The organism is Oceanobacter kriegii DSM 6294 (assembly GCF_000422845.1).
In the GTDB taxonomy this organism is placed as follows: Bacteria; Pseudomonadota; Gammaproteobacteria; order Pseudomonadales; family Oceanobacteraceae; genus Oceanobacter; species Oceanobacter kriegii.
Window position 1 is genome coordinate 1 of sequence record NZ_AUGV01000008.1, and the last position, 57,671, is coordinate 57,671.

44 protein-coding genes (1 of these 44 running past the window's edge) are annotated in these 57,671 nt (G+C 56.3%); 30 read left to right on the forward strand and 14 right to left on the reverse strand.

What is annotated here, in order from left to right; all coding sequences use genetic code 11:
* Positions 1-366: 366 nt before the first annotated feature.
* The gene (locus G516_RS0106410; RefSeq protein WP_028292956.1) at positions 367-1,128 is read right to left on the reverse strand and encodes an SDR family oxidoreductase; all 762 of its coding nucleotides are present in this window, start codon (positions 1,126-1,128) and stop codon (positions 367-369) included.
* 242 nt (positions 1,129-1,370) lie between these two features.
* On the opposite strand from G516_RS0106410, the gene G516_RS0106420 reads away from it, so the two are divergent.
* Positions 1,371-2,591 (forward strand): nucleoside recognition domain-containing protein, encoded by a 1,221-nt coding sequence (locus G516_RS0106420; protein WP_028292957.1) that lies wholly within the window; start codon positions 1,371-1,373, stop codon positions 2,589-2,591.
* 370 nt (positions 2,592-2,961) lie between these two features.
* Entirely contained in the window at positions 2,962-3,522 is a 561-nt protein-coding gene (locus tag G516_RS21345) for a DUF2889 domain-containing protein (RefSeq protein ID WP_051219009.1), read from the forward strand.
* A gap of 138 nt (positions 3,523-3,660) precedes the next feature.
* On the opposite strand, the gene G516_RS23755 is transcribed toward G516_RS21345, so the two are convergent.
* The 3 genes from G516_RS23755 to G516_RS23760 are packed head-to-tail and all read right to left on the reverse strand — an operon-like array spanning position 3,661 to position 6,774.
* Positions 3,661-4,584 carry a PAS domain-containing protein gene (locus tag G516_RS23755; protein WP_051219010.1) on the reverse strand — a complete coding sequence of 308 codons (924 nt, stop codon included), beginning with the start codon at positions 4,582-4,584 and terminating at the stop codon, positions 3,661-3,663.
* Positions 4,581-5,366 carry a response regulator gene (locus G516_RS0106435; RefSeq protein WP_245582626.1) on the reverse strand — a complete coding sequence of 262 codons (786 nt, stop codon included), beginning with the start codon at positions 5,364-5,366 and terminating at the stop codon, positions 4,581-4,583. The genes G516_RS23755 and G516_RS0106435 overlap by 4 nt, the downstream gene beginning before the upstream one ends.
* A 37-nt stretch (positions 5,367-5,403) precedes the next feature.
* Positions 5,404-6,774, reverse strand: coding sequence for a sensor histidine kinase (locus G516_RS23760; RefSeq protein WP_051219011.1), 1,371 nt, complete (start codon positions 6,772-6,774; stop codon positions 5,404-5,406).
* A gap of 411 nt (positions 6,775-7,185) precedes the next feature.
* Here G516_RS23760 and G516_RS0106450 point away from each other — a divergent pair, with 411 nt between their 5' ends.
* The 8 genes from G516_RS0106450 to purU all read left to right on the forward strand — a co-directional run bounded on the left by G516_RS0106450 (position 7,186) and on the right by purU (position 16,848).
* Positions 7,186-9,663, forward strand: a complete 2,478-nt coding sequence (locus G516_RS0106450; protein ID WP_245582627.1) for a DUF1989 domain-containing protein — start codon at positions 7,186-7,188, stop codon at positions 9,661-9,663.
* 106 nt (positions 9,664-9,769) lie between these two features.
* Positions 9,770-10,123, forward strand: a complete 354-nt coding sequence (locus G516_RS0106455) for a cupin domain-containing protein (RefSeq protein WP_028292960.1) — start codon at positions 9,770-9,772, stop codon at positions 10,121-10,123.
* A gap of 118 nt (positions 10,124-10,241) precedes the next feature.
* Positions 10,242-10,784, forward strand: coding sequence for a dimethylamine monooxygenase subunit DmmA family protein (locus G516_RS23765; RefSeq protein WP_051219012.1), 543 nt, complete (start codon positions 10,242-10,244; stop codon positions 10,782-10,784).
* Entirely contained in the window at positions 10,781-11,749 is a 969-nt protein-coding gene (locus G516_RS0106465) for a PDR/VanB family oxidoreductase (protein WP_245582628.1), read from the forward strand. The genes G516_RS23765 and G516_RS0106465 overlap by 4 nt, the downstream gene beginning before the upstream one ends.
* Positions 11,750-12,137: 388 nt before the next feature.
* Positions 12,138-13,157, forward strand: a complete 1,020-nt coding sequence (locus G516_RS0106470; RefSeq protein ID WP_028292962.1) for a heme-dependent oxidative N-demethylase family protein — start codon at positions 12,138-12,140, stop codon at positions 13,155-13,157.
* Positions 13,158-13,673: 516 nt separating this feature from the next.
* A complete protein-coding gene (locus tag G516_RS0106480) occupies positions 13,674-14,774 on the forward strand; it encodes a malate dehydrogenase (protein ID WP_028292963.1) in 1,101 nt (366 codons plus the stop codon).
* Positions 14,775-14,945: 171 nt separating this feature from the next.
* On the forward strand, positions 14,946-15,836 hold the full coding sequence (locus tag G516_RS0106485; protein WP_028292964.1) for a LysR family transcriptional regulator: 891 nt from the start codon (positions 14,946-14,948) through the stop codon (positions 15,834-15,836).
* A 145-nt stretch (positions 15,837-15,981) separates the two neighbouring features.
* Positions 15,982-16,848, forward strand: a complete 867-nt coding sequence (gene purU, locus G516_RS0106490; RefSeq protein ID WP_028292965.1) for a formyltetrahydrofolate deformylase — start codon at positions 15,982-15,984, stop codon at positions 16,846-16,848.
* Positions 16,849-17,213: 365 nt separating this feature from the next.
* Here the strand turns inward: purU and G516_RS0106500 are convergent, their stop codons facing one another.
* Positions 17,214-17,585 (reverse strand): hypothetical protein, encoded by a 372-nt coding sequence (locus G516_RS0106500; protein ID WP_169449502.1) that lies wholly within the window; start codon positions 17,583-17,585, stop codon positions 17,214-17,216.
* 102 nt (positions 17,586-17,687) lie between these two features.
* Here G516_RS0106500 and G516_RS24290 point away from each other — a divergent pair, with 102 nt between their 5' ends.
* From G516_RS24290 to G516_RS21365, 3 genes are all read left to right on the forward strand, one after another.
* Positions 17,688-17,840, forward strand: coding sequence for a hypothetical protein (locus tag G516_RS24290; RefSeq protein ID WP_084644912.1), 153 nt, complete (start codon positions 17,688-17,690; stop codon positions 17,838-17,840).
* 17 nt (positions 17,841-17,857) lie between these two features.
* On the forward strand, positions 17,858-18,349 hold the full coding sequence (locus G516_RS24295; RefSeq protein ID WP_211225074.1) for a glycine-rich domain-containing protein: 492 nt from the start codon (positions 17,858-17,860) through the stop codon (positions 18,347-18,349).
* Between the two features lie 951 nt (positions 18,350-19,300).
* Positions 19,301-19,942 (forward strand): response regulator, encoded by a 642-nt coding sequence (locus tag G516_RS21365; RefSeq protein WP_156878971.1) that lies wholly within the window; start codon positions 19,301-19,303, stop codon positions 19,940-19,942.
* A 134-nt stretch (positions 19,943-20,076) separates the two neighbouring features.
* On the opposite strand, the gene G516_RS0106520 is transcribed toward G516_RS21365, so the two are convergent.
* Positions 20,077-21,951, reverse strand: a complete 1,875-nt coding sequence (locus G516_RS0106520) for an ATP-binding response regulator (RefSeq protein ID WP_028292968.1) — start codon at positions 21,949-21,951, stop codon at positions 20,077-20,079.
* Between the two features lie 478 nt (positions 21,952-22,429).
* Positions 22,430-25,729 carry a ribosomal protein L7/L12 gene (locus G516_RS24945; protein ID WP_028292969.1) on the reverse strand — a complete coding sequence of 1,100 codons (3,300 nt, stop codon included), beginning with the start codon at positions 25,727-25,729 and terminating at the stop codon, positions 22,430-22,432.
* 202 nt (positions 25,730-25,931) lie between these two features.
* Between G516_RS24945 and G516_RS0106530 the strand changes: the two genes are divergently transcribed.
* Positions 25,932-27,137: a helix-turn-helix transcriptional regulator gene (locus G516_RS0106530; protein ID WP_028292970.1), complete on the forward strand. Its 1,206-nt coding sequence runs from the start codon at positions 25,932-25,934 to the stop codon at positions 27,135-27,137.
* A gap of 296 nt (positions 27,138-27,433) precedes the next feature.
* A complete protein-coding gene (locus G516_RS0106535) occupies positions 27,434-29,506 on the forward strand; it encodes a TonB-dependent receptor domain-containing protein (protein ID WP_156878972.1) in 2,073 nt (690 codons plus the stop codon).
* Between the two features lie 166 nt (positions 29,507-29,672).
* On the opposite strand, the gene G516_RS0106540 is transcribed toward G516_RS0106535, so the two are convergent.
* A complete protein-coding gene (locus G516_RS0106540; protein ID WP_028292972.1) occupies positions 29,673-29,879 on the reverse strand; it encodes a hypothetical protein in 207 nt (68 codons plus the stop codon).
* Positions 29,880-30,317: 438 nt separating this feature from the next.
* Here G516_RS0106540 and G516_RS21370 point away from each other — a divergent pair, with 438 nt between their 5' ends.
* From G516_RS21370 to G516_RS0106560, 4 genes are all read left to right on the forward strand, one after another.
* Positions 30,318-31,658 (forward strand): hypothetical protein, encoded by a 1,341-nt coding sequence (locus tag G516_RS21370; RefSeq protein WP_051219015.1) that lies wholly within the window; start codon positions 30,318-30,320, stop codon positions 31,656-31,658.
* Between the two features lie 5 nt (positions 31,659-31,663).
* Positions 31,664-32,665: a methionyl-tRNA formyltransferase gene (locus G516_RS0106550; RefSeq protein ID WP_028292973.1), complete on the forward strand. Its 1,002-nt coding sequence runs from the start codon at positions 31,664-31,666 to the stop codon at positions 32,663-32,665.
* 4 nt (positions 32,666-32,669) lie between these two features.
* Positions 32,670-33,365, forward strand: coding sequence for a phage tail protein (locus G516_RS23770; protein WP_051219016.1), 696 nt, complete (start codon positions 32,670-32,672; stop codon positions 33,363-33,365).
* Between the two features lie 160 nt (positions 33,366-33,525).
* Positions 33,526-40,830: a tandem-95 repeat protein gene (locus tag G516_RS0106560; protein ID WP_169449503.1), complete on the forward strand. Its 7,305-nt coding sequence runs from the start codon at positions 33,526-33,528 to the stop codon at positions 40,828-40,830.
* Positions 40,831-40,943: 113 nt separating this feature from the next.
* Here G516_RS0106560 and G516_RS0106565 read toward each other — a convergent pair whose 3' ends face one another.
* From G516_RS0106565 to G516_RS24620, 6 genes are all read right to left on the reverse strand, one after another.
* Positions 40,944-41,420, reverse strand: a complete 477-nt coding sequence (locus G516_RS0106565; RefSeq protein ID WP_028292975.1) for a methylglyoxal synthase — start codon at positions 41,418-41,420, stop codon at positions 40,944-40,946.
* A 205-nt stretch (positions 41,421-41,625) separates the two neighbouring features.
* Positions 41,626-43,284: a glucose-6-phosphate isomerase gene (gene pgi / locus G516_RS0106570; protein ID WP_028292976.1), complete on the reverse strand. Its 1,659-nt coding sequence runs from the start codon at positions 43,282-43,284 to the stop codon at positions 41,626-41,628.
* Between the two features lie 305 nt (positions 43,285-43,589).
* Entirely contained in the window at positions 43,590-44,243 is a 654-nt protein-coding gene (locus G516_RS0106575; RefSeq protein WP_036535036.1) for a bifunctional 4-hydroxy-2-oxoglutarate aldolase/2-dehydro-3-deoxy-phosphogluconate aldolase, read from the reverse strand.
* Positions 44,244-44,304: 61 nt separating this feature from the next.
* On the reverse strand, positions 44,305-45,015 hold the full coding sequence (gene pgl, locus G516_RS0106580) for a 6-phosphogluconolactonase (protein WP_036535038.1): 711 nt from the start codon (positions 45,013-45,015) through the stop codon (positions 44,305-44,307).
* Positions 45,015-46,484 carry a glucose-6-phosphate dehydrogenase gene (zwf, locus tag G516_RS0106585; RefSeq protein WP_028292979.1) on the reverse strand — a complete coding sequence of 490 codons (1,470 nt, stop codon included), beginning with the start codon at positions 46,482-46,484 and terminating at the stop codon, positions 45,015-45,017. The genes pgl and zwf overlap by 1 nt, the downstream gene beginning before the upstream one ends.
* Positions 46,485-46,745: 261 nt before the next feature.
* Entirely contained in the window at positions 46,746-47,066 is a 321-nt protein-coding gene (locus G516_RS24620; protein ID WP_156878973.1) for a hypothetical protein, read from the reverse strand.
* Positions 47,067-47,224: 158 nt separating this feature from the next.
* On the opposite strand from G516_RS24620, the gene G516_RS0106590 reads away from it, so the two are divergent.
* From G516_RS0106590 to G516_RS0106640, 11 genes are all read left to right on the forward strand, one after another.
* Positions 47,225-48,400 carry a maltoporin gene (locus tag G516_RS0106590; protein ID WP_051219017.1) on the forward strand — a complete coding sequence of 392 codons (1,176 nt, stop codon included), beginning with the start codon at positions 47,225-47,227 and terminating at the stop codon, positions 48,398-48,400.
* 297 nt (positions 48,401-48,697) lie between these two features.
* Positions 48,698-49,447, forward strand: a complete 750-nt coding sequence (locus G516_RS0106595) for a response regulator (protein WP_028292981.1) — start codon at positions 48,698-48,700, stop codon at positions 49,445-49,447.
* Positions 49,431-50,894, forward strand: coding sequence for an ATP-binding protein (locus G516_RS0106600; protein WP_036535041.1), 1,464 nt, complete (start codon positions 49,431-49,433; stop codon positions 50,892-50,894). Before G516_RS0106595 ends, G516_RS0106600 begins: the two co-directional genes overlap by 17 nt.
* 297 nt (positions 50,895-51,191) lie before the next feature.
* Positions 51,192-52,442, forward strand: coding sequence for an ABC transporter substrate-binding protein (locus tag G516_RS0106605; RefSeq protein WP_028292983.1), 1,251 nt, complete (start codon positions 51,192-51,194; stop codon positions 52,440-52,442).
* Between the two features lie 153 nt (positions 52,443-52,595).
* Positions 52,596-53,537, forward strand: coding sequence for a carbohydrate ABC transporter permease (locus G516_RS0106610; RefSeq protein WP_051219018.1), 942 nt, complete (start codon positions 52,596-52,598; stop codon positions 53,535-53,537).
* Positions 53,530-54,402 (forward strand): carbohydrate ABC transporter permease, encoded by an 873-nt coding sequence (locus G516_RS0106615; protein WP_084644914.1) that lies wholly within the window; start codon positions 53,530-53,532, stop codon positions 54,400-54,402. Before G516_RS0106610 ends, G516_RS0106615 begins: the two co-directional genes overlap by 8 nt.
* 252 nt (positions 54,403-54,654) lie before the next feature.
* Positions 54,655-55,770 carry an ABC transporter ATP-binding protein gene (locus G516_RS0106620; RefSeq protein WP_028292986.1) on the forward strand — a complete coding sequence of 372 codons (1,116 nt, stop codon included), beginning with the start codon at positions 54,655-54,657 and terminating at the stop codon, positions 55,768-55,770.
* 300 nt (positions 55,771-56,070) lie between these two features.
* Complete coding sequence (locus tag G516_RS0106625; RefSeq protein ID WP_028292987.1) at positions 56,071-56,316, forward strand: TIGR03643 family protein; 246 nt, start codon at positions 56,071-56,073, stop codon at positions 56,314-56,316.
* A gap of 69 nt (positions 56,317-56,385) precedes the next feature.
* On the forward strand, positions 56,386-56,769 hold the full coding sequence (locus G516_RS0106630) for a DUF3127 domain-containing protein (protein WP_028292988.1): 384 nt from the start codon (positions 56,386-56,388) through the stop codon (positions 56,767-56,769).
* Positions 56,770-56,896: 127 nt separating this feature from the next.
* Positions 56,897-57,307, forward strand: a complete 411-nt coding sequence (locus tag G516_RS0106635) for a hypothetical protein (RefSeq protein WP_051219019.1) — start codon at positions 56,897-56,899, stop codon at positions 57,305-57,307.
* 81 nt (positions 57,308-57,388) lie between these two features.
* Positions 57,389-57,671, forward strand: partial view of a HupE/UreJ family protein gene (locus tag G516_RS0106640; RefSeq protein WP_028292990.1) — the start only. Its footprint extends 413 nt past the window's final position; the window shows 283 of its 696 coding nt (coding positions 1-283); it begins with the start codon at positions 57,389-57,391; its stop codon lies off the right edge, out of view.

The window sequence follows — 57,671 nt, forward strand, 5'->3', positions numbered from 1 at the left end:
CAAAATCATCGTCGCCTTGGCAAACAAGTTAGCTCGCATTGTCTGGGCGGTACTTACTAAGAAGGTTGTTTACCAAGCTTGATTGATCGACGACTAAAGCAAGTTAATAGTTAAACGTCACGAGGTTGCGCAGACCATTAAGACCAAACAGATAAGATCGGTTCACTGAAACCTTACCCGCGCAGTGGCTCAACGAAGCCGTCCGGGAGATCAGGACAGTGGAAGCACATATCATAATGGCCGTGGCAAAAGCCAATTAACAGGTCGGATATAAGCGTGCAATCTCACTCTGAAACGTCGAAATGGCTTGCAACAACGGGACGGGGCCATATAAGCGCGGGCCGCTGGCCCGCATACTGTAACTACTTAGCTTTTGCGCGAAATCGAAAACGGCCCAAAGCTCTGCGAGGCCGGCATCATCTCCAGCTGGTTCACATTCAGATGCGGCGGCAGGCTGGCAATCCAGTAAATCGTCTCGGCAATGTCCTCCGGCTGAATCGGCTCGGCGCCTTCATACAATCTATCGTGGGCGTCCTGATTACCGTCGGTCCGCACCAAGGTAAATTCACTTTCTGCCAGCCCCGGTGCCAGATTGGTCACCCGTACTCCGGTACCTGCGAGATCGGCGCGCAGGCCATAGCTGAACTGCTCTACAAAGGCCTTGGTGCCGCAATACACATTGCCACCCGGATACGGCCAGTGACCGGCAATCGAGCCGATATTCACAACCGACGCGCCACGCCCCTGAGCAATCAGGGTTGGCAGCAGCGCGTGGGTCATGGTCACCAGACCACTGATATTGGTGTCGATCATGCGCTGCCATTTTTCGGTATCGCAGTCTTGCGCTGGCTCAGTGCCTAACGCCAGTCCGGCATTGTTCACCAGCAGTGTTACGTCACGGAAATTTTCTGGCAGCTCGGCCACCGCCTGCTTTACGGCATCGGCATCACGTACATCCAGTGTGAGGATGTGGACGTCGGTTTTCTCTGCCAGCTGCTGTTGCAGCTCTTGCAAACGCTCGCTACGACGGCCGGTCAATACCAGCTTCCAGCCAGCCTCCGCCATTCGAATGGCCGTTGCACGACCAAAACCGGACGTTGCCCCTGTGATAAACGCCGTGTTCGACATGCCGTTGCTCCTTTTGATAACGCGGGATTGAATAGCTCGATGGATTTGCTCTGAAGAGTGCGCACTGCGCACCGATAACACACTTCAAATACCTTACCCCATCATCACAATGGTCCGACAGTAACACTTCGTCTCGTTTTCGGCGGGGCACTTGCCTGCAGGGTGTGCAGCGCGCACCGCCCAACTGTTCTCGTCGTGGTAGTCTTTCTTCATAACCCACCCATTTACGCAAGGACGCTCCATTGAACCGACTCTGGGCCCTGTTTTTTCTGATTGGCATTGCCGTCGCTACTGCCCGCTGGCTGGGTGGTGATGTCGAGGTGTTCCAGCAGCTGGTGTCGGCCAGTTTTGATATGGCCAAACTGTCGGTAGAAATTGCCATCGGTCTGGTTGGGGTGCTGGCGTTGTGGTCGGGCTTGTTCGCCATTGCCGAGAAAAGCGGCATGGTGAATGTGCTGGGGCGTGGGCTGCAGCCGCTGTTTTCGCGCTTGATGCCAGAAGTGCCCAAGGGCCATGAAGCCCAGGGAGCGGTGACCATGAATCTGGCCGCCAATATGCTGGGGTTGGACAACGCTGCAACGCCACTGGGCATTAAGGCGATGCAGACGCTACAGAGCCTGAACCCCGTAAAAGACACTGCCAGCAATGCCCAGATTCTGTTTCTGGTACTGAATACCTCGTCGGTGACACTGCTGCCCGTGACCATCTTTATGTACCGTGCCCAATTAGGCGCGGCCAACCCTGCGGAAGTCTTTCTGCCGATTTTAATGGCCACATTGGCGTCTACGTTGACCGGCCTGTTGCTGGTGATGAAGATCCAGAAAATCCGCATCGACGCTGTGGTTGTGGCTTATCTGGGCGGTTTGGTGGCGTTGGTTGCCAGCCTGATGTTCTGGCTCGGTGAACTGCCATCGGAACACTTGGGCAGTGTTTCGGGCCAGCTGGCTAATGGCATTCTGCTGTTGGTGATCGCGCTGTTTTTGCTGGCAGGACTGAAAGCCAAACGGCCGGTGTACGAAGACTTTGTTGCCGGAGCCAAAGGCGGTTTTGAAACGGCCGTTACCCTGATCCCGTATCTGGTCGCCATGCTGGCGGCGATTGGTGTGTTCCGCGCCAGTGGCGCGCTGGATTATCTGCTCGATGGCTTGCGCTGGTTGCTGGATGCCGTGGGCCTTACCAGCTGGTTTGTTGATGCCTTGCCAGTGGCCTTTATGAAGCCGTTCAGCGGTAGCGGTGCCCGCGCCATGATGCTGGATGTGATGAACACTCATGGTGTGGACTCGCTGGCTGGCCTGCTGGCGGCGGTGATGCAGGGCAGCACCGAAACCACTTTTTATGTGCTGGCGGTGTACTTTGGCGTGGTCGGCATCAGCCGCATTCGTTATGCGTTGTGGGCCGGTCTGGCGTGTGATATCGCCGGGATGCTGGCGGCGATTCTGATCTGTGGTTGGTTCTTTAACTGACGGGCTGTTGCTGCGCTCGAAAACTCCAGGGGACATCTATTTAATCCTGCACGACTCTGCGCGAGTGTTGCCGTTGTTCAGGGCAAGGCGACGAATGCAGCGGAATGACTGGTCCTTTCCAAGTTCGTCAACACCGCACTGGGCGACGGCAACCCGCGCCCTGCGGGGGCTGCCGGATGATCTCGACTCTGTGTCGCCGACTTTTGACTTGACCCGTCAGGCCTACAAATCGGCTTCGTGATTCGAACCCATCCGGTAGCCCAGAGCGAGCACCGGATTAAATAGATGTCCCCTATAGTTCATTGGTACAACTATGGATGCTGGCAGCGAGTCGCTATCATGTGCGGCTTGATGTCAGCAGGTAGTTTTCATGTCGTTCAATTCCCATCCCCAATCCGCGTCCGTCACCCGCGAGCCACTGCACCGTCGCAACATCGATGTGCAGGGCTATTTGCGCAGTGATGGATTGTGGGAAGTCGAGGCCGTCATGCGCGACACCAAGCACTACGACTTTACCTTGAGGGATCGTGGCTTGTTGCCTATCGGCGAATACCTGCACGATATGACCATGGCGCTGGCAGTGGACGACCGGCTGGTGATTCGCGAAGTACGGGCGGATATGCGCTCGACGCCGTACCGCGATTGCAACGGTGCCGAACCTCGTTATGACTTGCTGGTGGGCATGAAGATTCGTGGTGGCTGGATGAATGAGGTTAAGGAGAAGCTGGGGCGTTCAACCTCCTGCACCCACCTGACCGAGCTGCTGCCGGTGCTGGCAACCGCTGCGTTTCAGACCATTCAGGGGTATCGGTTGGAGCACGACCGTGCCCATGCTGCCAGCCCGAAAAATCGCAAGCATATGCAGAATACCTGCTTTGGTTACCGCGAAGGCGGACGAGCCGATCAGTTGTTGTGGAAGAGTGCAGAATAGGTTGGTGATGTGGGAGGGCTATCGAGAGCAAGCTCTCTCCCACAATCTTGCCGGATTGTAGGTTGGGCCATGCCCAACGATTGCTGGGCGGGGCCCAGCCTACGAACTCAGACCCCAGACCCCAGACCCCAGTAACGCTCATCCCACTTTATTCACATCCACCATCAGCCCCTCGTGGCTGAAGATTACCCCTTCAATCGCCAGTACGTTGCCGTTGCGGCTGTATACGCCGTGGCCTTTTTCGGTGACGTATTGCAGGCGGCCGTCGGTGTGGTACAGCCGGTAGTTCAGTTCAAAGTTGCCTCGTTGTTGCAGGGCAGCCTGAACGTTTTCCCAGACGTAGTCGGCGTCGGCCGGGTGGATCAGTTTGCCGAGGGTTTTCTGGCTGCGTTCCAGCAGTTCGTTGGCGTGGTAGCCAGTGATGTCGTAGCAGCCGTCGCTGACGTATTCCATGGTCCAATCACGGTCATTGCGGGAGCGGTAGATCATCAGTGGCAGTCGGCCCAGCATGCTGGTGAGTCCGCGCTGGTTGGCGCTGGCTTGCTGGTTGGCCTGTACCTGGCTGGTGATGTCGCATAGGGTGGCGCAGTAGCGGCCCGGTGCTGGGCTTGCGTCTGCTGTGCCTGCGCTATTGGGGATGTTGGCGGTATTGGTGTTCATGGGTTGTAGTCGCAGTTCGCACCAGATGGTTGCTTGCTGGTGGTTCAGCAGCCGTACCCAAATCGGGTCGGTGGCCGGGTGCGGCTGATCTGTTTCAGCGTCGTCGTACTGTCGGGCGTCGATGGCTTGCAGCAGTTCCGGCCGCCAGCTCATGGCGTCGAACAAGGCGTGCCATTGGCCGCGTTCCTGTGGGTGCAGGAAATCTTCAAAAAATTCACCACAGGCGTCGGCGGGAGCAATGCCGGTCAGCCGTTGCCATGCGGCGTTGGTGTAAATAATACGGCCCTGGCGGTCGAACTGAATGATGCAGTCGGCCAGGCTGTCGAGCAGGGCGGTCAGTTCGGCCAGCGGGTCGCTGGCAGCCTGTGCCGGACGTTTGAAAAACGTTGGAAAGCCTTTCATTCGGGCACGTCCTCGGGGGCAATCTGGTAGTTGTTGGTGTGCACCCAGGCAGCCAGTTCCAATCGTGAGTGCAGGTTGAGTTTGCGTAGTAGGCTTTTCACGTACACCTTCACCGTGCCATCGCTGATGCCCAGTTCGCGGGCGATCAGTTTGTTATTGAGGCCACGGGCGATCAGTTGCAGGGTTTGTTGTTCGCGGGTGGTGAAATCGACGTTGAGGTCTTCACTGCCGGTGTCTCGCAGCCCATCTCTGGCGCTTTCTGTAACGCTTGCGTTGTCTTGAATGCGGTTGTTAAGGCGCTCATCGGTTGCTGGCGGATTCTGCCGCAGCGAGTTGGCCAACAGGGTGACGCCACGGTCGCTGACGGCCACTTCGCCATTCATCACCCGTTGCAGTTTGGTGACCAGTTCATCCGGTGCGGTGTCTTTCATCAGAAAGCCATCGGCCCCTTGCGCCAGCGCTTGCAGCAGGTCGTCGTCCTCTTCCGAGGCGGTAATCACCACCACTTTCATCGTCAGTCCGGCCGCACGAATCTGTTGCAACAGCTCCAGCCCGCCAATGGTTGGCATGTTGAGGTCGAGCAGCACCAGCTGCGGTTGCCACTGTTGCAACAAGGGCAGTAATTCGCGGCCGTCTTCGATGTCGGCCACCACGTTGAAACATGGGCTGTCGTTCAGCAGCTGTACCACGCCACGGCGAAACAAGGGGTGGTCATCCACCATGATCACCGGGGTTACCGTGGCGGCGGGGTCTTCGGGACGGGTTTGAAGGGCGACGTTCACAGGAGCCTCCATCACAGGCGGTTGTTAATACTGGTTGTTATTGTTTGTTGGTGTTGTTTGTTGATGTGGACCGGGCAGGTTTGGTTGCGCTGTCTTGCGGCAGTGGAATAACCAGTTCTACCCGGGTTCCTTTTACCTCGGTTCTTTCTATCCGAGATTCAGCTTTCCGGGATTCAGCCTGACCTTCGGGGCGTGCGCCAATGTTCAGCACCGCGCCGATACGCTGGGCCCGTTCTTTCATGATCTGGATGCCAAAGCTGTCGCTGCGGCCTTTGCCGCGAATGCCTTTGCCGTTGTCTTCAATCTGGCAAATCAGCACCGGTTCACCGTGATCAGCGCCGCGATTCAGCTCGCTGAACAAGCGAATGCTGGCATGGCTGGCGTGGGCATGGCGCACCAGGTTACAGACCGATTCCCGCACGATGTACATCAGCTGAGTGCTGGTTTGCTCATTCAGCGCCAACGCGCTCAGGTCGGCCCGAATATCCAGCTCAAACACCATGGCCGTACGTTGTTCAAATTCATCGATCAGCTGTTCGAGGCTGTTGGCCAGTTGGTTAGGGCTGGTGGTGAGGCGGGCCGTGGCAATCAATTCACGGGTTTGGCGATAGGCGTAATGGCAAAGCTGTTCCACTTCTTTGGCCTGTTGGCTGGCGCTGCTTTCGGGTGTCAGCTGGCTTGCCAGCCGAGCGCTTTGCATGCGGGTGTAAGCCAGCGACTGTGCCAGCGAATCGTGCAGCTCGGCGGCGTGTGCCCGGCGTTCGTCAGCGACGGCTTGTTGCAGGCGTTGTTGCTGCTGATACCAGCCTGATAACCCTTGTTGTAGCCGTTGTAGCAGCTCGGTCAGGCGAGGCACCAAGCGGCTATTTGCCTGCCTTTCGGCCCCGTGCTGCTCACCAACCTGCACCAGCAACCAGCCGTTTATATTGGGCTGGCCGGACTGCGTGATATTGAACGGTAATAGCTGTTGGTTGGCGGCAAGCCACTGCTCCGGTTGGCGCAATAGTCGGGAGCAGTTATTCACCGGTGCGCTGAAATGCGGGGTCAGGGCGATGTAGTCGTATTGGGCATTGTGGTTGTTCGTAGTGCTGTCAGAGCGGGTACTTGCGGGCTCTGCTTCTGGCATGGCTTGCGGTAACACCAATGCCTGTAAGGGCGCTTCTTGGCTGTCCTGGGCCAGCGTGGATTGAATCTGCTCCAGCAGTTGCGGCAGCTGTTGCAGTGAATCGGCGCTGGCAATGGCGCAGGCCAGATCGCTCAGCTGCCAGAACCAGGCATCGCTGCGCACTTCGTCTTCCGCCCGGCAGCCGGCGTAGCGTTGCTGGTGATCGTGAGTCAGCCATTGCAGCAGTCGCTGCCAGCCGGTTGAGGCAGGGCGGGACGCAGCATGATGAAGCGGTATCGACATAACTCCTCCTTATCTGTCTCCGGGCAAGGCCAGTTGGGCTGCTGATGTTGCACTCGTTGTGCCAGCCAGAACCCCGACCTTCGGCTTTGTGCAGAAAATCACCTTTACCAAACCGACCAAGTCGTTTTCAGGGGCGCAAAGAACGCCCGGGGTATGTCTGTAACTCGTTGTTTTAATTGATTTTCACGGTCTGTTTTTGGCGCGTTGCTATTGGGGGTAACCCTTCCTGAGTATTGAGAGGCCAGGTCCTGTGGGTAAATATTTTTAACCAATGGGAAACACAAACCCTGTGCCAGAAAGCGGATCACCGGATGCACCAGTGTGAAGCGACAGCGCAGCGATTTGCCCCTGAATTTGGCAACGGCCACTTGCATTACTGCATTCACCTCACAGCACTGACAGGAGGGCATCATGGCGTCAGCATCTTCAACCGCGGCTTCACTACCGCCTGGCGCAATGATGGCTAGCCAACAGCCCCGCCGTTTTCGTATTGCCGGACGTCATTGGCAACGGCTGGAGGTAAAGCAGGGTGATGAGCTGACACTGAATGGTCAGGACGAACATCAGGTGGTGGAGCTTGTGCGACTGGACGCCCGGCTGTCGCCACAACTGAACATGGCGGCGTCTGAGCTTGCGGTTCAGCCCGCTGCGCGCTCATTGGCCATGCTGGAAGAAAACCGTCCCGCTGCAGCTGCGTTGGCAGCGGTATTAAGCCAGCACCAATGCGGCCCTGCCGAACTGGAGCAGGCGCTGGTGGTTGCGCCAGAGGCCTTAAAGGCCGGCGTCACGTTGACCAGCCTGTGCGACCAAACCTTATTGATAGTGGCTGCGGCACCAGCTCTGCAACTACAGCCTGTGCAGCGTGTTACTGACGCTTCCGGCGAGAACCAAACCGAAGCCGCGATTATTGCGCCTGCGGAAATTTTGCTGACGTTTGCCAGTGCCCGCACGAATACCTCTGTGAGTGACGACAGCTTGCCCGTGCCGTTTTCATACGATGGCTCAGCGGAGCTGCAAGGTGCACTGAACAGCCTTCGGGTGCCGCATTCCAGTGCCCGTGCCTACACGGTTAAAGCGGGCGAATACATCCAGATTCTGGATGTGCAGGGCAAGCAATGTTCGGACTTTATTGCCTTTGATCTGGCCGATGTTGAAGCCGCCCAACGCGGCGATATCAGCCCGTTTGAAATTGCCACCCTGGATGCCGCGGCTACCCGAACGGTGATGGGACACGCGTTACCCAAGCCGGGCCTGCATTCGCGTTTTTACGACCAGAACATGCGCGCCATGCTGGAAGTGGTGCAGGACACCGTTGGCCGTCACGACAGTTTCCTGATGGCTTGTACTCCCAAGTTCTATGAGGACGCCGGCTATTTTGGCCACATCAGTTGCAGCGCCAACTTCAACGCTCAGTTGAAAGATTGGGGTGTACCGCCTCGGGCTGGCTGGCCAGCGATCAATTTCTTCTTTAACACCGCCGTCTGTGACGAAGGTTCGGTGACTGGCGACGAGCCATGGTCGCGCCCCGGCGACTACGTGCTGCTGAAAGCCCAGCGTGACTTGCTGTGCCTCAGCTCTGCATGCCCGGACGACATCGACTCCGCCAATGGCTGGTTTCCAACCGATATTCACGTGCGGGTGTACGCCGCTGATCACTCATTTCCCCGCGCCATGGCCTGGCGTAATTCACCCGAGGAGCTGCCCCGCATGACCCAGCAGACCGGTTTTCATTCCAGGGTTGCAGCCCTGACCCAATACCTGAGCGAATACCGTGGTTATTGGGTGGCCGATGAATACAACGGCTTTGGCGCTACCGCCGAGTATCTGGCCTGTCGTGAACGAGTGGCCATGATCGACCTGACGCCACTGCGCAAATTCGAAGTCGCCGGGCCGGATGCCGAACGCCTGTTACAGCTGGCGCTGACCCGCAACGTACGTCGACTGTCGGTGGGGGAAATTGCCTACACCGCGCTGTGTCATCCCACCGGCGGCATGATCGACGACGGCACCATTTTCCGCCTGGGCGAGCAAACTTTCCGGCTGGTGACGGGCGACAGCTACGTTGGCAGCTGGCTTAAACAACTGGCGGAAGAACATGGTTTCCGTGTGCGAGTGCAGGAATCCACCTCGCAAATCCACAACATTGCCGTGCAGGGGCCAAACAGCCGCGAACTGTTAAGCGAATTGATCTGGACGCCGGAGCATCAGGTGCTGGTCGCCGAACTGGCCTGGTTCCATCTGACGATTGGTCGGCTGGGAGGCCCGGACGGCGCGCCAGTGATGGTGTCGCGCACCGGTTACACCGGTGAGCTGGGTTTTGAAGTCTGGTGCCATCCGGATGCCGCCGAAAGCCTTTGGGATGCGGTATGGGATGCCGGACAGCCGTTCGGTATCGCGCCGATGGGTTTCAAGGCCCTCGACATGCTGCGCATCGAAGCCGGGCTGATTTTCGCCGATCACGAATTTTGTCCACAGACCAACCCCTACGAAGCAGGCATTGGTTTCACCGTGCCGATGAAGACCAAGGAAGAAGACTTTATTGGCCGCGAGGCGATGAAACGCCAGGCCCCGGAAAGTCGCCACAAGTTGATGGGCTTGATCATCAACAGCAACGAGCCGGTGGCCCACGGTGACGAGGTGTTTGTGGCCCGTGCTGACGGTGCCGCCGCCGATGACTACAAAAGCCGCTACGCCGTTGGCGTGGTCACCAGTGCCATTTTTTCACCTCTGTTAAAGCAACAGATCGCCATGGTGCGACTGGCTCCGGAAGCCGCCGAAGCCGGCCTGAAACTGGAAGTCGGCCAGCTGGATGGTCTGAAAAAACGCATTCCAGCAACGGTGACGACATTACCGTTCTACGACCCCGAACGAACCCGGGTTCGATCCTGATTCAGGCGCGCTGCCGCCCCCGCGGCGTGTCTGAAACCTGAAAAACCAAAGCAAGACCGTACTCAGCAGAAATTAATAACCAACATTCAAGACAGAGGATCACACCATGCCAATGACACATTTCTCCAAGGCTCAGGAAATCAAGCAACCACACATGGGTCGTGAAGGTATCCATGCGTTCCTCGGCGACGTGGCGGTATCCAACGACGAAGACAAAACCATCGCGGCGGGTTTCTTCCGTATGGAAAAGTCCGACGAGCCACTGGTGTACGAATACACCTACCACGAAATGAAAGTGATTGTGGAAGGTTCCATGGTCATCAGCGATGAAACCGGCCAGAAGGTATTGGCGCTGCCCGGCGATGTTTTCTACTTCGAAAAAGGCAGCGTCATTACCTTCAATTCGGAAGATTACGGCATCGGCTTCTTCTGTGGTCAGCGCCGCGAAGGCGAAGGCTGATTTCGACCGGGTAACTGTTTCAAGGCCGCTCCGCGTTCTCCCTGCTGGTGGGGCGGCCTCTTTTCTTCCAGCACGGATGGCATGTTTGCCGTCAGTCAGGCCAGTACAGGAGGTTGAAATGACCATTACCGTGGAAATCGATGAACGGGTGAAAAGCCGACCGGAATACTCCCCCGTGAAGCTCGACCTGAAACAACAGCAACAGGTGTTTATCAGTGCGACGGGCAATAACGCCACACTGAAACGGATGTTCGACGACTGCGTAACCCAATTGGGCAACCAGCGAGTGACCTGGCTGGTGGTGCATCAGGATGTGAAACGGGTGATCGCTGAAACCGCCGCCGACTTTCCTCTGGCTACCGCCGTCTACATTGCCGGTACCGAAGCCTGGATGTGGGACGTGCGTAACGCCCTGATTGCCGAGGATTTTGCGCCCGAGCAAATCCAGATGCTGGCACCGGAATCCAACGCCCGCCGGTTGTTTTGCACCCATTGTTACACCGTGATGGAAGGCGTAACGCACAACCCGCACAGCTGTTCAGGCTGTGGTGAATTGCTGCTGGTGCGTGACCATTTCAGCAAGCTGCATGGCGCTTATGTCGGGGTATCCATCAACGCCGAAGACCGCAGTGAGATTCCAGCCACGGAGGCATTGGTATGAGCATGAACAGCACGGATAACTACCGGGTCAAGGTGACAAACATTGTTGAGGTTGCACCGACCATCAAGGAATTCACCCTGGTGGCCCAAAACGGCGAACTGACACCATTTTCGCCCGGTGCCCATGTGGTAGTCACCATGAAAGGCGAGAATGGCGACGGTCAGCTGAAGCAATGGAAAAACGCCTACTCATTACTGAGCGACCCACGTGACACCTCGGCCTACAAAATCGCTGTGCGTCTGCAGCCGCAATCCCGCGGTGGCTCGGTGTTTATGCACAGCCAAGTGAGCGAAGGCGACGAGCTGGAGATTACTCCGCCCGCCAATTTGTTTGCCCCCAATTGGCGCGCCAAAAAACACCTGCTGATTGCCGGTGGCGTCGGCATTACGCCGTTCATGAGCTACCTGCCGGAACTCGAACGTATGGGCGCCAGCTACGAGCTGCACTACGCCTTCCGTGGCTTGCAAACCGGCGCTTACAAAACCGAATTGATTGAACAGCTGGGCGAGCAGGTGCATTGCTATGACGCCGATGCTGGCGACCGTCTGCTATTGGCCGAACTGCTGAAATCCCAACCGCGCGGCACCCACGTTTACATTTGCGGCCCTGAGCTGCTGATCGACGGCGTGCGCCAGAACGCTGCGCTGCTGGGTTACCCCGACAGCCTGATCCACTTTGAGGAATTTGCTGCGCCACAACCGGGCAGCCCGTTCACCGTGACGTTGGAAAGCAGCGGCGCTGAAGTGCAAGTGAGCTCGGAAGAAAGCCTGCTGGAAGCCCTCGAAGCCAACGGCGTTGAAGTGCCTAACCTCTGTCGGGGTGGCGTGTGTGGCCAGTGCGTTACCAAGGTGCTCGACGGCGATGTGGAACACCGCGATGCCTTCCTGGATGAGCGCGAACAGGACACCTGCATCATGCCGTGTGTCTCACGAGCGAAATCCAAAACGCTGGTGCTGGGATTGTAAGCCACAGCGCCTGTAGTCCCGGAGCCGGTGCGCAGTGCGCTCCGAAAAACAGATTGGATCGGCAGCAAGCTACCTCCTACAAGTGCCGTCGGTCCTGGAAATTTGAAAAGCGGCGATGCGGTTACCTTCCGCGCCTCGAGATTTGCCATCCGTTTTCAGAACGAGCGTAGCCAAGGGCCATGGATGGCCCGCGAGGCCAGTTGAAACAGGGACGTTGAATCTGGCTGTGCGACCAGCGGAGTTCGCCAAAAGCGGATGAACAGCGAATCGGTAGCGCTAAGCAGGGCCGGTCCGACGCTTCGGGGCCCGACCGGCCGGGGACAAGGTCCCCAAGAGGTCAAAGGCATTAACGTTTTTCGTCATAAGGAACAACCGAGAGGAATTAACCATGCGTGTCGCACCTACCAAAATCGAAACCTTTCGTGACGATTTCACCTACAGCAACAGCGAATTCGCCATCAAGCGTTTTCCATTCCCGTTCCCGGAAGACGACTACATGTACTCGGTGAACATCGAACCGCATACGCTGCCGGGCCCGGTCGGCACGGTGAACGAACATCTGATCGACATCGACGAGCATTACCTGTCGGAAATGCGTGAGCGCGGCATCGTACTGGAAGAAAACCCCAAGCGTTGTCTGGCCATGCCGCACATGGACCTGGCCTGCTGGGACATGATCGACCGTTGCATGACCACCATGTCCGAGGACTACCCGGACTATTTCTCGCTGACCAAAGACGGCGACACCTGGCACTGGCACAACAAACTGCTCGACCAGCAGGATACCTTCACCTTTGGTGACAGCAGCACCTTGTCACTGCCACCAATGGAATACATTGGCCGTCAGGTTCAGGGGGATTTTGCCTTGCTGGATCAGCGCGACGGCGACCTGTTTATGGACGCCGGTATCGTCACCTGTCCGGCGGACTGGTCGTTGGCATTCGATGCCGGAATGAGCTTCAAGGAGTGGCACGGCCCGGTGCCGATGGCACACGAACTGGGCATTTTTGATCGGGCGCTGAAATACCTCTGTGCGATTCAGGTGAATCGTCCGGTTCGTCGACTGAATTGGACCCTGACCGTCAATGCCCGCATGGACACCTCACCAGAGACTTATCCACAGTGGGGCACCGATAGAACCACCGTTACCCCTGAAAACATCGGTGAAAAGATCCATTTGCGGGTGGAATTGCAGGTGCTCGACCGCATGCCGCGCTCCAACGCACTGATGTTCAGCATCCGCACCTACCTTGCCAGCCTCGAAGACCTGTGCAGCAATCCGGAATGGGCACGGCGCCTGCATCGGGTCATGAAGGGGTTGCCTGAACCACTGATCGAATACAAAGGCCTGACGCGTTACCACCCGATGCTGGTGGAGTGGCTGTCGCAATTTGATCCGGTGAACTAGGGACCCCGGGTCTATCGTCCGAATACCCGCAAGAACTTGCCCGCGCCTGTGCGGGCTTTTTTTCGCCTGCTATTCCGGTGCTGTCGCTAGTTTGATCGCCTTTATTGCTGTCGCTGTAGGAGCGAATTTATTCGCGATGGAAACGCATCAGCTGTAGGTAGGGCCCCGCCCAACAATTGCTGGGCGGGGCCCAGCCTACGGGCTGCTGCCATTGCCTGATTATCCCCTCGAACCCCATTCACAGGTCGGTTTTCGGCACCAAAGAACAGCTGCCGTCCTGGATAATCCCTCGCACACTCAATAACAGTTTCCAGGGTGTGGTATTGATGAAATTGTTATAGCAACGGTCTTTCAGACCTTCGTTCATCATCCATAAAAACAATAGAACATAGCTGAGAAAGCCACTGAACCTGTCGCCTTCAGCGTGTTAGCGTTTCTCTAACGCAGTACAGGTTTGGTGTAGCCAAACAGGCGTTTGGCTGGCCATCAGGATTTTTCAAACCAGGGAGAGACCCCATGCGCAGACCCATACGCATTGCCGTAACCGGCGCCGCTGGCAGTATTTCAAGCCACCTTCTTTTCAAGATCGCCGCAGGAGAAATGTTCGGCAAGGATCAGCCGGTCATTCTGCAATTGATCGAAATTCCCCAGGCCATGGATGTCTTGCTGGGGCTGGCGATGGAGCTGGAAGACTGTGCCTTCCCGCTGTTGCACACCATCACCTTGCACGACAACGTCGAAGAGGGTTTTGAGAACGTTCACTACGCCTTGCTGATTGGCGCTACCCCGCGTCGTCCGGGGATGGAACGGAAAGACCTGCTGGAGCAAAACGCCGCCATTTTTGCCCGTCAGGGCAAGGCGCTGAACGACCACGCCAACCGAGATGTAAAAGCCCTGATTGTCGGTAACCCGGCCAACACCAACGCGCTGGTTGCGGCTCGTAACGCGCCGAACCTGAGCCCGTCTCAGTTCACCACACTCACTCGTCTGGATCAGAACCGCGCCATCGGTACGCTGGCCAACCACACCGGTGTGAACCCGAAAGACATCGACGGCGTGATCATCTGGGGCAACCATTCCACCACCCAATTCCCGGACCTGCATCAGGCGACTCTGTATGGCAACCCGGCGATGCCTGCGATCCCGATGGATTGGTACACCGAAACCTATATTCCGGCGATCCAGAAACGGGGCGGGGCCATTCTGGAGAAGCGTGGTGTATCCAGTGCGCCATCAGCGGCGCAGGCGATTGTCGATCATATGCACGATTGGGCGCTGGGCACCGGCCCGGGTCACATCGTATCCATGGGCATTGCTTCGGATGGCTCCTACGGCATTGCCAAGGGCATCTACTTTTCGTTCCCGGTGCGTTGCGACTACGGCCGTTACCAGATTGTGCAGGGCATCGATCTGAATGAATTCCAGCGCGAGCGCCTCAACGCCACCGAGCAGGAATTGTTGCAAGAGCGCGAAGGGGTTGCGCATCTGTTGCCGAAGGAAACCGAAGCCACTCACACCAACCTCAGCATTTGTCTGAAGTCCGGTGTGACCTTGTACGCGGACGAAACTGGCCCCGGCGAAAGCTATAAATTCCTGCGCATGAACCGGGTGATGTAAGGGCCTGTGGGAGTGGATTTATTCGCGCTGTATTTCGTTCGCGAATAAATTCGCTCCTACAATGTTCCCGACATCCGACATCCGACATCCGACATCCGACCCCAGACCCCAGACCCGTCTTGCCTTTCTGCTACTGCCTGTTAACTTGAAACTTCAAACAGGGAGTACCCCATGACCGCCAAACAACTGCGCGCCTTTCTGGCCGTTGCCCGCACCCTGAGTTTTGCCGAAGCCAGCAATCAGGTGTTTTTGTCCCAGCCTGCGCTCAGCCTGGCGATCAAGACCCTCGAAGAATCCCTCGGCGGCAAGTTGCTGACCCGTACCACACGCTCAGTCAAACTGACCCCGGAAGGCGAGGCGCTGGTGCCGATTGCTACCCGTTTGATGGCCGATTGGGATAACGCCCAGGAACAGCTGCAGCAGCGCTTTGCACTGCAAATGGGGCAGGTGGCCGTGGCGTCCATGCCGTCGTTTGCGGCGGGTTTGCTGCCGCAGGTGTTGAAAACCTACCGTAACCGTTACCCCGCCATTCGTGTGGAAGTTCATGATGTGATTGCCGAGCAAGTGGTCGCCATGGTGCGTTCGCGGCGTATTGAAGTGGGCGTATCGCTGGTGCCGGAAGGCGCGCCTGATCTGGATTTCACTCCCTTGTTCACTGACGAATTTGTCGCTGTTCTGCCACCGGATTCGGCGTTGTTAAACGGTCAGTCATCACTCTGCTGGGATCAGCTTCTGGAGCAGGATTTTATTGCCCTGCAACGGCCCTCCATTGTGCGCTTGATGCTCGAACGCCAGTTAGCCGAGCAGGGCAAACAACTCAATGTGGTGTTCGACGCCCATCAGCTGGCGACGGTTGGTAAAATGGTGGCATCGGGGCTTGGTATCAGTGTGGTGCCGGGGTTGTGTCGTCAGCAAATGGAAGAAATGGGCGCGGTATGTTTGCCGCTAAACGGCCCGCTGGTGGTCGGTGACGTTGGCATTCTAACCCGCCGGGGCCACGAGCTGTCGGTAGCGGCACAAGCGCTGGTGGACGTGCTGCAACAGACGTTTTCCGGGGCCTGACAGGCCATCCTGCAAAACCCCTCACAATTCCTCGCAAATTCGTCGCGTTCAGATAAAAAGACGGTGAATTCTGTCTCTCCCGTCGCTGTGCTGGTGCATAATAGGGGCTTCGCTTTTTGTTAACTGAACCAACAAGGTTAATCCCATGCCACACCCGAACGCCAAAAATGAATACGTACTGAAAACCACCTGCCCGGCAGGTAGCGGCATTGTTGCTGCGGTTGCGGGTTTTCTGGCCGAGCGTGGTGGCTACATCAGCGAGCAGTCGCAGTTTGACGACCGCGACAGCGGCAACTTCTTTATGCGTACCCGCTTCAGCTTCGAAGGCGACGACCAGAGCGAAACCGTCAAGGCAGAATTCAGCCAGGTGGCCGAACGCTTCAACATGACCTGGAGCCTGCACAACGCCTGCGCGCCGGTAAAAACCCTGATCATGGTATCCAAAGCCGACCACTGTCTGGCCGACTTGCTGTACCGCAAGAACAAGGGCGAACTGAACATGGAAATCACCGCTGTGGTCTCCAACCATCAGGATTTGCGCCCAATGGCCGAGCGTGAAGGCATTCGCTTTGTACACCTGCCCATCAGCAAGGAAAACAAGCTGGAGCAGGAACGCGTACTGATGGAAATCGTCGACCAAACCGGCACCGAGCTGGTGGTATTGGCGCGCTACATGCAAATCCTGTCGAACGGCCTGTGTGTGGAGCTGGCGGGTCGCGCCATCAACATTCACCACTCGTTCCTGCCTGGCTTCAAAGGTGCCCGTCCTTACTACCAGGCCTACGACCGCGGCGTAAAACTGATTGGTGCCACCGCCCACTACGTAACGGCCGACCTCGACGAAGGCCCGATCATCGAACAGTCAGTACAAACCGTTGACCACACCATGGGGCCGGAACAACTGACCACCGCTGGCCGTGATACCGAAACCGTGGCGTTGGCCCGTGCCGTCAAACTGCACACCCAACACCGCGTGTTTATCGACGGCAACAAGACCGTGGTGTTCAAGTAAGCGGATTGTCCGATTTGCGCTGGTGCCATGGGACCCTGTCCTGTTGGCACAAGTCGCTGACTTGATTCTCCAAGCCTTCCAGCTGTCGTTCGCTTAGTTTGGCTTCATCGCAATTGTGCTATTCAATGGAGCCAAACCATGTCTTTTTCTGTTTCAAAAACCACTCTGAAAACCGCTCTGCTAGCGCTGGGTATGGCAGTGTCAGCTGCTTCCATGGCAGCCGGTAAACCTGCCGAAGTGGATCGTTATATTAAGTCGTGCAGAGTTATCCTGTAGGCCTAGGTATTTTTTTGATTAGTCTGCATGTAGAACCAGAGTGATATTGGACTGTGGACAAGTAAGGAGGCTGGCGCTTCCGGGCAAGGTTATTCAACTTGACTCCGATCTCCAACTTCATCTGCTAGCACTTCGGCAGAGATGTCCATCATCAGTTGCTCCAAAAGTGGATTGTTAATAGTTCCCTTCCTGTAGCGGGCGGCTATCAGATTGTGTTTTTTGAAATCTTCATTCTCTGAAAGAAAATTCATAATGCGCTGATAGTCAGCTCTATCCAGGCTCCCTCTGTTAAATGCCCTTCTGAGGCGCTCCATTTCGGAGTCTTCGTCTGAATCATGCTCGCAGTGCTCTACTGCCATAGCTGTGCATAGTTTTTTAACATTCCATCCTATTTCTTCCAGGCTGTATTTCAGGTTCTTAAGTTGCTCATTCGTCGCTTTTTCTTTTGCGGTTCTTGCCACAATTTCGTCCCATTTTGTCCCTTGGTGGTTGGGTAGTCTGGCCTTGTTCTGTCGCGACAGCGGTTGCTTCAGAGCTGACAAACCAATCATTAGGATAATTTTATGTCTGATAAAAAACGTATGACGCCTGAGGCCGCTGCCCGTATTCAAAGCGCCGAGGCCAAAAGAAATGGCGGCAAGGTAAAGAAAGGCTCTTTCGCCTCAAAGGCGCAGAAGGCTGCTGCCAAAAATGTCTCTCAAAGTGACTCTGAATAATCAACAAGGATGGAATAATGTCGTTACCTCAAAAAACTGAAATGCTCTACGCGGATGGTATTCACCCTTTGGTGGCTGCCATTGACTTTAACCGGCTCAAATGGAAATTGACGGAGTCGGGTGAGCCTAAAATGTCGCATGAAAAATGTGATCTAGCTGAGCGTGAGTATCGTCGCTTCCTGACCCTTAAGAAGCTATATCCAGCAGCAGAGCTGGTTCCAAACAAGGTTTTGGACGAATTCTGGCATGCCCATATTCTTGATACTGCGTCGTATCACAAAGATTGCGAAGCAGTATTTGGCCATTATCTTCATCATTTCCCATACTTCGGTATCTACGGAGAAGACGATTACCAGAATCTGGTTGATGCATTTGAAAGTACCAAAACGCTGTATCGTCGGCATTTCGGGCCTTCCCCGTCAGACTTGGATACCGCATCACGCTGTCAGGATCATGCCTGTCATGTTCCAACAGAGTGTGCATGTAGAACTCCTGAAGCCTGCCGCTGATGATTAATAATAATTAGTCTGGTTGGCGAACTCCCCTGCTTATGGGGAGTTCGTCATAGAGGGCTATCCTTTGCAGCTACTATATGCAGATCGCATTGCACTCCCATAAGCTGGAATAACCTCATCTGGTTCATTGCGATCTCTTCCTGTGCCTACTTCGTCCAAGGCCTTTTCCATCATGCAACCGCACTTTTTGGCTGATGATCGGGTTACGTTTACAGGTGTGGTTGAGTTGTGGCCGTAAATGCAGGCGGACATCAAAGCATACTCGGATTCCGCAGATAGTCTTGGGGACTCCACATATTCCCATGCTCCAGCCCCTGTAGCCGCGACCATTAACACGCTTAGTGCTGCTTTCTTGAATTTTTTGCGCGAAAGAAACGTACGTTTATCAAAACTTGTATCGCAAGACGAACACTTTAACTCGTAGAGGTGCTTGAAACGTGTCGTTTCCCTGCATTCCGGGCATTGTAGATGAATGCCTGAATTCTTTGTCTGAACGTATTCCTTTGGCTCGGGACGCAAGGGTGGATATTCGCTACCCGTTAAAACTGCGCTCTGAACTGGCTTATTCCATACTTCCTGATTTTCCATCCGTGGCAGGTCTCTTCATAAAAATTTGAACCCGGGCGCTTAGCCCTTCTTATGATTTTCAAGGTTAATGTTTGGCTAGAGTTTGATCCATAAAATATTTTTGTCAGAGGACAGTTTTTCCTGAGATCGATGATTTAAAGCCGGAAAACCGGTAACACTTGTAGGATGCAAGCTGGATTCCCTGAGGTAAGCGTATCTGAATATAGGGTGTTCAGGTCTTTGTGTCAGCTCAGCGCCCAGCACGTATAAAACCAGGAATTATTCTTGGTTCTATCAATAGGCATGCCGCGAACTTCTTGCAGCCCGGAAAAGAGCCTATAAAATAACCAGCTCTTTTGTGTGGAAAGCGGATTTCCTGTGCCTGATTCGATCTCCTTGCCGTTGAATATTCTGATTATTGATGACCACCGTATGTTTGCGGATGCCGTGTCTGGCCTTGTTCGCCAGCAGCTGGGCGGTGCGTCTGTGCACGCGGTGAATACGGCGGTTGAGGGGCTGGATTACCTGAAGCAGCAGCCGTGTGATTTGGTGTTGCTGGACCTTGGCTTGCCGGATATGGACGGTGTGCTGGTATTGGAGCAGCTGCGGGCCGGTTGGCCCGGTTTAGCTGTGCTGGTGTGTACCGGTGAGGTGCGTCCGGCGGTCTTGCGGCGGGTGTTGCAGGGCGGTGCCGGTGGTTTGATTACCAAGAATCAATCGGCCGAGCAGGTGTTGGAAGCCATCGATAGTGTGCTGGCCGGGCGCCAGTATCTGGCACCGGAGGCAGCGCAAGCCATGCAGTCGCGGGAACCTCATGCCGCCGATGTGCTCACCGAGCGGCAGACGGCCATTTTGCGTTTGATGCAGGATGGCCTGACCACGGTGCAAATTGCCGAGCAGCTGTTTTTGAGTCCGAATACGGTGAAGACGCATATTCGCTTGATGTTCGAGAAGCTGGGGGTGCGTAACCGGGTTGAGTGTTTGCGGGCGGCTCATGACCGCGGTTATTTGCACGGTTGATGGCTTATACAACCTTCCAGTAGGTTGGATAAACGAGCGCAGCGATGTGCCATCCAACGCCTTGGTGTCAGATGGCAGCCGCTTCGCGTCTTTATTTGACCTACAGTCCTCTTCCCGACTCCCTCCCAAAAAACCTAGCCTTGCAGGGTGACTCGCCGCTGTTGTTGCAGGCGTTCCAGCAGTTGCTGTGGTTCCAGCGGTTTGTGGAGGATGGGGTAGCCCAGTTGTGTCAGTTGTTGCAGCCGTTCGGGGTTGGTGTCGCCGGTGGCGATGATGAAGTCGGGGCTTTGCTGGTGTTGTTGAAAGCAGGCCAGCACGGCTTCAACGCGGCCGTCGTCGCCGAGCATGTCGTCGCTGATGACGATGTCGGGGGTGCAGGCCGGGTGTTTGAGTTGTTCGTTAAGGCTGTTGAGACCGTCGGCAACCCAGACATCGCAATCGCGGTTGACCAGTAGCATCGACAGGCTGTCGAGGATGTCTTCGTGGTCGTCGATGATCATGACTTTCAGGCCGTTGAGCGACTCCTGCTTGATGCTTGGACTGCTTCCAGTGGAAGCGCTTTGGGTCGCAGCACCAGCCGGTGAGTCAACCGATGAACGGCTGTCCAGTTCGTTGTTGTTGGCAGCGGGAAGGCCAACGGCAAAGCAGCTGCCTTGGCCGGGCTCGGATTCCACCACCAGTGTCAGCTGGTTCAGGCGGCATAAGCGGCTGACGATGGAGAGTCCCAAACCCAGGCCTTTCTGGCGTTTACGGCCAGGGTTATCCAGCTGCACAAATTCTTCAAAAATGGCTTGTTGCTGATCGCTGGCAATGCCAATGCCGGTGTCTCTTACCATCACTTTCACTTGCTGATCACGACGGCTGACGCTGACTTTGATAGAGCCCTCGTGGGTGTACTGCACGGCGTTGGCGAGCAGGTTTTTGAATATCTGTATCGTCATGGTGCGGTCGCAGCGCACCAGTGTGGCGGGGTCGCAGTGGATCTCCAATTGCAGTTGTTTGCGTTGCGCCAGTGGTGTGAAGACCACGCGCAGTTCTTCCAGCAGTTGGGCTAAGTCGAAGGCAGTGGGCTGAATATCGGCAACACCCGCATCCAGACGGGAGACATCGAGCAGGTGGTTCAGCAACTCGTTGGTGGATTTCAGGCTCGCCCCTAACCGTTCGAACAGCGGCCGTTGATCTTCACTGACAGCGTCCGGTTTGATGGCACTCCAGTACAAGGAAGCCGCTTGCAACGGCTGGCGAATATCGTGGCTGGCGGCGGCCAGAAAGCGGGTCTTGGCCTGATTGGCTTGCTCAATTTCGCGCTTGGAGTGTTGCAGCTCCAGTCGGGTGGCAAGGTTATCAATCTGGGTTTTGAACATGGCGTAGCTGAAGCCCACCAGCGACAGCCACACGGCTGGGGCCATCATCTTGTGCAGCCAGACATTGCCCAAATCCATGCCCCACAAGTGCCAGCCAAATGCCCCTAATACCGGGGTTAGAAAGACCACGTAGACGTCCGGGTAGAGGCCCATGGTCATTGACGGCATGGTGGACGTGATGGTGACCAGCAGCAGGATAGAAAAGATCTGTACGATCGAGGCGTCGCCCAAAAACAGCAGTGGCAACGCGGCCCACTGAAAGCCCCACAAGAGGGATAAATAGAGGTTGGCGAGGTGCCAGCGTTTGATGGATTTCTGTTGTTTGGGCTGTGCGATCTGTGAAAGAGCACCTTGTTCGTCGTTGTTTTTGTGATAGCGGCGCAAAATCAGCCAGGAATTCAGGCCAACAAACAGGTTCATACCAAACCAGGTTGCCAGGGTGGCTATGCTGGCCGATTGAATGAATAAGAAGCCAACAATAACCGCAGCAACCAGGGTGGCAGCCATACGCGGGCCGACTTCCTTCATAAACAGATGATGTCGCTGCCATTGCATTTCATCGGCTAACGGATGGTCGGCAAAGCCAAGTTTGGTGAGCTTGTCGAGCAGCCCATGTGTTGATGTGCCAGCCTGATTACGCATCATTGGGCGTACCTCATCCTTGTGGTCAAACGACTGTATAGAAAAAGAGCCCGGCACAACAGGACGTACCAGGCAGAATAAAAATAGGGACCCTCTGAATAACTCTGCACAGCTCTGCGCGAGTCCTGCAGGTTGTCAGAACAAGGCGGCGAATGCAGCGGAATGACGAGTCCTTTCCAAATTCGCCAACACCGTTATGGCGGCCTGCAGGCCGCGCCCGACGGGGATGGCTGGGCATTGCTGACTCCGTGTCGCTGATTTTTGACTTGACCCATTAGGCCTGCAAATCAGCTTCGTGATTCAGCTTCGCCCTGTCATCCAGAGCGGGCACCTAGTTATTCAGAGGGGCCCTAACAGAATAAAAAGACCCGGCTATTTGGGGATAGCCGGGTAAAGGGGTACCAGAACCGCGGAGAGTAGAGGACCGCGGAGTCTGGCTTGCTCAATGAAGGAGCAACATCATTTCAGTCCGGTCTTTACTTTACTTCACTTCAACTTCAGCACCGGCGCCTTCCAGTTCGGCCTTGATTTGCTCGGCTTCTTCCTTGGAGGCTTTTGCCATTGTGGCTGTTTCACCACTGCTGGTTTCCTCGTAGGTCCGGCTCATCATCCTTGAGGTCGTTACCGGAGTCTGGGTGGTCGCGGTCGGGTCAAACTCAATCAGTTTGCCCTCGTCGGTGGAGTCGTGACACCAGATGGTTGGCGTGCTGCCGCTGTAGCTACCTGTAATGGCGTCAGCGCAGTACTGCAGGTCATCACTCAGGTGATAGTCCTCAGAGGTCTTGGTGTTGGTTGTCGGGTCATAGACCACTTCGTGCACACCAACACTCTCTGATACCAGATAGATGTGGTACGCGGTCGCCGACTCTTTCCAGATATGGATATCGGCGACATCCCAGAAGCCATTGCCATTGTTGGTAAAGCGGTTGTGCGGGGAAATGATCAGATCCACTTTACCGCCGCTGCCATAGTACATGGTCAGGTAGTTGTAGCTGCCACTGGTGTACGCAATGATGGAACGATCCTGGTCATCATCACCGAAGAACTCGACGGACTGAATATCATCGCTGGAAGCGAAGCGGACCGTTGGGCTGGCCGTTGACGAATTGCCGGCATAGCTCAAGGCGTTCGCTGCGAGCGCATTGAAGTCGTAGTTGAATTCGAACCGCGAAAGGAAGCTGTAGTCGTATCTGCCCCATTTTCCGGTACCGCCAATTCCCATCACCAGATGGAAGTTATCGTTGGTGGCGTCGTAGCTGACCTCTTCAACCGACAGACCCTTACAGCTGTTGATGCTCCATGTGGTACCTCTGTTAACGCCTGCCATGACGGTTTGAGCCAGGCTTACCTCGGAGGAAGTACCCGGGTAGTTGACCAGTCGAGCCGACAAGGTTGCGGGTGACGTGGTTTCGTTACACATCAGCATAAGCAGTTCATCGGTGGTACCGCCCACCAATCGGGCGATGGTCATGTCGGTGTACTGGGTATCCAGCATGGTATCAATCAATTCAAAGTCGATGTCGCTGGAATCTGGCGTCACCTTCATCATGCTGCTGTTGCTACCAGATGCCTTGATCATACCCAGCTCCAGCGGAGTCGAGATGGTTTGATCGCCGTATGGCCATGCCAGCGCTTGCATGCTGTCCTGACCCAGGCTCCAGCTTGGATCATGAAGCGCGGTGGTGGCCGGGGCCGCTTCAGTGGTACTGGTGAAGGTACCTACCTCAGTGCTGCCAATGGTCAGGGTGGAGCTGACATCGGTGGAGTAGTCATCAGAAGAGGTATGACGAACCACGATGCTGTCGCCTGCTGAAACGGTAATGGTACGGCCGGCAGCAACGATCTGTCCGCCGTTCACCTGCATTTCACCATGATCAACGCCAGCCAACAGCATGGTGTCAAAGCCGCCAACAATCACAGGCGCACTTTCAACCACGGTCGACCGTTCGACGTCGGTGGCCGCTGTAAAGGTGACCATATCCGGACTGTAATCAGCGCTGCGAGTCGTGGAGGTGAACGTAGCAACCTCGTTGGAGTAGATACTCAGCGTGGTGCTGGTCGCGGTAGAGTATGACGAAGACGCGGTGTGACGAACGCTCACGCTATCGCCTTCTCTGACCAGTGCTGAGGGTAACCAGCCACTGCCATTGACGGAGATTTCGCCGTTATCGACGGTTGCATCCAGCACGCCATCGAAACCGGTCACTGTGATTGTTGCACTTTCAACGGTGTCGCCAGGTTCCACACCGGTTACCGCTGCGAAGCTGGCGGTATCAGCGATGTTATCTGCGGCTCGGGTGGTTACGTTAAATCGGGTCGAGGTGCCCAGCAGGGTTACGGTGGAGGAGATTTCAGTATCAAACGAAGAAAAGGCCGTTGTTTGAATCTGGATTTGGTCACCGGCAGATACCATCGCAGGTGATGCCACGTTGCTGCCGTTGACGATCAGGGTGCCATTGAAGACCGTCATTGGGTGTGAGCCATCGAATCCACTTAAGGTAATGGTATTACTGCTGACTGTGGAAGAAAGCTCGGCGCCGGTAACCGGAGTGAAGCTGAACGTATCCGGAGTGAGATCAGCAGCGCGAGTGATGCTGGTAAAGATTGCGGTGACAGAACCCAGTGTCACGGTGCTGGTGGTGTTGAGGCCAAAGCCAGATGAGCTGGTTTGTACGACCTGAATCTGGTCTCCAGCAGATACCGTGGCAGAAGAACCGGCAGCAGAACCATTAATAATCAGCGAACCGTTCGCCACTGATAATGGCAGAGTGCCTTCAAAGCCTGTCAAGGTCACGGCATCGCTGGTGATGCTGGTGGAAGGTTCAACCTCAGTACGGTCTGTGAATGTGAAGCTGTCTGGCGTAGTGTCGATTTCGGTTTCTCCACCAGTTTCGCCGCCAGTTTCGCCGCCAGTTTCGCCGCCAGTTTCGCCGCCAGTTTCGCCGCCGGTTTCGCCGCCAGTTTCGCCGCCAGTTTCGCCGCCAGTTTCGCCGCCGGTTTCGCCGCCAGTTTCGCCGCCGGTTTCGCCGCCAGTTTCGCCGCCAGTTTCGCCGCCAGTTTCGCCACCGGTTTCGCCGCCAGTTTCGCCGCCGGTTTCGTTTTCAGGGCTCAGTTCAGCGCTTTCGTCGAAGTTGTAGTCCTGTTCGTCAACGTCGACTTCATAGCCGCCGGTATCCATATCAAAGACGATGGTGACGTCATCGAGCACGGCGTCGAAGCCGGTTTGGTCGGCGCTGAAGGTGGCGTTAAACAGGTCGTAGGTATTCGGATCGAGACCTTGTTCTTCGAATTGATCGGCGAAGTTGGCCAGAATCACGTCTTCGGCTTCTGCCAGAGCGTCGGCATCAAAGCTTTCCGCCTCGTCGTCCCAGGCAGCACGCAGCAGTTCGAGGCTTTGATGGTCGTTGGCGAGCAGCAGCGCAAGGGTTGTCAGAGGCGTCACGTTGACGGTGATGTCCGCCGCTTCTGCGAAGGAGTACTGAATGGCCAACGCGGTGTTGTCCGGCCGGGCTTCCAGCATAAAGGGTGGGGTCATGCCGTCGACGTTAACGCTGAAGGTGCCGTTGTCTTCGATCACCACATTGGTGGATCGGCCTTCGGCGTCGTACACAAACAGGGTGCCGTCAATGGCCAGGCCAGTGGCTGCGGTACCTGTCAGATAGCTGGATTCGGCGTCGTTGTTTGCGTTGTCGTCACTGTCGGACGACGAACTGCCACCGCAAGCGGTGAGGGTCAAAGAAGATGCTGCCATCAGGGACAGCATAAGCTTGCTGAGTTCCATTGAGTCCTTCCTTCGGAATAAGGTTTGGCGGCACGAGGGGCTCGTGTCGCTGGATCATTTTGGGTGTCACGAAACGTCAGCAGATTACGACCTGACAGAGTGGTCAGCTTCACCCATATGGGTGATTTTATGGAACAATATGGCCACGAAGCCCGCTACCATGGGGGTTCTGACTGGATTGTCATACGATCGGGTAATTCAAATGGATAGAAATGAAAGTCTGATAGCAGCGCCGTTTGAAGGGATTAACGAGGCCACAGCCAACTACGACAGTTTGCTTTCGGTGTTGTACGACGGCGTTCAGGCGGAGCAGGGATTTAACCCATTCCTGCAACGGTTACAGCAATTGTTTGGCTGTCGAACGGCGACGCTGTCCGTCAGGGACAGCCATACCGGTCAGGTGGTGGGGGGCTGGTATCAGGACATGCCAGCCGACATTGTGGCCTGGTACATCGCAGAAATGGCCTGGCGTGACCCTTTGTATTTGCGGGCCGTCGACCAGAATGAAGTCGGTTTTTGCAGCGCGCATATCAGCAACGATGTGTCGATGGATGACCCGGTCATCACCGAATGGTGCGCGCAGGCCGGACTGGTGGACGGTGCTTGCGCCATTGTTCACCGGGATCAGGATACGTTTACTGCGCTGACGCTGGGGCGAGCCGAGGAATATGGCCGCTTCTCGATGGCTGAGCTGGCGGTGTACAACCAGCTGATCGCTCATGTGCGGCGGGCGCTGGGGCTTCGTAAACTGGTGCAACAACAGCAGTCCGCGACGGCTTTGCTGGTGGATGCGCTGCAAACCCTGGCCAGCCCGATTGTGATGCTGGATGGCACCATGAATATCCTGTTCAGCAACCGTGCGGCGGAACAATGGTTACAAGGCAACCCCTGGATTCAACGCCAGCAGTCGGTGCTGAGGTTTTTGTCCCACCGTCGTCAAAGCGCATTTATTGAAGCCATTCATACCCTGACGTGCCAGACCGATTCTGATGGCCAAAAGCAGGACCTAGCTCAGGTGGTGATGACGCTGGAGGCGCCAACCGGAATCAACACCGGCGGTGCGACCCTGCTGTTCGCGCCTGTGTATCGCCATCGTCCGGAGGATGGGCCAGTGGTAATGCTGACTATTTATCCGTGGGATGCCAATGGTTTGATTACCCGCGAGCGTATCCAGCAATTCTTTGATGTGTCCGACGCCGAAGCGCGGGTGTGTGAAGGCTTGTGCCAGGGCTGTTCACTGGAAGAGATTAGCGCACAGCTGTGCCGTGAAATGTCGACCATTCGGACCCACGTGAAATCCTTGTATCGCAAAACGTCCACCAACCGACAGGCCGAGCTGGTGGCGCATGTGCTGACCTCACTATTGCGGCCGGGCAGTGAGTTGGCGGATCTTTCGGTGCCTGGGTGAGTATCAAGCGTATTTTATTTTTCACACTGGAAATTAAAATAAGTATTTGAATATTCAATGAAAGTTCCAGCTCATGGCTGGCACAAATTGTTGCATTTGGAATCGTTAAGCCAGTTAGCGCCCGCCAGCCCTTGCTGTCTATGCCTTCGGGTCATTAAGGCGATTTAAAAGACGCATTGTTCAGCGAACAAACGCTAACAACTGAGAATAGAAGCACTAACAATCGCAGTTCATTTAAATTCCGGAAGGCAAATCATTCTTCTTTTGCCTGCCGGAGCCTGAACTGGAGAGTAGGTGTGTTGCAGTCAATGGAAAAGGGACGGTTCCCGCGCAAGGGTCTGTTTGTCGCAATATCGGCGTTAAGTGCAGGGTTCAGTCCGCTAGTGTTGGCTGCGGAAGAAGACAGTCAAATGCTGGAAGAAGTGGTGGTAACGGCATCCGGCCGCGAACAGCAGGTGATTGATGCACCGGCTTCCATCACCGTGATTTCACAGGAAGAGCTGCGCAAGCAGTCCTACACCTCGATTGTGGATGCGGTGAAAGACATTCCCGGCGTCTACGTGAACGGTGGCGCCAATATGCAGGACATCAGCATTCGCGGCATGGACGACAGCTACACCCTCTATCTGGTGGATGGTCGTCCGCTGTCTTCCGGCCGTAACGTAAACACCAATGGCGCCGATGGTGGCAAACAAATTGGCATGCCGCCGCTGTCGATGATTGAACGTGTGGAAGTGGTGCGTGGCCCGATGTCATCGCTCTACGGTTCTGAGGCCATGGGTGGCGTTGTGAACGTCATTACCCGCGTTGCGCCAGAAGAGTGGGGCGGTTCCATTTCGGCCGACTACACCAAATCCTTCAATGACATCAGCAACGACAAATACAACACCGACCTGTACGTCGGTGGCCCGCTGGCCGACAACGTTGGCATTGAATTCACCGGCAGTTTTGAACACACCGACGAGAGTGATTTTGTTGGTGAAGACGACTCTGCCGCCAGTAACCCGGACTCCGCCACGCGTTCCTTTGGTACGCGGCTGAACTGGCAAGCAAACGACAGCAACCGCCTGGGGCTGTCGTACGACAAGTCGAAACAGCGCTACACCCACACGCCGGGTAAATCGCTGGCGGCCGACGACACCAAATCTTCCTACGAATACGAAAAGGAAGTGCGCGTCCTGACCCACAACGGTTACTACGGCAACCTGATGGTCGACACCTACTTGCAGCAAGACCTGTCGGACAAGGTGCAAACCACCGACAAGCAGGAAGAAATCGTCACGCTTAACAGCCAGGCCACCTACATGGGCGCCGAAAACACCTACACCTTCGGTGGTCGTTACCGTAAGGAAACCCTGGTGAACGAAACCAACGGCCTGCTGAGCGCCAGCGTTGACGGTGCCGTCGACACCATGGACCGCTGGATTGGTGCCGTATTCACCGAAGCCGAATGGCAGCTGACCGATGACCTCGCGTTGACCACTGGCCTGCGTTACGACGACGATGAATTCTTTGGTGGCCACTTCTCGCCTCGGGTCTATGCCAACTGGCGTGCCACCGAAACCTTCACCCTGAAGGGCGGTGTATCGACCGGTTATTCACAGCCATCCCTGCCCAGTGCAACGGAAGGGTTTGGTCAGGGCACTGGTGGCAGTGGTTCACCTAACCAGACCGCCGACGGCACTGCGATTTCCCGTGCCCTGATCATTGGTAATCCGGACCTCGACCCGGAAACCAGCGTCAACTACGAGATGGGTGCCATCCTCAACAACGATTACGTCAACGCCAGCGTGACCGTGTTCCAGACCACCTTCAAAAACAAGATTGCCGAAGACCGTTTGTGTGAAAGCAGCACCGACGTTGGCCGTGATGACTACACCAACTACGAGTGTGAATACGGCGGCAACAGCTACTACTTCCTCAGCACCTATCGCAACATCAGCGAAGCGGAAATGCGTGGGGTAGAAGTGTCGGCCAAGAGCTGGCTGTCAGACAGCGTGGAAGTGGGCGGTAGCTTTACCTGGACCGACTCCGAGCAGAAAACCGGCGACTACAAGGGCGAGCCTTTGAACAAGATTCCCCTGCGCATGGCCAACCTCAGCTTCGACTGGTACGGCGACAGCGGCATCAACCTGTGGAGCAAAATCAGCCACCGCGGCGCTACCTCCGACTCGCTCGGTCGTCGCAGCATGACGGAAGGCACACCGGGCTACACCATTGCTGACATTGGTGCCACCTGGAACCCGACCGACAGCCTCAAGCTGGTGGGCGGTTTGTACAACGTCGCCAACAAGGAAATCACCAGTGATACCTACGGCGTGGTATTGGACGGTCGTCGCTTGACTGTAGGCGCTACCTACAGCTTCTGATCGCGCAAGCTATCCGACCAAACAAAGCCGCGGTGATGCCCATCACCGCGGATTTTTTATTGGCGCCCGTGTTGTCGTTGCAGGCTGTCGTAGGAGCGAATTTATTCGCGAGCCTACATCCTGAAGCCCAGACTCCAGAGTCTACGCTCCCCGCTCAACTCCAGACCTAGCCTTTCCCCACCATCTGGTTCAACAGCGTCTGGAATTCCTGCTGACTGATGTCCACCAACTCACATACCCGCCCGTACAACATGATGGTGGGCACATTGCGGCCGCCCATCTCCTGTTGGGTTTGGTGCAGGCAATAAAGAATCGCCCGCTGTTTACGGGTAAGGCCGTCCCTGACGTCTGGTGGTTGCCCTTCATCGCACATATTCAGGCTCCGGAATTGTTAAGGTCCCTATGATACAAGACTCCGTATCTTCCCTGTTTTCAGAGGGGCTCAAGTGTTTTCTACACGGCTGTTATATGAATATGTGTTTTATAAAACATTATTCAAATTAACGCCGAATATATGGCGGTTTCCGAGCATATAAAATCATCGGTATCAAAGGTGCTGACTTTTAATACAAGGGACCCTAGACCTTTACGATGTGTAAAAAAGTGTCAGGTGGACTATTTTTAAACGATTAATGCCGGATTTTGACAGCGGTTTCTCAGGGGTGATCTACAGTATGAAAAACGATCATGCAGTCGAGTCGGGATTCCTGTCGGCGATAACCCTTTTCCAGTAAGCAGTTCGCGCAGGCCTTCCCGAATACCAATAAACCCTGTCACCAAGCAGGTTGGATAAGCAGGCAAGGAAGCGCGTATGTCAAAATGTATGGCTCAGCCCGTGGCTGGCCCCCATCAGTCCCCGGCGTTCGGTATATCTGGCCGTGAATTTGCGGCCTCTGACAGCGCCCAGGACCCCGTCGTACAAAGCCTGTTAAATCAGTCCCTGCGTCAGCAGTTAATGGCACTTGCGTCGGAGCCAATGAGCGCTACCGAGCGGCAGCTCGCCTTGCGTGAAAGCTTCATTGCGATTGCTGAAGCCATGCTGCTGAAAACCGATCTTGGCTACGCCCAACGTGTTGCTCTGCACGACAAGGCCTATGAGCAGGCCATGCTGTCGATGCAGGAAGCGAAGCTGGCTGAAGCGATTGCCACGCGCCAGTTTGTGCATGCTTCCGGTCTGGTTCTTTCCCCCATTCATTGCAGTACCACCATCAAGGACGTCAGCCGTCTGGATGCCTTTGGAACCGGCATGGATGTGCTGATCCGGCAGCAGTGTGAGCTGGCGCGTCAGCAGGGCCGGGACTGCATTCATATTCTTTATCCAGCCTGCGGGCCCTTTGCACCCCTGTTACTGCCTTTGCTGAGCTATTACCAGGCCAACGACCGCTTCCCGGCCGCGTTGGGTGTCCAGCTCAAGGTGACGCTGGTGGATATCCATGAAGGGGCAACCCAAACCCTCAGGCAACTGGTCGCCGACCTCGGTCTGGAAGACCAGGTCGATACCATTGCAACCGCCGATGCCTGCTCCTTTGCACCGTCCAGCCCGATCGATGTTCTGGTGCTGGAGGCGTCCCAGCACGGTTTTTCCAAGGAAGCCCACTTCAGTATTGCCCATGGCCTGCTGCCGCATCTGCGCGACAGTGGTGAGCTGGTGCCCAAAGACGTCGTGATCAAGGCGGCGATGGTGGTTGGCCAAACGGAATACGTTGAGCAGTTTCGCAATGCCAATACCGATGCCGATACCAGTGCTAAAGCGGAGCAGCCGCTGCAACTGGACGCAGCAGCCCAGGCGGATCGGGTCGAACTGGGGGAAGTCTGGCGGCTGAACAAGGTCAGCATTGCCGGGGCCAAATTGCTCACCCTGCAAGACGGCCAGCAATTGGTGCTGTGTAACCGGCTGACCTTGCCTGAAAATCGGAATGATCTGGCCAACCGCATACTGGTGCTGTACAGCGAGTTCGATACCTTTGGTGATGGCAAGCTGACGCAATATCAGTCCGGTATTACCCACCCATTGCCAATGATGGAAGTCTGCGTCGATTTCAAACCGAATGGCGTTATGCCAGACGACTTGCTGCTGAACCGCGGCGACACCATGGAGTTTTACTACCGCCTCAATGGGCTGACGGGCTTCCTGCCGGTCAAGGTCGGGTGACTGCCATGAACAGTCCTGCCCGGGTGGTGGTGTTTTCTTCCAGCTGTATCAGTCTGCCGCTGATCGAGCGGTTGGCTCAACGTGGGCAATTGGCGGCGGTGGTTATTTACTTCAGCGACCAGCCCCAACAACGTCAGGACGCCCGGCAACTGGCAGCGACCCTGCAACCTCATGGCATTACGCTGCTGGAATACCCCAGCGCCGAACCTGCCAGCTTGCTGAAACAGTTGGATCAGTGGCGGGCCAATATCGGCTTGTCGTTTGCGTTTGGCAAAATATTTCCACCACCGCTGATCGACTATTTTCAGGGCAAGTTAATGAATCTGCATGCATCAGACCTACCCAACTATCGCGGTCCGATGCCGATCTACTGGCAAATTCGTCATGGTCTGGATGAACTGCCGCTGACCCTGCATCAGGTCAGCGCTGACATCGACGCTGGCGATATTGGCCTGCAAACCCGCCTTGCACTGCATCCCTTCGATACCACCCAATCGGCGACCTTCAAGCTGATGCACAGCGCTGCGGATCTGTTTGAACAGGCGCTTGGACAACTGCAACAAGGCTCGCTTGAGTGGCAACCCCAACGGCCTTGGAGCGACGCCGATTACAAGGCGTCAGCGCTGCAGCCAAAGGACCTGCAACTGAACCGGACCCACAGCGCGCAAGAGATTGTCCGCGCTTGTCGGGCGGGTAACCCGGCGCAGGGATTTGAAGTGCACACCCCGCTGGGGGCGTTCCATTTGATGCAGGCGACGGTGCAGCCGCAGCCGACCTTTGGTGCGGCCGCCGGCACGGTGGTGATGATTGATAAACAGCAGGGCTGGTTGGTGGCAACCCGTGAAGGGTGTGTGTCGTTTGATGTGGTTGTGACCTCGGGCGGTTACTTCAGCGGCTACCAGTTTGCTTTGTTAAACGGCTTTGAGGCAGGCATGTGCCTGTTTGGGATTGGTGCCGCAGGCTGTCTGGCAGACATACAGGAACAGATCAACGAGAAGAGAGGGTAACGCAATGGAAAGCTACATCGGTTTTATCTATCCGTCCGGGTTCAATTTTGCGACCCGAGGGTATGCCTGCTGTATGGGGCAAATTCTGCCAATTAGCAGCCATACAGCGGTGTTTGCATTACTGGGCACTGCTTATGGTGGCAATGGCAGAGACTCGTTTGGTCTTCCTGATTTGCAAGGGCGCACCGCCATTGGTTTTGGGGACGGCGCGGGTCTACCTCAACGAAACATGGGCGAAAAATTTGGATCTGATAACCATATCCTGACGCCCATTGATATGCCCTCTCAGACGGCTTTTGTCTCGCTTCCTGAGGTTACGGTGCCTGTCGTGGCCGCGGTGACTCAATCAGGGTCCGCAACGGTGAGCATTACTGCGGCAAAGCAAGCAGGCAACAAACCCGCATTTGCAGGGCCCAGCGTTCAGGCTCCCGCCGACGGTTCACTTCTGGCTTATGGTCAAAGTGGCTCAACCCTGGCGGCGTCTTATCTGGAGGGAGAGCCAGATAACGGTACTTTCGTTCTGGGTGGCGCTTCCATCGAGTTACCGCAGATGGCGGTTTCTACTCAAATTGAAATTCCTCAGCAACATAACCTACCGGTTGCTATACCGGGCGGCGCAAGGGGTATTTCACTCTACCAGCCTTCGTTGGCGGTGAATTATCAGATCAACCTTACAGGGACTTTTCCCAGTCGGAGTTGAAGCCGGGTCTTATCGAACCTGAGCCGTCACTCATTGTTATTCACCGTCATTGTTGGGGTAAACCACTATGGAGCGGTCTGTTTTATCCTGCTGGCAAACAGCAGTGCATCATCAAGAGCAGCTTATAACGCGGATCTTCCGTCGGCCGTTGGCTACCAGCTTGCTGGCTCTGGCAGCGTTGATGATCGGTGGCACTTCGGTGCAGGCCGCTCCGGTGACCATCACCTATGATCCTGCCGGTTATGACCCCTACAATACGGCGAACGACGGCTCCACAGGGACGACGACCTGGATTCAGGGGCAGTCTTTTACGGCCACCAAAACCGGGGTTTTGACCAGCATCGGGGTGCCGAATGATGGCGATGGCAGTGGTACCTGTACGCTGGTGGTTTATGAAGGTATGGCAGAAGCCTATGACGCCTCCAGCTCGAACCTGATTCACACTCAGGTGCTGTCTGCGCCCTTGCCCGATGTGTATCCCAATGGTGATCATCTGACGGGGCGGTCGGGGTTCGCGACCATTACCCTGGATGCCATCGTGCCAATTACGTCGGGGACGCTCTACAGTTTTTACCTGATGCCGCGCACCTGTTCGGATATTGCCTATTTCGACTACGAAAATGCCTTTTCCAACATGAGTGGCCAGTTGAAAACCGATCTTTATACCGGCGGCAATGCCTATTACCTGGCCGACTCAGGAGATAACCCTTTCGATTGGACGACCGCGGATATGCCATTTGAGGTGGTGCAGGGGGATGCGGTTGTGGCCAATTCAGCGCCAACCCTAAGCAGTGTGCCAACCTCTGCTGCGGTGACGGAAGACGTGGCCACGACGATTCTTGATGGTGGGGTTTCGGTGGCTGACAGCGATGGCGACACCGTTACCCTGACGCTTGCGGTGGGGGCAGGCTCGATTGCGTCCAGCGACGGCAACGGTACGTATTCATCGGTCACGGTGAGTAATTCCGGTTCTGCCAGTATGACCCTGGCGGGCACCACATCGGCGCTGAGCAGTTACCTTTCCAACGGCAAGATTCAGTACACCACGGCGCTGAACAGCAACTCGGCGGCGACCCTGACCATCACCCCTAATGACGGCAGCGAGAATGGCACCGCCGCCAGTGTGACGCTCAACGTGACGGCGGTGAACGATGCGGCTTCCGCTTCCTTGCTGAACTATGACACGGTGGAATTTACCGAGGGCGGCAGTCCAGTGCTGCTGGATGCTGGTAGTAATGCCGTCATCACGGATGTGGATTCAGCGGATTTCTCCGGCGGTACGCTCAGTGTCACCGGTGTAAGCTGGGCGCCTTCGCAAGACCAATTGAGCATCGATACGTCAGGTGCGGTTTCGCTGACGGGTACCACTAGCGGTAGCTCTGTGGCGGTTTCCGGCACGGTTATTGGTACATTGGTGAACACCATCGGAGCGGGTGCCTCGCTCGAGATCAGTCTTAACAGCAATGCTACGCCAGCTCGGGTTCAAGTGCTGCTGCGGGCCTTGACCTATGAAAACATCAGCAGCTCGCCGATCAATGCTATGCGTACTTTTACGATTAGCCTGGATGACGGTGATGGTGCTTCTGCGGTGTTAGGTACGGTTTATGTGATGTTGACGGCCTTCGACAGAGACGCGACGGTCTCTGCTGCCAGTGGTGTCATCGAGCCGGTAGCACTCCCTACCACAGCAATTACCGCGGGCCAGGCCGTCGACCTGTTCGATTTCACTCTGACCGATGGCGCGACTGCGGACACCGCAGCGTTGCAGATATCGCAAATCAAGCTGTCCGTATCGGGCACGGCCAATGAAGCGGAACTGGCCAGCATCCATTGGTACCTGAACGGTCCGGATGTCAGCAATGCCAGCGGTGGATACAGCGCTGGCATACTCGGTTTTAGCGGCCTGTCTGTGTCGGTTGCCAGTGGTAGCAGCGAGACCTATACGATCAGCGCCTACTTCAATGACAATAGTGGTATTACCGATGGGCATACGGTGGTGCTTGGCCTCGATGGCGATTCCCAGATCACGACGGGGTCGGGCACCGGTTTTGGCACAACGACTCCGCTGACCAACGGCACAGGGACGCCGTTGAGTGTGACGGCCAGCCAGCTGGTGGTCGTTACCCAGCCCGCGGGCTCGGTATCCGGCACGGCACTGACAACCCAGCCGGTGATCGCGGCGCAGGATGCTGCTGGTAACCTGGACCTCGATTTTAGCGAGACCATTTCCCTGACCGAAGCCAGTACTGGCAGCCTGACCGGTAGCAGCGTGGCTGCGGTTAATGGTCTGGCGACCTTTACATCACTGACTTACACCGCGACGGCGGATCAGCAGTCGTTCACCCTGACCGCTGATGATCAGTCGGCTGTTGGCAGTGACCTGACAGCGGTGACGACCAGTACATTGACGTCCGACGTGGTTGCCACGGCGTTGCAGTTTAGCAGCCAACCCGTGCCATTGAGCGTGAGTAATGGCAACGCCACTGCGCTGACGACGGTACCTGTGGTGCAGGCTGTCGATGCTGCCGGATTGCTCGATAGTGATTATTCAACCGCTGTGACGCTGGCAGAAGTGAACGGCGCTGGCTCCGTACAGATGTCGGCCAGCGGCGACACCGATGGCAATGCTGCGACCGTCACTCTGACCCCGGCGTCCGGTGTTGCCACCTTTACGGGTCTGACCGTGACCTACACGGTGGCTGGTAGCACGGATGAAACCTTTAATCTGCAAGCAACGTCAGGTTCTTTGCCGGCGGTGACCAGCAGCCAAATGACGAGCAGCTACGATGGCACTGCGCCGACCATTGTCTCCAGTATTCCGGCGGACAATGCAACCGGGGTGGCCTATAACACCAATCTCACCATCACCTTCTCTGAGCCTGTGGTAGCAGGTATTGGCGGCTTGACCATTTATGAGGCTGAGACTGGTCGGGCGAGGTATTTCGATATCAGTGATCTGACGCTAAATGGCTCGTCGCTGGTCACTAATTCGCGGTTACGACTTGACCCGATGGTCGAATATTACGTGCTGACGGCCCCGGGCCTGGTAACGGATGTTAACGGTAATAGCTGGCCCGGGTTGTCTGACCCTGAAGTGCTCAGCTTCACCGTTGGCAATATAGCGCCGTATGCTTACAACGACGGAGCTTCAACCCTTGAAGATGCTGCGGTTGCAATCAATGTGTTGGTCAACGATCTGGATGAGGATGGTGCACTGAATCCCGCCAGTGTGGTGGTGGCCAGTGCGCCTGAGAACGGATCGACCAGCGTGAATACGGCCAATGGTGTGATTACCTACACGCCGGATGCCAACTTCAACGGCAGGGACAGCTTTACCTATCAGGTGGAAGACCTGAATCAGGGCCGCAGTGCCGAGGCGACAGTCACTGTTTTTGTGGACTCCGTGAACGACGCCCCGGTAGCGGTAGCAGATACCATCATCATTGATGAGGATGACTCGGTCACTGTTGATGTACTGGCCAACGACACTGACGTTGACGGCGGTCCGGAGCCGTCCTCACTGGAGATCGTGCAAGCCCCGGTTGCGGGTACTGCAACGGTTGTCGATGGCCGGATTGAGTATGTTGCGGGTGCTGACTTTGAAGGGACCGACAGCCTTACTTACCAGTTTCAGGATTACCTCGGGGCGTACTCCAATATTGCGACGCTGACCATTACGGTTACGGGGGTTAACGATGTACCGGTTGCCGCAGCAGATAACGCCTCAACCGATGAAGACACTGCTGTGGTGATTGATGTGCTCGATAATGACAGTGATGTGGATGGCAGTCTGGATATCGGCAGCGTTGCGGTTGTGCAGCAACCGGGTAACGGTGCTGTCAGTGTCGATGCCGCAACCGGTGACATCACCTACACCCCGGCACTGAACTTCTTCGGCAGCGACAGCTTCACCTACGTGGTGGCGGACGATGCCAGCGCGACCTCCGCGCAGGGCACGGTAACCATTGTTGTGGCCTCGGTGAATGATGCGCCGGTCACCGTTGCCGACACTGTGATACTGCAGGAAGACGTCGCCCACAGCATCGGTGTGCTGGGAAACGACAGCGATGTGGATGGCACTCTGGTGCTGACCAGTATTGAAGTGCTTCAAATGCCACAACATGGCACGACCAGCGTCGGCACGGACGGGCTGGTTCTCTATCAACCGGACAGCAACTTCGCGGGTAGCGACAGCTTCAGCTATCGGGTACAGGACGACAGCGGGGTATGGTCGAATGAGTCTGTGGTCAGCATCGGTGTGACGGCCGTCAACGATGTGCCGATCGCCAATGCCGATACCGCCGAAACCCAGGAAGAGGAGGCCGTTGCCATCGACGTGGCGGCCAACGACAGCGATGTCGACGGCAGTCTGGATCTTACCAGTATTGAGATTAGCCAGGCTCCGCTTAATGGTGAGTTGGTCGATCATCTCGATGGCACCCTGACCTACACCCCTGATGATGACTTCTACGGCAACGACAGCTTTCGCTATCGGATATCTGACGATGAAGCGGGTGCTTCCGCAGCGGCGCTGGTATCCATCAACGTGGTGGGTATTAACGACGCTCCGGTGATTTCCGGTACTCCGACAGCGTCTGTGCTGGAAGGTCAGGCCTACAGTTTCACCCCTCAGGTAACGGACTCCGACAGCAGTAATTTCCGCTTTGAACTATCCGGCCAACCTGCGTGGATGAGCATCAACAGCACCACCGGAGTGGTGTCTGGTACTCCGTCAGTTGGGGATGCAGGGACCTATTCCGGCATTGTTATTACGGTCGACGATGGCTCCACCAGTAACAATCTGGCGTCGCTGGCGGCATTCAGCCTGACGGTGGAAGGCGACTTCGATACCGATGGCATCGCCAACAGCACAGATCACGATGACGACAACGACGGCATTTCTGACAGCGATGAGCTGCGTTACGGCTTGAATCCATTGGACGACACGGACGCCTTGCTGGACAGCGATGGAGACAATATTTCCAACCAACAGGAAGTCACAGACGGCACCGACCCAACCGACGGCGATGATTATTACGACGTCACGCCACCGGTGATTACCGCCCCGGCGGCCATCACTCTGGATGCCAGCGCCGTGTTTACCCGAGTGACGCTGGCCCAACTGCTGGGCGTGACCGACGACTCCGCAGCCATTAACGCGGCATTGCTGGCGATGACCAGCGACAACGTCGATGGCGACGCCTGCTGCACGGCCACGGTAGACGGCTTCGAGAGCCAGTCCGCCATGCTGCGCCCCGGTTTGCATAACCTGGTGTTCCGCGCGCTGGATGCCAAGGGCAACGAAGGCCGTGCGACACAGGTTGTGCGTATTCGCCCACTGGTGTCTTTCAGCAAGGACGAGCGTCAGGTGGAAGGCTCCACAGTGACGGTCAGCATTGAGCTGGACGGCCCTGCACCGGACTATCCATTCGAGGTGCCCTACCAGATCAGCAGCGCCAGCAGTGCCAACGACGAAGACCATACGTTGGAGGCCGGTAGCGTGATCTTTACCGCAGGCTCGGTGAGCGAGGATATCCGCTTCGAGTTGCTTGATGACGGCGTTGCCGAAGGCACGGAAACACTGATCATTGCGTTGGACGATGCCACCTCCGATGACGAGGATCTGCAAGCCGGCTACGACCCGAATGCCATCGATGTGAATGATATTAATGCCGGCCGCAAGTCCAGCGTCAGTATCTCGATCGTGGAAGGCAATATTGAACCTGAAGTGAACCTGCAAGTGTCCCAGGCGAGCAGCCTGTCTACCACGATTGCCCGCGATGGTGGCAACGTCACCTTCCTGGCCACGGCAACGGATGGCAATGTTGCCGATACCGTCACGCTGAGCTGGGCCGATACCGATACCCGGGTGCTGTCGCTGAATACCAGCAGTAGCGCCGAAAACCTGATTTTCGATCCGGCCAACCTGTCGCCGGGGCGTTACCGGGTGGAAGTGTCAGTCACCGACAGTCAGGGGCTGGTGGACGATGCCTCGTTGTACTTCCGGGTGATCGACACTGCATTGGTGCTGTCTGCTGAAACCGACACCAATGGCAATGGTATTGCAGACGCCGATGAAGGTGCGGGCGACGCCGACAGCGACGGTATTCCGGATTACCTCGACAGTCTGGCTGAGCGCAATCTGTTGCCAGAAATTGCCACTGCCAGCAGCAGTCATGTGGTTGAGTGTGACCCCGGCGTGCACTGCCGTTTGGGAGGGCTGGCGATGGAAGGCAGCAGTGGTGGTGCACTGCTTTACGAGGCCGAGTTTGAGGCGCTGGAAGGCATTGGCAGCGACAGCTCTCACCGCCCGGTGGGAGGCATCTTCGACTTCATCGCCGCTGAATTGCCAGTGGCCGGAAGCTCGGTGCAAGTAGTGCTGCCACTGCACGCGGCGATCGAAGCCGATGCGGTCTATCGCAAATACCAGAATGGCGTCTGGATGGACTTTGTCGAAGACGACAACAACAGCGTGCATTCTGCTGCCGGAGCCATGGGCTTCTGCCCGCCTCCGGGGGATGCGTCCTGGGTTGCGGGCCTGACCGAAGGACACTTGTGTGTGCAATTGACCATTGAAGACGGCGGGCCAAACGACGCTGATGGCGAAGCCAATGGCGCGGTTGAAGACCCGGGTGCGGTCAGCGTGTTGTCCACGGCAGGCTCCGAGTCGCTGGAGGGCGTCACAACCCGAAGTACCCGTTCGGGTGGCGCGGTCAGTGGCTGGTGGCTGTTGCTGCTGGGCGCGGCCCTGTGGCTGTCCCGCCAGCCGTCCGGTAAACCGCTGCCACAACGCCTGCTGACAGCGGGGCCAGGAATTGTGGGGTTGGGGGTGAGTGCGGGGGCTCTGGTACTAAGCGCTGTGCTGACGCCAAAGGCTGCGGTGGCTGACAGCTTTGATACCACGGACGATCATGCCCCTTACATCCTGGTGCGTGCTTTACAGGTGGCTGGCAGCAACAGCAGCAGCGACTTTGAACAGCAATTGCAGCAGCAAGGCCAAACCATCACGGTGGACGACTACGACACCTCACGCTTCGGCTATCAGCTGGGGTTGGGGTATGAATACGCCCCGCATCTGGCGCTTGAGTTCAGCTATCTGGATATGGGCGATGCCGAGGTGACATTCAGCGGTACGGCCAACCCGACCGAATTGCGTGCGGCTCTGAAAGACGAACACCCGGTAGGTGGCGCTGGCTGGTTGCTGGATCAGGTGTTTGTGGTGTCGCCACTGGAGCGGCTGAACCTTGAAATGTCGATGGGCTTGTATCGCTGGAGCAGCAAAACCAGCAGCAGCCACAGCGCATTCCGACGAGACCCGGACAGTGGTGTTGATGTCATGCTGGGGCTGGGTGCGGAGTATCAGGCGCTGGATGACACAACGCTGGAGTTGCGCTGGCAGCAACTGCGGATTGGCAGTGAACGGTTGCAAATGCTGGGCATCGGCAGCCGGATATTGCTCTGGTAAGCCACTGGTTTTGAGTTTAATCCCTCAAAAGTCACTTAACCCACACTTCACCCAACACCAAACAGGGAGCCTGCTGGCTCCCTGTTTTTATTTATCGTTGATGCTGGCTGGTTCTATTCCGCAGAGCCGTGCTGATCCAAACGCTCAGCCAGATAGGCGTCGTAGTCCGGAATCTGGTAGTCGTAGCCTTGGGCGGTCAGCAGTGAGGTCAGCATAAAGTCGGCGGAAGTACGATTACAGGCCACCGCCACGTTCCAGACCGCCGCAATACGCAGCAGGGCTTTCACGTCCGGGTCGTGTGGCATGGGCTCGAACGGGTCCCAGAAGAACACCACCATATCGATTTTTTGCTCGACAATTTTGGCGCCAATTTGCTGGTCGCCACCCAGGGGGCCGCTGATCAGGGATTCAATACTGAGGCCCAGTTCGCTGGAGAGTTTGTGGCCGGTCGTGCCCGTCGCGAATAGCTGATGCTGGGACAGCAGACTTTGGTGCTGACGACACCAGTCGCTCAACACGGGTTTCATGTTGTCGTGGGCAATCAGGGAGATGCGTTTGATGGCGGGCATACGCACGGTTTTCTGTTGCACGTCGGGTCTCCACAAAGGTAACGATCGTTAGGTAGATGGCTTATGGCAGTGAGAGAACGGTTGCTCACTGTATGGGGGGGAGGTTACCAGACTGCTGGAGGAATGCTCCAGTCAGTCTGACGGTTTGTTAAGAAACGCAGTGCCATCGACTGTCGGTTGTGCGTGTTGGCCCGCTATGTCCGACACATAAGATCAGGTCGAAGACTCAGTCGTTGTCCAGCAGCGCCTTGCGCTTTTCCACGAAGTAACGCATCAGGTTGGCGGTCGAGTCGTCGTGGCCATCCTTGATCACCCCTTCCTGCAGTTCTGGCAGGATGCCTTTGGCGAGGGTCTTGCCCAGCTCCACACCCCATTGGTCAAACGAGCAGATGTCCCAGATAGAGCCCAGAATGAAAATCTTGTGCTCGTACATGGCAATCAGCGCGCCCAGCGTGCGTGGGTTCAGGCGATCCAGAATGATGCTGTTGGTTGGTCGGTTACCTTCGTGCACCTTGTGCGGAATCAGTCGCTCAATGGCTTCGGAAGACATGCCCTTGGCGGTCAGGTCGGCGCGAATATGATCGGCGTCGATGCCGCACATCAGCGCTTCGGTCTGGGCGAAGAAGTTCGACATCAGCTTTTCGTGGTGGCCTTCCACCGGCGTACTGGACTCAATCGAGCCAATAAAGTCGGCTGGCACAATGGTGTTGCCCTGGTGCAGGTACTGGTAGAACGCGTGCTGACCGTCGATGCCCAGCTGCCCCCATATGATGGAACCGGTGGTGTAAGGCACAGGCTGGCCGTCTTTATCCACAGACTTGCCGTTGGACTCCATTTCCGCCTGTTGCAGGTAGGCCGAGAATTTCTGCAGTGGCCAGTCGTACGGCAAAATGGCCTGACTCTGACGGCCCAGGAAGGTGGAGTTCCACAGGGTGGTCAGGGCCAGCCACATCGGCGCGTTGCGCTCCAGCGGTTCGTTGCGGAAGTGCAGGTCCATGTCATGGGCGCCTTGCAGCAGTTCTTCAAACTGCTTGAAGCCCAGATACAGCGCAATCGGCAAACCAATGGCAGACCACAGCGAGAAACGACCGCCAACCCAGTCCCACATCTGGAAGGTGTTTTCGGCCTTGATGCCGAAGGCTTTTACCGCATCCACATTGGAAGACACTGCCACAAAGTGCTTGGCAACGGCGCGGCTGTCGAACGAGGACGCCATTAGCCAGTTACGTGCTGTATGGGCGTTGGTCATGGTCTCGCTGGTGGTGAAGGTTTTTGACGCCACCACAAACAGTACCCGTTCAGGGTTCAGGCCTTTCAGTACGTTGGCGATTTCAACGCCGTCGACGTTGGACACAAAGTGGACGTTGATCTTGTCGTCAGCGTAAGGTTTCAGCGCCTGGGTCACCATCCGAGGGCCAAGGTCGGAACCACCAATACCAATGTTCACCACGTCGGTAATGCGCTTGCCGGAGTGACCGCGCCACATGCCGCTGCGTACCGCTTTTACGAAGGTGCGCATGCGCTTGAGCTCGTTTTGCACCACCGGCATCACGTCGGCACCGTTGACGTAAACCGGTGCGCCGCCACGGTTACGCAAGGCGGTGTGCAGCACGGCACGGTTTTCGGTGATGTTGATGCGTTCGCCGTTGAACATGGCTTCGCGGCGCTCTTCCAAACCAATATCTCGAGCCAGTTGCAGCAGCAGGGCACAGGTTTCGTCGTCAATCGGCTGCTTGGAGATGTCCAGCATGATGTTCTGTACTTTCAGCGAGTATTTGCTGAAGCGCTGGGAATCGCTGAACAGCGACTTGATTGGGGTTTGCAAGGCGGGTTCGATGCGCTGTTGCAGGGACTGCCACACAGGCAAATCGGTTACGGCTGACATGACACTTTCCTTCTCGATCTCAACGTTATGTGCTGAGTGTAATTGTTGTTGTTCGTTATGACAGAGAGAAGTGCTTTGCGGGTTTTGTACGTCGTATCGGTTAATTAGTATCAGAAAGCGGTCAATTCGACGCATCGGCCTGGGCCATGAACCTGGACTATGAAACGGTCGATGCATTGGCTCCTGCTTGTCTGACGGATGTTTCAATAACGCCCGCAAGGGTTATCTCTGTGTGAGCCGGACAGCCCTGTCCGGTTCTGACAGGCTACTGGGTGCTGGCCCAACAGCCTGTGCTATTCGCCTGATTAGCTACGCAGGGCCGCAGCTTCCGCGGCCAGGGTGCGAATGGCATCCCAGTCACCGGCTTCGATCAGGTCGTCGGGTACTACCCAGCTGCCACCCACGCACATGACGTTGCCAAGTGCCAGATAGTCACTGGCGTTGCTCAGCTTGATGCCGCCGGTTGGGCAGAAACGCACATCGCTGAACGGACCAGCGATGGATTTCAGTACCGCAGTACCGCCAGCAGCTTCTGCCGGGAAGAACTTGAAGCGACGGTAGCCCAGATCCAGACCCGCCATCATTTCAGACACACTCTGGATGCCCGGAATCATGGCGATATTGGCTTCCAGTGCGGCTTCCAGCAGGTCCGGTGTGGCACCCGGCGTGAAAATGTATTCACTGCCCGCATCAATGGCTTGTTGCAGGTTGGTGCGGTTGGTCACTGTGCCAGCACCAACGCGAGCGCCTTTGACGTTTTCGCTGATCAGCTTGATGGCATCCAGGGCAACGTCGGTACGCAGGGTAATTTCCAGTACTGGCAGGCCACCGTCGACCAGTGCCTGTGCCAGTGGTACGGCGTCTTCAATACGGTCGATGCGAATCACCGGAACAACAGGAGCCAGGGCCGCCAGTTCGTCGATCTGGTTGATGAATGCTTGTGGGTATGCGGTTGTCATAACAACTCTCCTTATAGACGGTCGCCGTGCTGCCCGGTGGCAGCAGCGGCGGCCGGCGGCCTCACGGGGCCCAGAAAACAGTGATTGGCTGATTCAGGAAGGCACGGATCGGCATCTCCGAAACGTCGGTTCCTGCCAGCGCTTTCATCAGGGTTTCCAGCTTGTCCAGACCGTTCAGATGCAATATCCGCTCCTTGCTGGCGAACAAACGCTGGGGTGTCAGGGTGATGCGCTGGTGCGGCGCAGTGGTTGGCTGGCACCAGGCCGCTGCAGACTCGGCATCCCACAGGCTGGCCAGCTCACTCGAGCAAGGGAACAGCGACGCCGTGTGGCCGTCGTTGCCCATGCCCAGAATCACGCAGGACAGTTTCTCAGGCAGTTGCTGTAACGCCTGCTCGGTTTGAGCCAGGGCGGCTGCATCCGCTGCACCGTCCGAGTGGTTGTTCCACAATGGGATGTAGTTGGCGGCGGCTGCGTCGTTCTGGAGCAGCAGCTGTTGCACCTTGGCCTGGTTGCTGTCGGCGTGGTCCGGGCTCACCCAACGCTCGTCGGCGAGGGTAACGGCGACCTTGTCCCAACCGAGGTCCAGTCGACTCAGGGTTTTGAACATCGGCGCCGGGGTAGAGCCACCGGATACCGCCAGAGAGGCAGAACCGTGGTCGGCGATGTCGAGCGCCAGCGCAGCGGCTACGTGTGCGGCAACCGCTTCGGCGCAATGCTGTCGATCGGTAAAGCGCAGCAGTTCGATGGCTGCAGGAAGTTTGGCAGTCATTACAACAGGTCCTCGTGCCAGCAGTGGCCTTCTTTCAATGTCAGCAAATCCGCGCCTTTCGGGCCCCAGCTACCGGCCGGGTAAGGCTGCGGCGGGGTTGGGTCCTGGGCCCACTGGTCTTGCAGTTGGTCGACCCATTTCCAGGCGTATTCAATTTCGTCGCGGCGCACAAACAGGTTCTGGTTGTCGCGGCACACTTCCAGCAACAGACGCTCGTACGCATCCGGGATGCGGCCACGGCCGAAGTCGTTGGCGAAATCCAGACGCAGGGAACCGGCACGCAGACCGTTGTCGCGGCCGAGGTCCTGATCCTTGTTCAGAATCTGCAACGAGATGCCTTCTTCCGGTTGCAGACGAATGGTCAGGCGGTTGTGGGCGGTGGAACGCTGGCGCTCATCAAAGATGAAGTGCTGGTGCGGTTTGAAGTGAACGGTAATCTCGGTCAGCTTCTGTTTCATGCGCTTGCCGGTGCGCAGGTAAAACGGCACACCTGCCCAACGCCAGTTGTTGATCTTGGCCTTGATCGCCACGAAGGTTTCGGTGTTGCTGTGCGGGTTGGCACCGTCTTCGTTGAGGTAACCCGGTACCGCCTTGCCGTCGATCATGCCGTCGACGTAGCGGCCACGGACCACTTCACGCTCAGGGCCAAAGGCCACGACCGGGCTCAGTGCCTGCAGCACTTTCACTTTTTCGTTACGAATGGCGTTGGCGCTCAAATCCAGCGGCGGGTCCATGGCGGTCAGACACAGCAGTTGCAGCAAGTGGTTCTGCACCATGTCGCGCATTTGGCCGGCGTCGTCGAAGTATCCCCAACGGCCTTCAATACCGACTTTTTCTGCCACGGTAATTTCAATGTGGGAGATGTTCTTGCACGACCACTGGTTACCGAACAGCGGGTTGGCAAAACGCAGGGCAATCAGGTTTTGTACCGTCTCTTTACCCAGGTAGTGGTCAATCCGGTAAATCTGGCGCTCTTCAAAGAAGCGGGCAACGTATTCGTTGATCTCGTTGGACGACTCGTGGTCGTGACCCAGCGGCTTTTCCAGTACCACACGGCTGCTGTCATTCAGGCAGCCCGCGTTGTGCAGGTTCTCGCTCATCGGGCCGAACAGACTGGCGGCAGTGGCGTAGTAGAAAACACGTTCCTTGTGGCCATCCTGCAGGGCGCTTGCCAGGGCCTGATATTGCTCTGCCTGTTTGAAGTCGACCTTCACATATTGAAGGCGCTCGGCGAACGCGGCCATATCGCTTTCCTGACATTCATTGGCAGGCACAAAGCGCTTGAGGTTATTCAGGCTGGTTTCGGTAAAACCCTGGGTATCTGTGTCGTCACGGGCGACACCAAAGACACGGCTGTTAGCGTCCAGCAGACCGGCACGGCCGAGCTGGTACAGAGCAGGAAGCAGTTTGCGCTGGGCGAGGTCTCCCAGGGCGCCAAAAATGACGATGTCACAAGCTTGGGAACTCATGGTGCTCTCTTTTGTTGGCTTGGAATGGGCGTTTATTTGTAATTATTTAACGTTGTTGATGGCGATTTTAGGGAGTGCTTGCCGATCAGGCAAACCAAATATTGTGAAATTTACGAAAATTCTGTGAATTTCAGGGAGTATTTTGGCAAACATACTGGTAATCTCCGCGCCGTTTTTAAGGTTGGTTCGGCGGTTTTGGTGGTTTTTTCGATACCTGCACCGGCCTGAAACGATGAATATGGTGAGAATTTGAGCGTTTGTTCATGAAAATGTAGTTAACTTTATTACATTTATGACAGCCGATACGCTCTGTTCCAGCGCTGAAATACTCGCTGAAAATGCCGTCAGGCCTTGTTTCATGGGCATCGAAGGCGTCGAGCGGCTGGATGGTTGGGTAAGGTCGCCAAAAATCCTGCAAGGTTTTGTTACATTTTGAAGGATTAAATAGCTTTTCCGTCGAAGGAAGTTTGTTAATTTTTCAACACCCGCCATCTGAGCGGCGCGATGAAAATAACAACAAGCAGGTTGGGCGGAAAATCCGACAACCACACCGCGACAGGAGTTCAACACCATTCGTAGCATGGGGCTTTTCCGGCAATTGCTGTGAAGGCGTGCCAACCGCAACGACTTCCAGCCGGGCTTACCCGCTGTTGTTTCATCGCACAGGCTACCAAATGCCAACCCGTTGGGGTGGTTCAGGTAGACAACAATAAAAACCAAAGACAGAGAGCGACATCAACATGAAACGCGTGACCATGACTCCAAAAATTCTGGCTTGTGCCATTGCTGGCATTGCCGCAATGCCTGTATCTGCCTCCGACCTGGATTTCTACGGTTATTTCCGTGCCGGCGTAGGGACTGCCACCGAAGGTGGTGAGCAGGCGTGCTATAAGGCTGATGGTGCAGGCTCCAAGTACCGTCTGGGTAACGAGTGCGACAACTACTACGAAGCCGGTTTCAAAGGCACCCTGTACGAAGCCAACGGCCGTACTTTCCGCCTCAACACCATGATGGCCGGTACCGACTCCGATGCCTTGAACCCGGTACAGATTGCTGTTCTGGGTGACAACGTTATTGATGCTCTGCCAGGCGCGACCCTGTGGGCCGGTAAGCGTTACTACCAGCGTCACGACGTTCACATGTCTGACTACTTCTACTGGAATGCCTCCGGCAACGTCGGTGCCGGTGTTGAAAACATCGACCTGGGCGGCGACAAGAAACTGTCTGTAGCCTGGATTGAAAACCAGGACGACGTTGACGACGACACCTCTGTTCACAACAACAACATCGACCTGCGCGTTGCCGGTATCGCCATTGCTGGCGGCACTCTGGAAGCCGGTGTTGCCTTCGGTCTGCCAAACCTGACTGAAGAACAGGAAGACGCCGACGTGGCCGACAACAGCGGTACGCTGGTTTCCCTGGAATACGCACTGGGCGTATCCAGCGGCTACAACAAGGTTGTGGTTCAGTACGGTACTGACGGTATGGCAGGCTCCACTGGCGTTAACAACAGCCAGATGGAAGGTTCCATGCTGCGTCTGATCAACCACGGTTTGTTCGACATCACCGACACCAGCGAAGCCCAGTACAACCTGGTACACGAAACCGTTGAAGATGCCGATGGCAACGCCAAAACCTGGCTCTCTGCGGGTATTCGTCCGGTGTTCCACTGGAACGACACCGCATCTACCGCGATTGAAATTGGTTACGACTCCGTGTCCTACGATGAAGGCATGGGTACAGACAACAACCTGACCAAAGTAACCGTTGCCCAGCAGTGGGCGGCAGGTGACGACTACTGGTCCCGTCCGCTGATTCGTGCGTTTGTTACCCACGCCAGCGGCAGCAAGGTTGCGATTCCTACCGGCGACAACACTGGCACCAGCTTTGGTGTACAGGCTGAAGTTTGGTGGTAAGCCTCTGATTTGAAGGACCCGGGTGCCTCTGTTCAAGCCCGGGTTGTTCAAAACAGGTTGGCGCTGCTCGTATAGTGCTCGCTCGGATTGGTCACCTGGGTTGCGGGCAAGCGCCACACTCTCGGCTCTGTTCAGGAGCCTGTCGGCTCACCGGTCACGGTGAGCCGACTTTCTATTTCGCTGAGGGCGCAGACCTGCGACCTCGCTCATACGAAGTGCTGCAGCTGGTTTATACTGCCATCGGTACGACGCCAGTTTGGCCAGCATGGCCTGCCTTTGTAGATAACCCGGTGAATTATGTCTGTTTCAAAACCCGTATGCGTAGTCGATGATGATGAAGGGATTCGACTGTTACTCCAGGCGTATCTGGAGCAACAGGGGTTTGAGGTGTCTGCTTTTGCAGACGGACTGTCGTTTGTGGATCACCTGCGTGAACAGGCCGCAGCGGACCCGCAAATTGTGATTCTGGATGTGATGCTGCCGGACATCGACGGCTTTGAAGTGGTCAAGCGCGTGCGGGGTTTCTCACAAGTGCCGATCATCATGCTGACCGCCAACGCCGAAGAAACCGACCGTATTGTCGGCCTCGAACTGGGCGCTGATGACTACCTTGAAAAACCCTTCAACCCCCGCGAACTGCTGGCACGGATCAAGGCCATTCGCCGCCGCACCGAGCAGATGCCGGATACCCCGGTCGCCCCGACGGGGCAGCGATTTCGCACTTTTAACGGTTTTGCACTGGATACCATTTCCCGTAATCTGGTGGGGCCGGACGGTGAAGACATTGGCTTGTCGGGCACCGATTACCAGTTGCTGATTATGTTGCTGGACTGCCACGGCGAAGTACTGACTCGCGAAGCCATTGCAAGTATCACCCGTGGCCGCGACAATCTGCCCATGGACCGATTTATTGATGTGCAAATCAGCCGCTTGCGCAGCCGTCTGGGTGACGACGCGCGAGCCCCCACGCTGATCAAAACCGTGCGTGGCAAAGGCTACGTATTTACCGCCAGTGTGGAAAGCCGGGCCGATGCGCCGCTGGCTTGAGGCCGGGCGTCGACGGCTGCAACAATCGTCACTGTCGGCGCGCTTCCTGCTGTTGCTGACCCTGGGCATTGTGCTGGCGCAGGGCATTTCGACCAGCATCTGGTACGCCCAGTGGCGTACCGATACCAACAAAACCACCCGCGAAATGTCGGAGCACATGGCCTATCGCATTGCTGCGACGGCCAATTTCTTCACCTCCTTGCCGCAAATTTATCGCCATGTAGTGCTCGACCAGCTGCGCGATATGGGTGGCACTCGTTTCTTTGTGTCGCTGAACCGCGAACGCATTCATATCAACGACCTCAACGACTCCGAGCGCAAACAGATCGTGGTGGATACCACCCGTCAGGTATTGGCGGAGCAGCTGGGTTTGCACGACGGCGTTTTCATTGAATTCTCCCGCGCCGACGACCTGCACGTGCTGAACAACGAGGTCAAACTGGTCGATCTGCCCGACAGTTGGGGGGCGTCGAGCTTGCTCTACAAGCCGCTGGATGCGCCGATTCTGGTGGTGCAGATTCCGGTGTCCGATACCGAATGGCTGTATCTGGCGACGCTGATGCCAGACCCGATGTTTCTGGATGAGCAGTCGCCGCTGAGTCTGGAGCGGCTGTTGTCCTTGCTGCTGTCGCTGATGGTGGTGTTGCTGCTGGGCAGTGTGTTTGTGCGCTCGCTGACCCGGCCGTTGCGGTCGCTGACCGAGGCGATGGAGCAGTTTGGCCGTGGCGATTCCGTACAGCTGGATGAAACCGGCAGCAAGGAGCTGTTGGCCACGGCGCGGGCAGTGAACGAAATGCAAAGCCGCATTCAGCGTTATCTGAATGACCGCGAACGCTTGTTTGCGTCCATTTCCCACGACCTTAAAACACCGATTACTCGCCTGCGGTTACGTGCTGAACTGCTGCAAAAAGAGCAGGTTCGGGAAGCCTTTATTGACGATCTGGAAGACCTCGAATTGATGGTGAAAGCCTCGCTGCAATGCGTGAAAGACACCGATATTCACGAGAACCCGGCCGACGTCGACATCATGAAGCTGTTTACCAACCTGTCCGAGGGGGCGCGGCTGGACGGCAAGCAAGTGGTGGTGCCGCTGCTGCAGGAATGCTTTTATCGCGGCAAGCCGCTGGCGCTGAAGCGGCTGTTTGGCAACCTGATCGACAACGCGCTGTATTACGGCGGCAGTGCCGAGGTGTATCTGGAAGACACCGATACCGAACTGGTGGTCGCCATTCTGGATCACGGCCCCGGCATTCCGGAAGAACAGCTGGAAAAGGTGTTCGATCCGTATACCCGTCTGAAATCCGATACTTCTCTTAACCTTGGTCTGAACATGGGGCTGGGGTTATCGATTGCCCGCAACATTGCGCGCGCCCACGGTGGCGAACTGACGCTCTCCAATCATCCCGCCGGTGGCTTGCAAGCCCGGGTGGTGCTGCCACGCAGCTAGGGACCCTGAGCCTGGCTCGCAAAGCCGGTGCGGTTCAGGCTGGTCTATTCTCAATGGGATTGATGGCCCCAACCAATCAGGCTTGTCTGGCTGCTTTCTGATGTCTTGCCAAAAGATGAGCAAGGTTTGGTTGGATATTTTCTGATCGACGGCGGTTTGTTTCACAATTGAAGGCAATTGAAAGACTTTGCAACACTTCAACGGTGAACCTTACTTTCTGGTGCCGCAGGGTTTGGTACTTTACTGATTCGGACTTATCCGAACCTGCGACACAAAAAATATAAAAGGATCGCTCACATGCTCAAGATCAAAGCTCTGGTTGGCGCAATGGCGCTGGCTGTTTCTGCTGCCTCTGTTTCCGCTGGCGAAGTGGAAGTCCTGCACTACCTGACCTCATCCGGCGAAGCGGCCGCGGTGAACGTTCTGAAAAAAGAACTCGAGAAAGAAGGTCACAGCTGGAAAGACTTCGCCGTTGCCGGTGGTGGTGGTGAAACCGCGATGACCGTTCTGAAATCCCGTGCGGTTTCCGGTAACCCGCCTGCGGCGGCCCAGATCAAAGGCCCTTCCATTCAGGAGTGGGGCGAGCTGGGTTTTCTGGCGTCTCTGGATGACGTTGCCAAGCAAGGCAAATGGGATTCCCTGCTGCCACCTGTGGTCAGCGACGTGATGAAGTACGAAGGTGAATACGTGGCCGTTCCTGTGAACGTACACCGTGTGAACTGGCTGTGGGCGAACCCGGAACTGTTCAAGCAAGCCGGTGTGGCGATTCCGACCACCTGGGATCAGTTCTTCGATGCGGCTGAAAAGCTGCAAGCCAAAGGCATTATTCCACTGGCCCACGGCGGTCAGGCATGGCAGGACGCGACCCTGTTTGAAGCCGTCGCCCTGGGTGTGGGTGGCTCTGAGTTCTACAACAAGGCGTTCCACGACCTCGATCAGCAGACTCTCAAAAGCAACATCATGGTGAAGGTATTTGAAACCTTCAAGAAAACCCGCAAGTACATCGATGCTGACGCGCCGGGCCGTGACTGGAACATTGCGACCAGCATGGTCATCAACGGTCAGGCCGCGATGCAGATCATGGGTGACTGGGCCAAGGGCGAATTCACCGCAGCGGGCAAAAACGCGGGTGTTGACTACGTCTGCCTGGCAGCACCAGATACCTCCGGTGCCTTCACCTTCAACATCGACTCCTTCGCCATGTTCGCTCTGAGCGACGACGAAGGTCAGGCCGCGCAGGCCGATATGGCCCGTCTGGTGATGGAGCCAACCTTCCAGGAAACCTTCAACCTGAACAAGGGTTCTATCCCGGCGCGTCTGGGTATGGATCGCTCCGCCTTTGACAGCTGTGCACACGCTTCCATGGATGCGTTTGTAGCCTCGGCACAAACCGGTGACCTGGTGCCTTCCATGGCCCACGGTATGTCCACCAACTCCCGTGCCCAGGGTGCGATCTACGACGTAGTGACCAACTTCTACAACAGCAAGAACCTGTCAGCCAAGGAAGCAGTGGACAAGATGGCTCGCGCCATCAAGGCCTCCCTGTAATTTCCTGAACCGTCTGAACACCGGCCTGCTGTTATTGGCGCGGCAGGCCAACGTTCAACATAGTTTTATCTGAAAATGCGTTCTCCGGGTGCCACCTGATTTCGGTCAGGTGGGCATCACAGGGTTCGTACGCTCAAAAAACGGGTACTGACCATGAACCAACAAACCAATACAGCCGGGCGCAGCATTAACAGCGCTGCCTTGTCGCCACTGGCGCGGCTGCAACAGGCGTTAGCCGACCAGCTGCCGAAGCTCGTCATGGCGCCAACCTTCTTGATTATTTTTGTGTGTATCTACGGATACATCGGCTGGACGTTCCTGCTGTCACTGACCAAGTCTCGCATCTTGCCAGTGTGGAAATTTGTTGGATTCGAACAGTACGAAAAACTTTTTATGAACGATCGCTGGATGGTCTCGCTGGAGAACCTGGTGATCTTCTCGTTCCTGTTTATTGCCCTGTGCCTGTTGATCGGCATGGTGCTGGCCGTGTTGCTGGATCAGAAAATCCGCAACGAAGGCTTTATTCGCGGCATCTACCTGTACCCGATGGCAATCTCCTTCATCGTTACCGGTACCGCCTGGAAATGGCTGATGAACCCAAGCCTGGGTCTGGAAAAAATGATGCACGACTGGGGCTGGACCAGCTTTAGCTTTGACTGGCTGGTCGACCCCGACATGGTGGTATACACCCTGGTGATCGCCGCCGTATGGCAGTCATCCGGCTTTGTGATGGCGCTGTTTATTGCCGGTTTGCGTGGTGTCGATGACGAAATGATCAAGGCCGCCAAACTGGATGGTGCCTCGATGCCGACCATTTACCGTCGCATCATTCTGCCGAGCCTGAAGCCGGTGTTCTTCAGCTGCTTTGTGATTCTGTCGCACATTGCCATCAAGAGCTTCGACCTGGTGGCCGCACTGACTGGCGGTGGTCCGGGCTATGCCTCCGACCTGCCAGCCAACTTTATGTATGCCCACGCTTTCACCCGCGGTCAGATGGGCCTGGGTGCCGCATCCGCGATGGTAATGCTGGGTGGTGTACTGGCGATTCTGGTGCCGTACCTGTACTCCGAACTGCGAGGTAAGAAACATGGTTGAAGCTCCAATGACGGTAACGCGCCGTGCAGCACGACTGGGCTTGTACGCCATTCTTGCCGCGGTTGCCTTTATCTACCTGATGCCAGTGTGGGTGATGCTGATCACCTCGCTGAAAGACGTTGAAGAAATTCGCTCCGGTAACCTGTTGTCGCTGCCATCCAGCCTCAACTTTGATGCCTGGGTAACGGCGTGGGGCAGTGCCTGTGCCGGTTCCAGCTGTGAAGGTATTTCCAGCTACTTCTGGAACTCATTCCAGATTGTGATTCCGGCGGTGATTATTTCCACCTTGCTGGGTGCCCTGAACGGTTATGTATTGTCGTTCTGGCGCTTCCGCGGCAGCGAGCTGATGTTCGGTCTGCTGTTGGTGGGCTGCTTTATCCCACTGCAGGTGATCCTGCTGCCAATGGCGCGCACGCTGGCCTTCTTCGGACTGGCCAACTCAACCCCGGGTCTGGTGTTGGTGCATGTGATTGTCGGTACCGGTTTCACCACCATGTTCTTCCGCAACTTCTACATCGGCTTGCCACAAGAGCTGATCAAGGCGGCAAAACTGGATGGCGCAGGGTTCTTCTTTATTTTCCGTCGCGTGGTACTGCCGCTGTCGACGCCGATCATCGTCGTGACCGTGATCTGGCAGTTCACCCAGATCTGGAACGACTTCCTGCTCGGTATTGTGTACTCCGGTGCTGAAACCCAGCCGGTGACGGTGGCGCTGAACAACCTGGTGAACACCAGCTTCGGCGGCAAGCAGTACAACGTCGATATGGCAGCAGCGCTGATTGCCGCACTGCCGACGCTGATTGTGTACATGGTGGCGGGCAAGTATTTCGTGAAGGGGTTGACCGCCGGTGCCGTCAAAGGCTGATCGGAGCTACTGCGCTTGGAATAGCTGCGTTAAAGCTCGACTCGAGGATGCTCATTTATGACTTATAAACTCCGCTCCTCTCGTCGATCTTTGCCTTGCTCTTCCATCGCTCGTAACGCTCCGATGGCTCCGAGGCACATCCACTGATGACGCCAACTCATCGGCCTGAATAACCCCGGTGGGTTGGTTGAAAAAATAAAAAATTATTTGGTGTTGTGGGATTCGCACAGCACTCAGAAAGAGGCTAAGAATATGGCTGCTCTGACGATTGAAAATGCAGTAAAGAACTACGGCCAGGGGGATATCCTCAAGGGCATTAACATCTCCATTGAGAGTGGTGAGTTTCTGATTCTGGTGGGTCCTTCCGGTTGCGGTAAGTCGACGCTGATGAACATGATCGCCGGTCTGGAAACCGTGACGTCCGGTCGCATCCTGATGGGTGACGACGACGTCACCAATGTACAGCCGAAAGATCGTGACATCGCCATGGTGTTCCAGAGCTACGCGCTGTACCCGAACATGAGCGTGGCTGAGAACATTGCTTTTGGTCTGGAAATTCGCAAGGTGCCGAAGCACGAGCGTGCTCAGGAAGTGGAGCGTGTTGCCAAGCTGCTACAAATCGAACACCTGCTCGACCGCAAGCCAGGTCAGTTGTCCGGTGGTCAGCGTCAGCGTGTCGCTATGGGACGTGCGTTAGCCCGTCGTCCACGTCTGTATTTGTTCGACGAACCGCTGTCCAACCTCGACGCCAAGCTGCGGGTTGAGATGCGTACCGAAATCAAGAAGCTGCACCAGAATCTGGGCACTACCATTGTCTACGTTACCCACGACCAGATCGAAGCCATGACTTTGGCCGACCGCATCGCGGTAATGAAAGACGGCATCGTGCAGCAGTTCGGTACCCCGCAGGAGATCTACAACGACCCTAACAACCAGTTTGTAGCGGGCTTTATGGGTTCCCCGGCGATGAACTTCATTCCGGCCAAATTGGCGGGCACTGCGGCGGCGGTGACGGTAGAAGTGACAGACGCCAATGGCGCGGTACAGCAGCTGCCGGTTCCAAACAGCGCAGCGCTGGCCAGCCAGATTGGTAACGAAGTGGTTCTGGGCCTACGTCCGGAAAAGATTACCGAGCCACTGCCGCATAAAGAGGCCGACCCTATGGTGACGCACCTGCCAATGAAGGTACTGGTAACCGAACCGACCGGTGCTGACACCATGGTGGTGTCTGAGCTGAACGGCACACAGGTCGACTGCCGCTTGGGGCCGCGCTTCGACGTTACACCGGGCGCTGCTGCCGACCTGATGGTCGATATGAGCCTGGCGGTGTTCTTCGACAAAGCCACGGGCGAACGCATCGACCGCTGATTGCCTCAAGCGACCTCGCTCCCGCTACGTCCTGTGTGGGAGTGAGTTTGCTGGCGAAATTCCATCGGCAGCACGCTACCTCCTGCAATTTATCGGTGACTCTCGGATATCAGATAGGGCAGTGCGTTGCGACCTGGAATGCCACAACTGGTGCGCGGTGCACACCCTACGGAAGGTCAGAGTAGGGTGTGCACTGCGCACCGAATGGCTGCTTTTATTTATACATAACTTGTACGAGGGTTGGAGAGAGGCTAGATTAGAACGTTCTGACAAAGAACAATTTGCAATCGAAGGCCGACCATGACTCCTGCCGATATCTCCCGCATCATCGAAATGGCCTGGGAAGACCGCACCCCTTTTGAAGCCATCGAGCGCCTTTATGGCTTGTCTGAACCGCAGGTGATCAACCTGATGCGCAAGGAAATGAAAGCCTCCAGCTTCCGTATGTGGCGTAAACGTATGAGCGGTCGCAAAACCAAGCACCTGCAACTGCGCCATCCGGATATTTCCCGCGGCTACTGCGCCACCCAATACAAACATCGCTGATGTGCGGTGCGGAGAGGATCAATGTTATGATTTCGGCAACTTTAACGATTCCCGAAAGGTCCTGACTCCATGTCCAAAAGCTTCGAAGCCCAAGGCGTTATCCACTCGATCGACGACACCAAAAGCTACGGCCAGAACAACTTCACCAAGCGCGAGTTTGTGATCAAACTGACCGGCGATGGCGAAAAGTCGGAATACCCGAACTACGTGGCGTTTGAACTGATCAAAGACAAATGTGCCCTGATGGACAGCTTCCACCTGGGCGATGAAATTCTGGTGACCTTTAACCTGAATGGCCGTCTGTGGAACGCTCCGGGCAAGCCGGAAAAATGCTTCACCAGCCTGCAAGCCTGGCGCGTTCAGTCCCTCAGCGAAGCCCAGCCAATGGCGGCTCCGGCAGACGCAGGCTTCGCCCAGCAAATGCCAAACTACGATGACGATGTACCCTTCTAATAGAGAGTACCATTCTGATAGACAGAGCTCATTCTGACGATCACAGACTGGATACACTGAAAGCCTGCTTCACGCAGGCTTTTCTTTTTGTACGTTTAATCGCTCAAACGACTTCAAGGATGATGTCATGACCTCGATAGCCGCTGCTGCCCGACCGATGTTTTCTTTCCGCAATCTGAACATCGTCACCACCGTTATAGCCTCCCTGCTTTTTCTGATTCTGCTGGGCGCGCCGGATATCGCCTGGTGGCTGTTTGGTATTGAAGGAGGAGAGTCCGCCGATTTTGTCGCCCGTCGCACGGCCATGCTGTTTGCAGGCATTGCGGCCCTGTGCTGGTTTACCCGGAATACCCCCGCAGGCGCTGCACAATCGGGCATTGCCAAAGGGCTGGCACTGGCTATGGTCGGGTTGGTGATGCTGGGGCTTACGGAATGGCTACGCGGCTTTGCCGGAATCGGCATCCTGCTGGCGGTAGTGACCGAACTGGCGTTGGCAGTTGGGTATGGACGGATGGCTTGCTACCCAAGTGGTAGGTGATTACGGCCTTTCAGGAAATGACTGAATGCCCTTGCCGTGCGAGGCTAACGGGTTCTTGCGTGGCAGGTACGGCTTTGGTTTATGCACAGCACTCTTCGTTTATTCACCCAATTATTACTGGCCAGTGCGCTGACCGTACTGAGCCTGACGGCGCTAGCCCACGGCGTCGATGACAACACGCGCGCGTTCTTGCAGATGAACAGTGGCGTGCAGTTTGCGCCGTTTCTGTACATTGGCGCCAAGCACATGATCACCGGTTACGACCATATTCTGTTTCTGGTTGGAGTGGTGTTCTTTCTTTATCGCAGCCGCGATGTGCTGCTGTACGTCAGCCTGTTTACCCTCGGCCACAGCGTTACCCTGA

What these genes read in the sequence shown, in the direction of transcription:
- G516_RS0106470 (WP_028292962.1), top strand. Translation starts at nt 12,138, where the DNA reads ATGCGTGTCGCACCTACCAAAATCGAAACCTTTCGTGACGATTTCACC.
- G516_RS0106550 (WP_028292973.1), top strand. Translation starts at nt 31,664, where the DNA reads ATGAACAGTCCTGCCCGGGTGGTGGTGTTTTCTTCCAGCTGTATCAGT.
- G516_RS0106485 (WP_028292964.1), top strand. Translation starts at nt 14,946, where the DNA reads ATGACCGCCAAACAACTGCGCGCCTTTCTGGCCGTTGCCCGCACCCTG.
- G516_RS0106595 (WP_028292981.1), top strand. Translation starts at nt 48,698, where the DNA reads ATGTCTGTTTCAAAACCCGTATGCGTAGTCGATGATGATGAAGGGATT.
- G516_RS24620 (WP_156878973.1), bottom strand. Translation starts at nt 47,066, where the DNA reads ATGCTACGAATGGTGTTGAACTCCTGTCGCGGTGTGGTTGTCGGATTT.
- G516_RS0106540 (WP_028292972.1), bottom strand. Translation starts at nt 29,879, where the DNA reads ATGTGCGATGAAGGGCAACCACCAGACGTCAGGGACGGCCTTACCCGT.
- G516_RS0106625 (WP_028292987.1), top strand. Translation starts at nt 56,071, where the DNA reads ATGACTCCTGCCGATATCTCCCGCATCATCGAAATGGCCTGGGAAGAC.
- G516_RS21370 (WP_051219015.1), top strand. Translation starts at nt 30,318, where the DNA reads ATGTCAAAATGTATGGCTCAGCCCGTGGCTGGCCCCCATCAGTCCCCG.
- G516_RS24295 (WP_211225074.1), top strand. Translation starts at nt 17,858, where the DNA reads ATGTCGTTACCTCAAAAAACTGAAATGCTCTACGCGGATGGTATTCAC.
- G516_RS0106600 (WP_036535041.1), top strand. Translation starts at nt 49,431, where the DNA reads ATGCGCCGCTGGCTTGAGGCCGGGCGTCGACGGCTGCAACAATCGTCA.
- pgl (WP_036535038.1), bottom strand. Translation starts at nt 45,015, where the DNA reads ATGACTGCCAAACTTCCTGCAGCCATCGAACTGCTGCGCTTTACCGAT.
- G516_RS0106605 (WP_028292983.1), top strand. Translation starts at nt 51,192, where the DNA reads ATGCTCAAGATCAAAGCTCTGGTTGGCGCAATGGCGCTGGCTGTTTCT.
- G516_RS23755 (WP_051219010.1), bottom strand. Translation starts at nt 4,584, where the DNA reads ATGAAAGGCTTTCCAACGTTTTTCAAACGTCCGGCACAGGCTGCCAGC.
- purU (WP_028292965.1), top strand. Translation starts at nt 15,982, where the DNA reads ATGCCACACCCGAACGCCAAAAATGAATACGTACTGAAAACCACCTGC.
- G516_RS0106610 (WP_051219018.1), top strand. Translation starts at nt 52,596, where the DNA reads ATGAACCAACAAACCAATACAGCCGGGCGCAGCATTAACAGCGCTGCC.
- G516_RS23770 (WP_051219016.1), top strand. Translation starts at nt 32,670, where the DNA reads ATGGAAAGCTACATCGGTTTTATCTATCCGTCCGGGTTCAATTTTGCG.
- G516_RS24290 (WP_084644912.1), top strand. Translation starts at nt 17,688, where the DNA reads ATGTCTGATAAAAAACGTATGACGCCTGAGGCCGCTGCCCGTATTCAA.
- G516_RS0106530 (WP_028292970.1), top strand. Translation starts at nt 25,932, where the DNA reads ATGGATAGAAATGAAAGTCTGATAGCAGCGCCGTTTGAAGGGATTAAC.
- G516_RS0106615 (WP_084644914.1), top strand. Translation starts at nt 53,530, where the DNA reads ATGGTTGAAGCTCCAATGACGGTAACGCGCCGTGCAGCACGACTGGGC.
- G516_RS0106590 (WP_051219017.1), top strand. Translation starts at nt 47,225, where the DNA reads ATGAAACGCGTGACCATGACTCCAAAAATTCTGGCTTGTGCCATTGCT.
- zwf (WP_028292979.1), bottom strand. Translation starts at nt 46,484, where the DNA reads ATGAGTTCCCAAGCTTGTGACATCGTCATTTTTGGCGCCCTGGGAGAC.
- G516_RS0106520 (WP_028292968.1), bottom strand. Translation starts at nt 21,951, where the DNA reads ATGATGCGTAATCAGGCTGGCACATCAACACATGGGCTGCTCGACAAG.
- G516_RS0106455 (WP_028292960.1), top strand. Translation starts at nt 9,770, where the DNA reads ATGCCAATGACACATTTCTCCAAGGCTCAGGAAATCAAGCAACCACAC.
- G516_RS0106450 (WP_245582627.1), top strand. Translation starts at nt 7,186, where the DNA reads ATGGCGTCAGCATCTTCAACCGCGGCTTCACTACCGCCTGGCGCAATG.
- G516_RS0106620 (WP_028292986.1), top strand. Translation starts at nt 54,655, where the DNA reads ATGGCTGCTCTGACGATTGAAAATGCAGTAAAGAACTACGGCCAGGGG.
- G516_RS21345 (WP_051219009.1), top strand. Translation starts at nt 2,962, where the DNA reads ATGTCGTTCAATTCCCATCCCCAATCCGCGTCCGTCACCCGCGAGCCA.
- G516_RS0106480 (WP_028292963.1), top strand. Translation starts at nt 13,674, where the DNA reads ATGCGCAGACCCATACGCATTGCCGTAACCGGCGCCGCTGGCAGTATT.
- G516_RS0106410 (WP_028292956.1), bottom strand. Translation starts at nt 1,128, where the DNA reads ATGTCGAACACGGCGTTTATCACAGGGGCAACGTCCGGTTTTGGTCGT.
- G516_RS0106635 (WP_051219019.1), top strand. Translation starts at nt 56,897, where the DNA reads ATGACCTCGATAGCCGCTGCTGCCCGACCGATGTTTTCTTTCCGCAAT.
- G516_RS24945 (WP_028292969.1), bottom strand. Translation starts at nt 25,729, where the DNA reads ATGGAACTCAGCAAGCTTATGCTGTCCCTGATGGCAGCATCTTCTTTG.
- G516_RS0106630 (WP_028292988.1), top strand. Translation starts at nt 56,386, where the DNA reads ATGTCCAAAAGCTTCGAAGCCCAAGGCGTTATCCACTCGATCGACGAC.
- pgi (WP_028292976.1), bottom strand. Translation starts at nt 43,284, where the DNA reads ATGTCAGCCGTAACCGATTTGCCTGTGTGGCAGTCCCTGCAACAGCGC.
- G516_RS23760 (WP_051219011.1), bottom strand. Translation starts at nt 6,774, where the DNA reads ATGTCGATACCGCTTCATCATGCTGCGTCCCGCCCTGCCTCAACCGGC.
- G516_RS23765 (WP_051219012.1), top strand. Translation starts at nt 10,242, where the DNA reads ATGACCATTACCGTGGAAATCGATGAACGGGTGAAAAGCCGACCGGAA.
- G516_RS0106575 (WP_036535036.1), bottom strand. Translation starts at nt 44,243, where the DNA reads ATGACAACCGCATACCCACAAGCATTCATCAACCAGATCGACGAACTG.
- G516_RS0106465 (WP_245582628.1), top strand. Translation starts at nt 10,781, where the DNA reads ATGAGCATGAACAGCACGGATAACTACCGGGTCAAGGTGACAAACATT.